Source organism: Rhizobium glycinendophyticum, assembly GCF_006443685.1.
Classification (GTDB): Bacteria; Pseudomonadota; Alphaproteobacteria; order Rhizobiales; family Rhizobiaceae; genus Allorhizobium; species Allorhizobium glycinendophyticum.
Window position 1 is genome coordinate 1,795,461 of the sequence record NZ_VFYP01000001.1, and the last position, 55,442, is coordinate 1,850,902.

At 62.3% G+C, this 55,442-nt stretch carries 57 protein-coding genes and 2 riboswitches (2 of these 59 cut by a window edge); of the genes, 36 read left to right on the top strand and 21 right to left on the bottom strand.

Annotation, left to right across the window (positions count from 1 at the left end; genetic code table 11):
• Nucleotides 1–29, top strand: partial view of a protein-L-isoaspartate(D-aspartate) O-methyltransferase gene (locus tag FJQ55_RS08795; protein WP_140827244.1) — the 3' portion only. Its footprint begins 625 nt before the window's first position; 29 of the gene's 654 nt are visible here — the last part of the coding sequence; the start codon falls outside the window, past its left edge; its stop codon occupies nt 27–29.
• A gap of 185 nt (nt 30–214) precedes the next feature.
• Nucleotides 215–1,759, top strand: coding sequence for a LysM peptidoglycan-binding domain-containing M23 family metallopeptidase (locus FJQ55_RS08800; RefSeq protein WP_140827246.1), 1,545 nt, complete (start codon nt 215–217; stop codon nt 1,757–1,759).
• 75 nt (nt 1,760–1,834) lie between these two features.
• Here FJQ55_RS08800 and FJQ55_RS08805 read toward each other — a convergent pair whose 3' ends face one another.
• Complete coding sequence (locus tag FJQ55_RS08805; RefSeq protein WP_140827247.1) at nt 1,835–2,707, bottom strand: ATP-binding protein; 873 nt, start codon at nt 2,705–2,707, stop codon at nt 1,835–1,837.
• A 208-nt stretch (nt 2,708–2,915) separates the two neighbouring features.
• Here FJQ55_RS08805 and yajC point away from each other — a divergent pair, with 208 nt between their 5' ends.
• From yajC to FJQ55_RS08830, 5 genes are all read left to right on the top strand, one after another.
• Entirely contained in the window at nt 2,916–3,263 is a 348-nt protein-coding gene (gene yajC / locus FJQ55_RS08810; protein ID WP_140827248.1) for a preprotein translocase subunit YajC, read from the top strand.
• 67 nt (nt 3,264–3,330) lie between these two features.
• Complete coding sequence (gene secDF, locus FJQ55_RS08815; RefSeq protein ID WP_140827250.1) at nt 3,331–5,886, top strand: protein translocase subunit SecDF; 2,556 nt, start codon at nt 3,331–3,333, stop codon at nt 5,884–5,886.
• Between the two features lie 4 nt (nt 5,887–5,890).
• Nucleotides 5,891–6,289, top strand: coding sequence for an Mth938-like domain-containing protein (locus tag FJQ55_RS08820; RefSeq protein WP_140827251.1), 399 nt, complete (start codon nt 5,891–5,893; stop codon nt 6,287–6,289).
• A 23-nt stretch (nt 6,290–6,312) separates the two neighbouring features.
• Nucleotides 6,313–7,167, top strand: a complete 855-nt coding sequence (locus FJQ55_RS08825) for a phytoene/squalene synthase family protein (RefSeq protein ID WP_140827252.1) — start codon at nt 6,313–6,315, stop codon at nt 7,165–7,167.
• A gap of 100 nt (nt 7,168–7,267) precedes the next feature.
• Nucleotides 7,268–7,714 carry a hypothetical protein gene (locus tag FJQ55_RS08830; protein WP_140827254.1) on the top strand — a complete coding sequence of 149 codons (447 nt, stop codon included), beginning with the start codon at nt 7,268–7,270 and terminating at the stop codon, nt 7,712–7,714.
• Nucleotides 7,715–7,735: 21 nt separating this feature from the next.
• Here the strand turns inward: FJQ55_RS08830 and trmFO are convergent, their stop codons facing one another.
• From trmFO to tyrS, 3 genes are all read right to left on the bottom strand, one after another.
• Nucleotides 7,736–9,145 (bottom strand): methylenetetrahydrofolate--tRNA-(uracil(54)-C(5))-methyltransferase (FADH(2)-oxidizing) TrmFO, encoded by a 1,410-nt coding sequence (trmFO, locus tag FJQ55_RS08835; protein ID WP_140827255.1) that lies wholly within the window; start codon nt 9,143–9,145, stop codon nt 7,736–7,738.
• 143 nt (nt 9,146–9,288) lie between these two features.
• Nucleotides 9,289–9,432: a DUF1127 domain-containing protein gene (locus tag FJQ55_RS23970; RefSeq protein ID WP_082511209.1), complete on the bottom strand. Its 144-nt coding sequence runs from the start codon at nt 9,430–9,432 to the stop codon at nt 9,289–9,291.
• A 262-nt stretch (nt 9,433–9,694) separates the two neighbouring features.
• Nucleotides 9,695–10,951, bottom strand: a complete 1,257-nt coding sequence (tyrS, locus tag FJQ55_RS08845) for a tyrosine--tRNA ligase (protein ID WP_140827256.1) — start codon at nt 10,949–10,951, stop codon at nt 9,695–9,697.
• Between the two features lie 138 nt (nt 10,952–11,089).
• Here tyrS and FJQ55_RS08850 point away from each other — a divergent pair, with 138 nt between their 5' ends.
• A complete protein-coding gene (locus FJQ55_RS08850; RefSeq protein WP_140827258.1) occupies nt 11,090–12,226 on the top strand; it encodes an anhydro-N-acetylmuramic acid kinase in 1,137 nt (378 codons plus the stop codon).
• 3 nt (nt 12,227–12,229) lie between these two features.
• Here FJQ55_RS08850 and FJQ55_RS08855 read toward each other — a convergent pair whose 3' ends face one another.
• The 5 genes from FJQ55_RS08855 to FJQ55_RS08870 are packed head-to-tail and all read right to left on the bottom strand — an operon-like array spanning nt 12,230 to nt 14,441.
• Nucleotides 12,230–13,099 carry a patatin-like phospholipase family protein gene (locus FJQ55_RS08855; RefSeq protein WP_140827259.1) on the bottom strand — a complete coding sequence of 290 codons (870 nt, stop codon included), beginning with the start codon at nt 13,097–13,099 and terminating at the stop codon, nt 12,230–12,232.
• Nucleotides 13,100–13,131: 32 nt separating this feature from the next.
• On the bottom strand, nt 13,132–13,341 hold the full coding sequence (locus FJQ55_RS08860) for a toxin-antitoxin system HicB family antitoxin (protein ID WP_113377385.1): 210 nt from the start codon (nt 13,339–13,341) through the stop codon (nt 13,132–13,134).
• Nucleotides 13,338–13,631, bottom strand: coding sequence for a PIN domain-containing protein (locus FJQ55_RS23975; RefSeq protein ID WP_208758205.1), 294 nt, complete (start codon nt 13,629–13,631; stop codon nt 13,338–13,340). Before FJQ55_RS23975 ends, FJQ55_RS08860 begins: the two co-directional genes overlap by 4 nt.
• Entirely contained in the window at nt 13,583–13,762 is a 180-nt protein-coding gene (locus FJQ55_RS23525) for a PIN domain-containing protein (protein WP_208758187.1), read from the bottom strand. The genes FJQ55_RS23975 and FJQ55_RS23525 overlap by 49 nt, the downstream gene beginning before the upstream one ends.
• 1 nt (nt 13,763) lies before the next feature.
• The gene (locus tag FJQ55_RS08870) at nt 13,764–14,441 is read right to left on the bottom strand and encodes an alpha/beta hydrolase (protein WP_062283253.1); all 678 of its coding nucleotides are present in this window, start codon (nt 14,439–14,441) and stop codon (nt 13,764–13,766) included.
• A 205-nt stretch (nt 14,442–14,646) separates the two neighbouring features.
• On the opposite strand from FJQ55_RS08870, the gene FJQ55_RS08875 reads away from it, so the two are divergent.
• The 6 genes from FJQ55_RS08875 to FJQ55_RS08900 all read left to right on the top strand — a co-directional run bounded on the left by FJQ55_RS08875 (nt 14,647) and on the right by FJQ55_RS08900 (nt 21,183).
• Nucleotides 14,647–15,813 carry a cysteine desulfurase family protein gene (locus FJQ55_RS08875; protein ID WP_140827260.1) on the top strand — a complete coding sequence of 389 codons (1,167 nt, stop codon included), beginning with the start codon at nt 14,647–14,649 and terminating at the stop codon, nt 15,811–15,813.
• 142 nt (nt 15,814–15,955) lie between these two features.
• Nucleotides 15,956–17,425: a Fe-S cluster assembly protein SufB gene (gene sufB / locus FJQ55_RS08880; protein ID WP_140827262.1), complete on the top strand. Its 1,470-nt coding sequence runs from the start codon at nt 15,956–15,958 to the stop codon at nt 17,423–17,425.
• Nucleotides 17,426–17,495: 70 nt separating this feature from the next.
• Entirely contained in the window at nt 17,496–18,251 is a 756-nt protein-coding gene (gene sufC / locus FJQ55_RS08885; RefSeq protein WP_138286194.1) for a Fe-S cluster assembly ATPase SufC, read from the top strand.
• 30 nt (nt 18,252–18,281) lie between these two features.
• A complete protein-coding gene (gene sufD / locus FJQ55_RS08890; RefSeq protein WP_140827263.1) occupies nt 18,282–19,559 on the top strand; it encodes a Fe-S cluster assembly protein SufD in 1,278 nt (425 codons plus the stop codon).
• Entirely contained in the window at nt 19,552–20,796 is a 1,245-nt protein-coding gene (locus FJQ55_RS08895) for a cysteine desulfurase (RefSeq protein ID WP_140827264.1), read from the top strand. The genes sufD and FJQ55_RS08895 overlap by 8 nt, the downstream gene beginning before the upstream one ends.
• 12 nt (nt 20,797–20,808) lie before the next feature.
• Nucleotides 20,809–21,183: an SUF system Fe-S cluster assembly protein gene (locus FJQ55_RS08900; RefSeq protein ID WP_140827266.1), complete on the top strand. Its 375-nt coding sequence runs from the start codon at nt 20,809–20,811 to the stop codon at nt 21,181–21,183.
• Between the two features lie 65 nt (nt 21,184–21,248).
• On the opposite strand, the gene FJQ55_RS08905 is transcribed toward FJQ55_RS08900, so the two are convergent.
• The 5 genes from FJQ55_RS08905 to rutA form a co-directional block, all read right to left on the bottom strand.
• Nucleotides 21,249–21,776 carry a flavin reductase gene (locus tag FJQ55_RS08905; protein WP_140827267.1) on the bottom strand — a complete coding sequence of 176 codons (528 nt, stop codon included), beginning with the start codon at nt 21,774–21,776 and terminating at the stop codon, nt 21,249–21,251.
• Between the two features lie 11 nt (nt 21,777–21,787).
• A complete protein-coding gene (rutD, locus tag FJQ55_RS08910) occupies nt 21,788–22,573 on the bottom strand; it encodes a pyrimidine utilization protein D (RefSeq protein ID WP_140827268.1) in 786 nt (261 codons plus the stop codon).
• Between the two features lie 171 nt (nt 22,574–22,744).
• Nucleotides 22,745–23,134, bottom strand: coding sequence for a pyrimidine utilization protein C (gene rutC, locus FJQ55_RS08915; RefSeq protein ID WP_140827270.1), 390 nt, complete (start codon nt 23,132–23,134; stop codon nt 22,745–22,747).
• Nucleotides 23,135–23,180: 46 nt separating this feature from the next.
• Nucleotides 23,181–23,927, bottom strand: coding sequence for a pyrimidine utilization protein B (gene rutB / locus FJQ55_RS08920; protein WP_140827271.1), 747 nt, complete (start codon nt 23,925–23,927; stop codon nt 23,181–23,183).
• Nucleotides 23,924–25,015, bottom strand: a complete 1,092-nt coding sequence (gene rutA, locus FJQ55_RS08925) for a pyrimidine utilization protein A (protein ID WP_140827272.1) — start codon at nt 25,013–25,015, stop codon at nt 23,924–23,926. Before rutA ends, rutB begins: the two co-directional genes overlap by 4 nt.
• 447 nt (nt 25,016–25,462) lie before the next feature.
• Here rutA and sufA point away from each other — a divergent pair, with 447 nt between their 5' ends.
• Together sufA and FJQ55_RS23530 are read left to right on the top strand one after the other, a co-directional pair.
• The gene (sufA, locus tag FJQ55_RS08930; protein ID WP_140827273.1) at nt 25,463–25,849 is read left to right on the top strand and encodes a Fe-S cluster assembly scaffold SufA; all 387 of its coding nucleotides are present in this window, start codon (nt 25,463–25,465) and stop codon (nt 25,847–25,849) included.
• 208 nt (nt 25,850–26,057) lie between these two features.
• Complete coding sequence (locus FJQ55_RS23530; RefSeq protein ID WP_208758188.1) at nt 26,058–26,762, top strand: hypothetical protein; 705 nt, start codon at nt 26,058–26,060, stop codon at nt 26,760–26,762.
• Between the two features lie 140 nt (nt 26,763–26,902).
• On the opposite strand, the gene FJQ55_RS08940 is transcribed toward FJQ55_RS23530, so the two are convergent.
• From FJQ55_RS08940 to gcvT, 5 genes are all read right to left on the bottom strand, one after another.
• The gene (locus tag FJQ55_RS08940; RefSeq protein ID WP_140827274.1) at nt 26,903–27,229 is read right to left on the bottom strand and encodes a flagellar basal body protein; all 327 of its coding nucleotides are present in this window, start codon (nt 27,227–27,229) and stop codon (nt 26,903–26,905) included.
• Nucleotides 27,230–27,437: 208 nt separating this feature from the next.
• Entirely contained in the window at nt 27,438–27,764 is a 327-nt protein-coding gene (locus FJQ55_RS08945; protein WP_140827276.1) for a DUF1236 domain-containing protein, read from the bottom strand.
• Between the two features lie 133 nt (nt 27,765–27,897).
• Nucleotides 27,898–30,756, bottom strand: a complete 2,859-nt coding sequence (gene gcvP / locus FJQ55_RS08950; RefSeq protein WP_140827277.1) for an aminomethyl-transferring glycine dehydrogenase — start codon at nt 30,754–30,756, stop codon at nt 27,898–27,900.
• A complete protein-coding gene (gene gcvH, locus FJQ55_RS08955; protein ID WP_140827278.1) occupies nt 30,756–31,118 on the bottom strand; it encodes a glycine cleavage system protein GcvH in 363 nt (120 codons plus the stop codon). Before gcvH ends, gcvP begins: the two co-directional genes overlap by 1 nt.
• Nucleotides 31,119–31,137: 19 nt before the next feature.
• Entirely contained in the window at nt 31,138–32,277 is a 1,140-nt protein-coding gene (gene gcvT, locus FJQ55_RS08960; protein ID WP_140827279.1) for a glycine cleavage system aminomethyltransferase GcvT, read from the bottom strand.
• 148 nt (nt 32,278–32,425) lie between these two features.
• Nucleotides 32,426–32,513, bottom strand: a riboswitch (glycine riboswitch).
• A gap of 184 nt (nt 32,514–32,697) precedes the next feature.
• Between gcvT and FJQ55_RS08965 the strand changes: the two genes are divergently transcribed.
• Both FJQ55_RS08965 and FJQ55_RS08970 read left to right on the top strand, forming a co-directional pair.
• The gene (locus FJQ55_RS08965) at nt 32,698–33,069 is read left to right on the top strand and encodes a hypothetical protein (RefSeq protein WP_140827281.1); all 372 of its coding nucleotides are present in this window, start codon (nt 32,698–32,700) and stop codon (nt 33,067–33,069) included.
• A 68-nt stretch (nt 33,070–33,137) separates the two neighbouring features.
• Nucleotides 33,138–34,172 (top strand): copper chaperone PCu(A)C domain-containing protein, encoded by a 1,035-nt coding sequence (locus tag FJQ55_RS08970; protein WP_140827284.1) that lies wholly within the window; start codon nt 33,138–33,140, stop codon nt 34,170–34,172.
• Nucleotides 34,173–34,251: 79 nt separating this feature from the next.
• Here the strand turns inward: FJQ55_RS08970 and FJQ55_RS08975 are convergent, their stop codons facing one another.
• Nucleotides 34,252–34,527 carry a hypothetical protein gene (locus tag FJQ55_RS08975; protein WP_140827286.1) on the bottom strand — a complete coding sequence of 92 codons (276 nt, stop codon included), beginning with the start codon at nt 34,525–34,527 and terminating at the stop codon, nt 34,252–34,254.
• Nucleotides 34,528–34,732: 205 nt separating this feature from the next.
• Between FJQ55_RS08975 and FJQ55_RS08980 the strand changes: the two genes are divergently transcribed.
• The 10 genes from FJQ55_RS08980 to cobO all read left to right on the top strand — a co-directional run bounded on the left by FJQ55_RS08980 (nt 34,733) and on the right by cobO (nt 46,221).
• Nucleotides 34,733–35,269, top strand: coding sequence for a flavodoxin domain-containing protein (locus tag FJQ55_RS08980; protein WP_140827289.1), 537 nt, complete (start codon nt 34,733–34,735; stop codon nt 35,267–35,269).
• Between the two features lie 139 nt (nt 35,270–35,408).
• Entirely contained in the window at nt 35,409–36,398 is a 990-nt protein-coding gene (locus FJQ55_RS08985; RefSeq protein ID WP_140827291.1) for an RluA family pseudouridine synthase, read from the top strand.
• Nucleotides 36,395–37,048, top strand: a complete 654-nt coding sequence (locus FJQ55_RS08990; RefSeq protein WP_140827294.1) for an HAD-IA family hydrolase — start codon at nt 36,395–36,397, stop codon at nt 37,046–37,048. Before FJQ55_RS08985 ends, FJQ55_RS08990 begins: the two co-directional genes overlap by 4 nt.
• 9 nt (nt 37,049–37,057) lie before the next feature.
• Nucleotides 37,058–37,864, top strand: a complete 807-nt coding sequence (locus FJQ55_RS08995) for an ATP12 family chaperone protein (protein ID WP_140827297.1) — start codon at nt 37,058–37,060, stop codon at nt 37,862–37,864.
• 59 nt (nt 37,865–37,923) lie between these two features.
• Complete coding sequence (locus FJQ55_RS09000; protein WP_140827299.1) at nt 37,924–38,751, top strand: hypothetical protein; 828 nt, start codon at nt 37,924–37,926, stop codon at nt 38,749–38,751.
• Nucleotides 38,752–38,830: 79 nt separating this feature from the next.
• A riboswitch (cobalamin riboswitch) is annotated at nt 38,831–39,201 on the top strand.
• Nucleotides 39,202–39,388: 187 nt separating this feature from the next.
• Nucleotides 39,389–39,919, top strand: a complete 531-nt coding sequence (cobU, locus tag FJQ55_RS09005; protein ID WP_140827301.1) for a bifunctional adenosylcobinamide kinase/adenosylcobinamide-phosphate guanylyltransferase — start codon at nt 39,389–39,391, stop codon at nt 39,917–39,919.
• A 3-nt stretch (nt 39,920–39,922) separates the two neighbouring features.
• The gene (gene cobW / locus FJQ55_RS09010; protein WP_140827304.1) at nt 39,923–40,999 is read left to right on the top strand and encodes a cobalamin biosynthesis protein CobW; all 1,077 of its coding nucleotides are present in this window, start codon (nt 39,923–39,925) and stop codon (nt 40,997–40,999) included.
• Nucleotides 41,000–41,002: 3 nt separating this feature from the next.
• Nucleotides 41,003–45,088 carry a cobaltochelatase subunit CobN gene (cobN, locus tag FJQ55_RS09015; RefSeq protein ID WP_140827307.1) on the top strand — a complete coding sequence of 1,362 codons (4,086 nt, stop codon included), beginning with the start codon at nt 41,003–41,005 and terminating at the stop codon, nt 45,086–45,088.
• Complete coding sequence (locus tag FJQ55_RS09020) at nt 45,081–45,503, top strand: GFA family protein (protein ID WP_140827310.1); 423 nt, start codon at nt 45,081–45,083, stop codon at nt 45,501–45,503. Before cobN ends, FJQ55_RS09020 begins: the two co-directional genes overlap by 8 nt.
• Nucleotides 45,504–45,588: 85 nt before the next feature.
• Complete coding sequence (gene cobO, locus FJQ55_RS09025) at nt 45,589–46,221, top strand: cob(I)yrinic acid a,c-diamide adenosyltransferase (RefSeq protein WP_140827312.1); 633 nt, start codon at nt 45,589–45,591, stop codon at nt 46,219–46,221.
• A 4-nt stretch (nt 46,222–46,225) separates the two neighbouring features.
• Here the strand turns inward: cobO and FJQ55_RS09030 are convergent, their stop codons facing one another.
• Nucleotides 46,226–47,011 carry a TSUP family transporter gene (locus FJQ55_RS09030; RefSeq protein WP_140827314.1) on the bottom strand — a complete coding sequence of 262 codons (786 nt, stop codon included), beginning with the start codon at nt 47,009–47,011 and terminating at the stop codon, nt 46,226–46,228.
• Nucleotides 47,012–47,370: 359 nt separating this feature from the next.
• On the opposite strand from FJQ55_RS09030, the gene FJQ55_RS09035 reads away from it, so the two are divergent.
• From FJQ55_RS09035 to FJQ55_RS09070, 8 genes are all read left to right on the top strand, one after another.
• Nucleotides 47,371–48,690, top strand: coding sequence for a sirohydrochlorin chelatase (locus FJQ55_RS09035; protein WP_140827316.1), 1,320 nt, complete (start codon nt 47,371–47,373; stop codon nt 48,688–48,690).
• Entirely contained in the window at nt 48,690–49,808 is a 1,119-nt protein-coding gene (locus FJQ55_RS09040; protein ID WP_140827317.1) for a cobalamin biosynthesis protein CbiG, read from the top strand. Before FJQ55_RS09035 ends, FJQ55_RS09040 begins: the two co-directional genes overlap by 1 nt.
• Entirely contained in the window at nt 49,805–50,449 is a 645-nt protein-coding gene (locus tag FJQ55_RS09045) for a precorrin-8X methylmutase (RefSeq protein WP_140827319.1), read from the top strand. The genes FJQ55_RS09040 and FJQ55_RS09045 overlap by 4 nt, the downstream gene beginning before the upstream one ends.
• On the top strand, nt 50,442–51,683 hold the full coding sequence (cbiE, locus tag FJQ55_RS09050; RefSeq protein WP_140827321.1) for a precorrin-6y C5,15-methyltransferase (decarboxylating) subunit CbiE: 1,242 nt from the start codon (nt 50,442–50,444) through the stop codon (nt 51,681–51,683). Before FJQ55_RS09045 ends, cbiE begins: the two co-directional genes overlap by 8 nt.
• Nucleotides 51,684–51,840: 157 nt before the next feature.
• Nucleotides 51,841–52,578, top strand: coding sequence for a precorrin-2 C(20)-methyltransferase (cobI, locus tag FJQ55_RS09055; protein ID WP_140827323.1), 738 nt, complete (start codon nt 51,841–51,843; stop codon nt 52,576–52,578).
• Nucleotides 52,578–54,533 carry a precorrin-3B C(17)-methyltransferase gene (gene cobJ, locus FJQ55_RS09060; RefSeq protein ID WP_140827325.1) on the top strand — a complete coding sequence of 652 codons (1,956 nt, stop codon included), beginning with the start codon at nt 52,578–52,580 and terminating at the stop codon, nt 54,531–54,533. Before cobI ends, cobJ begins: the two co-directional genes overlap by 1 nt.
• Nucleotides 54,530–55,309: a precorrin-4 C(11)-methyltransferase gene (gene cobM / locus FJQ55_RS09065; protein ID WP_140827327.1), complete on the top strand. Its 780-nt coding sequence runs from the start codon at nt 54,530–54,532 to the stop codon at nt 55,307–55,309. Before cobJ ends, cobM begins: the two co-directional genes overlap by 4 nt.
• Before the next feature lie 90 nt (nt 55,310–55,399).
• On the top strand, nt 55,400–55,442 hold the start of the coding sequence (locus tag FJQ55_RS09070; protein WP_140827328.1) for a nucleoside hydrolase. 920 nt of this gene lie beyond the right edge of the window; 43 of the gene's 963 nt are visible here — the first part of the coding sequence; it begins with the start codon at nt 55,400–55,402; the stop codon falls past the right edge of the window.

A 55,442-nucleotide genomic window follows, 5' to 3' on the forward strand; every position in this document is an offset into this window, starting at 1 on the left:
TGCAGCCAAAGATCGCCCAGCAGTTGTGAGTTTCGTCACAGTCGGTTCGGCCCTAATCCGCCGGCGAAATTGCCGGTGAGCCGGGTTTTGTCGGGTATCTGCATATCTGCACTTTGTCGAATTAGTTCACGTGGATTCCAGGGAGTTAACTGACCAGTAATACTAACGCGCTTTAATGAACCCATATCAATGTGTGTCATTTGTGGGTCGAGTCATGCGTAATAGTGTATCGCCAAAAGCTGGACTGCCGGTCGTCCGCATCTGCGGCGCCATTCTCCTGGCAGGCACCGTTGCCGGTTGCAGTTCGGATGCCTCGCGCTTCACTTCGGTCTTCTCCACGGACAATCTGACAACCGCTTCAATCCCGCGCGGCCAGTCTCCTCTGCGTGAGCAGCCGCCGGTCCCCGCCGAAAACATTGGCGGCAGCTACGGCCAGAGCCAGGCGATGGCCCAGCCGGCCCCCACCTACCAGCAGAACACCTACCAGCAGAACACCTATCAGCCGGCCGCAGCGCGTGCCGCAAGCACCCCCGCAGCCGTTCAGCGGGCCGAGCTCTCCGCTCCGTCGGGCATGGGCGCTCCGGCCGTCAGCAACAATTCTGAACGCGCTCAGGCTCTGGCGCAGCCCTTCCCCTCGATGCCCGCCAAGAACGGCAACGGCACAGTGGCGCTCGGCGCTCCGCCGCAGAACCTGGCCGAACCCAGCGTCACGGGGTCGACACCGAAGAAGGGCCAGTGGTCGACCGCCAATGCCGCCCGCGTCACCCTGCGTCCCGGTGAAACGATCGCCACGCTGGCCAATCGCTATGGTGTGCCGGAGCGCGAGATCCTCAAGGCGAACGGTCTGACGCATTCGTCGGATGCGGCAACCGGCCAGCTGGTGGTGATTCCGAGCCTTGCCGGTGGCAATGCGGCACGTGCGGCTGCCGATGCAAGCGGTATCCCCGATGGTGGCAAGCCGGGCCTGCCGGACGGCCAGCAGCAAAACGTCGCCGTCCTGCCGACGGTACCGGGCTCTCGCGACAAGCAGCAGGGCTCGACGCTCGCCGCGACCGGCAAGACGCCGGCTGGCGCGGGCACTGGCACCTATGTCGTCAAGCCGGGTGATTCCATCGCTCGCATCGCCCAGCAGAACGGGGTGAGCACTGCCGAACTGAAGAAGGTCAACGGCCTGACGACCGGTGCAATCCGTATCGGTCAGGTTCTGACCCTGCCGCAGAAGTCTGGCCAGGCCGCTGTAACGCCTGTCGCCGCCGATCCGATGAAGACGGCATCTGTTCCGGCCGCAAGTCAGCCCGGCGAATACAAGGCGCCGACCGCGACCAAGTCGGTCTCGGAGGTCGCGTCGGTGGATCCGGAATCCTCCGCGCCGCAGGCAACCGGCATCGGCAAGTATCGCTGGCCGGCCCGCGGTGCCGTCATTGCCAATTTCGGTTCGAATATCGACGGCAAGCGTTCCGACGGCATTGCCATCTCTGTCCCGACCGGGACCCCGATCAAGGCTGCCGAAAATGGCGTTGTCATCTATGCCGGCAATGGGTTGAAGGAACTCGGCAACACGGTTCTCATCCGCCACGACGACGGCAAGGTCACGGTCTACGGTCATGCCGACAGCATTTCGGTCCAGCGCGGCCAGAAGGTTCAGCGCGGCCAGACCATTGCCACCTCGGGCATGAGCGGCAATGTTTCGCGCCCGATGCTGCATTTCGAAGTCCGCAAGGATGCGGCTCCGGTCAATCCGATCACTTATCTGGAATAGGTTTTGCGTACCAGATAATGGCAAAAGGCCCGGCATCAACCGGGCCTTTTCTCGTTCTGTTCAGGCTTCTTCTGATCAGGCGTTGTCGGTCGAAATTCGCAATCGGCCGGCAAGGTCCTGAATGTATTGCCAGGCGACGCGGCCGGAACGCCCCCCGCGTGTGGTGGCCCATTCAAGCGCTTCGTGATGCAATTGCGCTTGCGGCAGAGGCAATTTGAAATGGGCGGCATAGCCGTCGATCATTGTCAGGTAGTCGTCCTGACTGCATTTGTGGAAGCCGAGCCAGAGGCCGAAGCGATCCGACAGGGAGACCTTTTCTTCGACCGCCTCCGACGGATTGATCGCCGTCGACTGCTCGTTTTCCATCATGTGACGCGGCAGCAAATGGCGGCGGTTCGATGTGGCGTAGAACAGCACATTGTCCGGTCGCCCCTCGATGCCGCCGTCAAGCGCTGCTTTGAGCGATTTGTAGGCGGTGTCGTCATGGTCGAAGGAGAGGTCGTCACAGAAGACGAGGATGCGGTAGGGCGCGGCTTTCAGGATCTCGAGCAGTCCGGGCAGGGAGGCGATGTCCTCGCGGTGAACTTCGACGAGCTTGAGGAGAGCGTCAGTCGTCGCGCGAATGTCGGCATGGACTGCCTTGACCAGCGAAGACTTGCCCATGCCGCGGGCGCCCCAGAGCAGAACGTTGTTCGCCGGAAAGCCCTCTGCGAAGCGCAGCGTGTTGTCGTGCAGGATATCGCGCACATGATCGACGCCGCGGATCAGGCCGAGTGCCACGCGGTTCGGGCGCTTGACCGGCTGGAGATGTTGCCGCGCGGCGTTCCAGACAAAGCAGTCGGCGGCGTCCCAATCGTTTGCTACCGGGGCGGGCCCCGCAAGGCGCTCCACGGCATTGGCAAGTCGTGTCACTTCGGCAAGCAGTGCCGCCATCGTCTGATCAGTCATCATGTCCTCCAAGCGCCCGCTGATGCGGTGTTCGGCCTGTCTGATCACGCGGTATCACGCGCATTTGCGCACAGAAAGTGTAACGGCTGGGAAAATGGTACGCCCCCACGCTGTTTCTGTTGCATTCATAGGCCCGGTCACTATATTCCGGCGACCTGAACGGGGGGTGCCCGACCGGCGCCAGCACTTGGCTTCATAGGAGTTCTACATGTTTATCACGCCAGCCTTTGCCCAGGACGCGACCGTTGCTACGGGCGCTATGGGTTCCGGTTTCGAGATGCTTCTGCTTTTCGCGCCGCTGATGGTGGTCTGGTACTTCTTCCTGATCCGTCCTCAGCGCGCGCAGATGAAGAAGCGTGAGGAAACGCTGTCGACCATTCGCCGCGGCGACCAGGTCATTATGGGCGGCGGCATCGTTGCCAAGGTGACCAAGGTGATCGACGACAAGGAACTCGAAGTCGAGATCGCCGATGGCGTGAAGGTCCGCGTTCTTCGCCAGTATGTTGCGGAAGTCCGCGTCAAGGGCGAACCGGTGAAGACCGAGACAGCCGCCTGATCTCTCCGATTTCAGGGCCGGCATAGCGCCGGCCCTTTACGTTTTCCGCTACCTTTTCGAGAGTTCCATGCTTCATACATCCCGCTGGAAGACTGCGTTCATTTGGTTGACCGTCCTGGTCAGCGTTCTGGTTGCTATACCGAATGTCTTTTCGGATGAGACGCTGAAGTCCTTCCCGTCCTGGCTGCCGACCAACAAGGTCACGCTGGGCCTCGACCTGCAGGGCGGCTCGCACATCATGCTGAAGCTGGAACGGGCCGACATCGTCAAGGAGCGGCTTGAAACCATTGTCGGCGACGTGCGCACGCAGCTGCGTGACGCCAACATCCGCTATACGGGTCTGTCCGGTGTCGGCCAGCAGATCCAGGTCAAGATTACCGATGCGGACAAGCTGGCGGCCGCAGAAGAAGCCCTTCGCTCGCTCACCACTCCGGTCAGCGTCGGTGGCCTGACGGGCGGTTCGGTCACCGAAGTGACCATGGAACGCGGCGAAGACGGCGTGCTGCGCCTGGCGCTCACGGACCCCGGCATCGATTATCGCGTCTCGTCGGCGCTCACCCAGTCCATGGAAGTCGTTCGCCGCCGCGTCGACGAACTCGGGACGACCGAGCCCCTGATCCAGCGCCAGGGCGAAGACCGGATCATCGTCCAGGTGCCGGGCCTGACCGATCCCCAACGTCTGAAGGCTCTGCTCAACCAGACCGCAAAGCTCTCCTTCCGCATGGTCGATACCTCGATGCCGGTGACCGAGGCGATCAACACGCGTCCGCCGGCCCAGTCGGAAGTGCTCTATTCGACCGACGATCCGGCCGTGCCCTACCTCGTCGAGAAGCGCGCGCTGATTTCTGGCGAAAACCTTGTCGATGCCCAGGCATCGTTTGACCAGCGCTCGAATGAGCCGGTCGTCAGCTTCCGCTTCGACAGCCGTGGCGCCCAGCGCTTCGCCCAGGCGACTCAGCAGAATGTCGGCCGTCCCTTCGCCATCATCCTCGACGATCAGGTGATTTCCGCACCCGTGATCCGCGAGCCGATCCTCGGCGGCTCCGGCCAGATTTCCGGCAACTTCTCCGTCGAGGGCGCAAACGATCTTGCCGTGCTCCTGCGCGCCGGCGCCCTTCCTGCGACCCTGACCGTTGTTGAAGAACGCACCGTCGGCCCCGGCCTCGGCCAGGATTCGATCAATGCCGGCGTCACCGCCAGCATTCTCGGCGCACTCGCCGTCGTCGCCTATATGATGATCTTCTACGGCACCTTCGGCTTGATGGCGAACATCGCGCTCGCCGCCAACATCGTCATGATCATGGCGGCGCTGACGCTGATCGGCTCGACGCTGACCCTACCGGGCATTGCCGGTATCGTGCTGACAATGGGTATGGCCGTCGACTCCAACGTTCTGATCTACGAGCGTATCCGAGAGGAAGCGCGCAACGGACGGTCGCTCATCCAGTCCATCGACATCGGCTTCAAAAAGGCCTTCGCCACCATCGTCGACGCCAACCTGACGACGCTCATCGCTGCCGTCGTTCTGTTCTTCCTCGGTTCCGGTCCGGTGCGCGGTTTTGCCGTTACGCTCTCCATCGGTATCGTCACGACCGTCTTCACCGCCTTCACCATGACCTTCTGGCTCATGGCGCGGTGGTATCGCTGGAAGCGTCCGAAGATCATTCCGAAGAGCATCCGCACCGGCTTCTTCGACAACCGCAACATCCGCTTCATGGCAATGCGCAAGATCAACTTCGCAGCCGCCATGGTGATCTCTATAGCCTCGGTCATCGGCTTCTTCACCGTGGGCATGAATCTCGGCATCGACTTCAAGGGCGGCTCGATCATCGAGGTCAAGGTGCGTCAGGGTGAAGCCGATCTCTCGGACATCCGCGAGCGTCTGAGCCAGCTCAACCTCGGCGAAGTTCAGGCCCAGGGCTTCGGCGATGCATCGAGTGCACTGATCCGTCTACAGGCGCAGGACGGCGGCGAGAACGCTGAGCAGTCAGCGCTGGCCAAGGTGCGCGGTGAACTGGAAGCGCAATACGACTTCCGCCGCGTCGAAGTCGTCGGTCCTTCGGTGTCCAATGACCTCACCTACACTGCGACACTCGGCGTGGCCGTGGCGCTGCTCGGTATCCTGATCTACATCTGGTTCCGCTTCGAATGGCAGTTTGCGCTCGGGGCCATCATCGCCACGTTGCACGACGTGATCTTCACCCTCGGCCTGTTCGTGCTGACCGGCTTCGAATTCAATCTGACCAGTATCGCGGCGATTCTCACGATCATCGGTTACTCGCTGAACGATACCGTCGTCGTGTATGACCGAATGCGTGAGAACCTCAGGCGCTATAAGAAGATGCCGCTCGACGTCCTGATCGACGAATCGATCAACCAGACGCTTTCGCGGACCGTTCTGACGGCGGGTTCTACCTTCCTGGCGCTGCTGGCTCTGTATGTATTCGGCGGTGAGGTCATCCGCTCCTTCACCTTCGCCATGCTTGCGGGTGTGGTGATCGGCACTTTCTCCTCGATCTACATCGCCGGTCCGGTTCTGATCGCCTTCAAGCTGCGTCCCGAGAGCTTCCAGAAGGACGACGAGAAGGAAGCCGACAAGGCGGCCGCCAAGGCGGGGGCCTGAACTGATGGTCTTCGGCTTCGGTGACAAGGGCATCGTCATCCGCGATGCCCATTTCCCCGGCCAGCCGGTGATTGATTCCTATGGCAATGGCGGCTTCCGGTTTGCCGACATGTCCCATCGTGGTTCGCTGCTCTTCCTGCCATCAGGCGTTTATGGCTGGGAGCAGACGGAAGACCAGCCGCTGACGCTTGCCTCCTTCGAACGGGTGCTTGCCGAGACGGGCATCGAGTTCCTGATCATCGGCACGGGCCGCCAGCTTCGACTGATCGATCCGACTGTCAGGGCGGCCTTGAAAGAGAGAGGGATCGCCAGCGATCCCATGGGAACCGGTGCGGCACTGCGCACGTATAACATCATGCTGGCCGAGCAGAGGCCGGTCGCCGCGGCATTAATTGCCGTCTGAGAAAAGCTCCTGAAAGGTGCCCCGTGAGCGAGCTGAAGCCGGACAATGAGGCGCTGTGCCTCGCAGCGTTGCGCGAATACGACCGTGACCGCTATCTGGCGAGCCTCTTGACACCTGCCGAACACCGCGCCGCCGTCGTTGCGCTCTATGCTTACAATGCTGAACTGGCTCGTGTTCGCGATTTGGTGCGCGAGCCGCTGCCCGGGGAGGTCCGTCTGCAATACTGGCGTGATCTGCTGGAAGGTTCGGCTCATGGCGAGACGGCAGCGAACCCTGTAGCGGCGGAACTGTTACGAGCCGTCAGCGAGCGCGACCTGCCGATCGCGCCGCTCATCGCCATGGCCGATGCCCGTATCTTCGACCTTTACGACGATCCAATCGAATCCACTGTCATGTTCGAAGGCTATGCCGGCGAGACCTCCGCCGCACTGATCCAGCTTGCCGCGTTGGCGCTGGACCCGAAGGCGGCAGAAGGCGCCTTCGAGATCGTCGGCCATGCGGGCGTCGCGCTCGCCGTCGCCGGTAGCCTCCTGCTGATGCCGATCCACCGGAGCCGTGGACAAGTCTATGTACCGCTCCAGATTTTGTCCGCGGCGGGGCTCGACCGGGACACCTTCCTGACAGACGATCAGCCTGCGCGACTGAAGACCGCAATCGAGGCTTTCGCCGGTTACGGTCTTGATCATCTCAAACAGGCGCGCACGGGCGGCGCGATCCCCAAGAGCCTGCTGCCTGCTTTCCTGCCTGTCTCGCTCGCTTCCGGCGTCCTTCAACGGGCCGCCAGCGGTGGCGCAGCTGCACTTGCCGGCACGATTCGCGCCCCCCAATGGCGCCGTCAGCTGGCGATGATGCGGCTTCTGGTCACCGGCCGCCTGTAAGAGCGAGCCGAGCCGCCTTGCCACGTGGTCACGCTCGCGCAAGGCTCGGTCATTATGCGGAGAGGGATATGAACTGCGACTGTGGAGCCGCGAGCCGATCATGCTGACTTGGGGTATCGTCTTGGCGCTTGTCGGCGTCCTTGCTTATTTTTCATCCCGCATGGCCCGCCAGCAGGAGGCCGAAGGCCTGCAGGACATGGGGCTGGCGATCATGGAGTTCGGCCGGGCCTTCCCGCAGGAGGCCATCCGCAGCCTGCATGCAACGGTCGACGGCAAGGCTGTCTTTGTGCGCCTGCACGACAACAAGGCCGGCTTCATGCGCAACATGCGCAGCCACTATGCCTGCCACCTGATCGAGCCTGGCACCGTTCGTGTGCGTGATCTCGGCAATGGCAAAAGCTTTGCGGTCGAGTTCCTCGACGCGCCGTTTCACAACGGTGAGTTCCGTTTTGCCAATGCCGCAGAGGCCGCCGAGGTTGCGCTCTGGCTGCTCGGCAATTATGTCGGCCCCGCCGATCGCGAAGCCGAAGCGCTGCCGAGCACATAAACCCGGCAGCACCAAACGCGATCAGTTCCTGCCAAGCCAGGCCTTGCAGTCTTCGAGCGCCCGTGCGGCCACAAGCTGCCGCTTCATGATCGTCTTGTCCTTGCCGCGAAAACGCTTGACGCCTTCGGGCTTGACGATCGAGCCCGGCTCCAGCTCCGGGAAAAGCCCGAAATTGATGTTCATCGGCTGGAACGAGCGCTTGCCCGGCTCATCGTCAGAGACGATGTGACCGCCGGTGATGTGATTGAGCAGCGAGCCGAGGGCGGTCGTTGCCGGTGGCAGGCTGATCTCTTCACCCTTGCGCTGCGCAGCGGCAAAACGGCCGGCCAGCAGCCCGATCGAAGCACTTTCCACGTAACCCTCGCAGCCGGTGATCTGACCGGCAAACCGGAGACCTGGTCGGGCCTTCAGCTGCAGCGTCGGATCGAGCAGGGTCGGCGAATGGATGTAGGTGTTGCGGTGCAGACCGCCGAGGCGGGCGAATTCGGCGTTTTCCAAGCCCGGGATCATGCGAAAAATCTCGGCCTGGGCGCCGTATTTCAGCTTCGTCTGGAAGCCGACCATGTTGTAGAGCGTGCCAAGCGCATTGTCCTGGCGCAGCTGCACGACGGCATAGGCCTTGACGGTGGGGTTATGGGCATTGGTGAGACCCATCGGCTTCATCGGCCCGTGGCGAAGCGTCTCGCGGCCGCGCTCCGCCATGACCTCGATCGGCAGGCAGCCGTCGAAATAGGGCGTGCCTTCCCATTCCTTGAAGCCGACGGCGTCGCCCTCGATCAGGGCGTCAACAAAGGCATTGTACTGGGCCTCATCGAGCGGGCAGTTGATATAGTCCTTGCCCGTGCCGCCAGGGCCGACCTTGTCGTAGCGCGACTGGTACCAACAGATGTCCATATTGATGCTGTCGCGATGCACGATCGGCGCGATGGCGTCGAAAAAGGCGAGCGCGTCTTCGCCGGTCTTTTCCCGGATGGACTCTGCGAGCGACGGGGAGGTGAGAGGGCCGGAGGCGATGATGGCGAGGTCCCATTCCTCAGGTGGCAGGCCGGTCACTTCTTCTCGCACGACCGTAATCAGAGGGTGAGCCTGAATTTCGGCGGTGACAGCGTCGGAGAAGCCGTCGCGATCGACAGCCAGCGCTCCGCCGGCTGGAACCTGGTGACGGTCGGCGCAGGCCATGATCAGCGAGTTCGCCATGCGCATCTCGGCATGGATGACGCCGACGGCATTGGAGGTCGCATCATCAGAGCGGAAAGAGTTGGAGCAGACCAGTTCGGCCAAGCCATCGGTCTTGTGCGCATCGGTGCCGCGCACGCCGCGCATTTCATGCAGGATGACCGGAACACCGGCCTCTGCGATCTGCCAGGCGGCTTCCGAACCGGCAAGGCCGCCGCCGATGATGTGAATGGGGGAGAAGGAGCTGTTTGTCATGGCCGGCTTCCTATCACGGGCCGGCGGCAAAGGTCCATCACCTCGGTGTTCAGAGACCAGGATGCCGATTGCCGCAGGCGAGTCCCGGAATCAAAAACGGCACCATGCGGTGCCGTTTCGATCCGACTTCCGTGCAGATCCGATCAACGGAACGAGCGCGAAGCGATGTTGCGGATTTCGTAGCGGGTGATGCCGATGTCGTTCAGGGTCTGGCTGGAAAGGTTGCCCAGTTCAGCCATCGTACGGCGGTAGCTCATCCAGTTCTTGGCAATGCGGATCGGGTTCATGGTCGTTTCCTCGGGTTCTATCTCTTGGCTGATCCTGCGGTGTTTCCCGCATCAGCGATTGGCCTTCTTATACGCCCGTAAAACAAGATTGTGCAGTGCAAATAATATGCGACTGCCATGCATTTGTGCAGGGGGTTGGCGCTATAAGTGGCAAGAGCGGAAGGCTGGTCAAAAACGCGCCATAGGTTAATGCCTGTTCGCAAATGCAGAAAAGCCCGCATATGCGGGCTTTTCAGGCGTTGATGATAAGGATTTTCGGCCTTCAGACGGGCTTGATGAGAATGTGCTTCTTTTTGCCCAGCGACAGCTTGATGACCCCATCGCCGGAGAGCTGTGCGTTGCCGACAGACATGCGTTCATCGGAGACGCCGGCATCGTTAATCTTCACCGCACCGCCCTGCACATGACGACGGGCTTCGCCGTTGGAGGCGGCAAGGCCTGCCTTGACGATCAAGGCGAGCAGGCCGACGCCGGCCTCGAGTTCGCCGGCGGCGACTTCGACGGTCGGCAGGTTTTCCGACACGGCACCTTCCTCGAAGGTCTTGCGTGCTGTTTCGGCGGCATCTTCTGCCGCCTGACGACCATGCAGGATGGCGGTGATCTCGGTGGCGAGGATCTTCTTCGCCTCGTTGATCTCCGAGCCGCCGAGCGATGCCAGTTTGCGGATCTCGTCCAACGGCAGTGTCGTGTATAGCTTCAGGAAGCGCTCGACGTCAGCATCTTCGGTGTTGCGCCAGTACTGCCAGAAGTCATAGGCCGAGAGCATGTCGGCGTTCAGCCAGACGGCACCATTGACCGATTTGCCCATTTTGGCACCGGACGAGGTCGTCAACAGCGGCGAAGTCAGCGCGTAGAGCTGCGGTGTGCCCATGCGGTGGCCGAGATCGATGCCGTTGATGATGTTGCCCCACTGGTCGGAGCCGCCCATCTGCAGCCGGCAACCGTAACGCTGGTTGAGCTCGACGAAGTCGTAGGCCTGGAGGATCATGTAGTTGAATTCGAGGAAGGACAGCGACTGTTCGCGATCGAGCCGCGTCTTCACGCTGTCGAAGGACAGCATGCGGTTGACCGAGAAATGCCGGCCGACATCGCGCAGGAATTCGAGATAGTTCAGACCACGCAGCCATTCAGCATTGTTGATCATCAGCGCGCCGCCCTTGGGGCCGGCCTCGTAGTTCAGATAGTTCGAAAAGCAGCGCTTGATCGAGGCAATGTTCTCCTCGATGGTGTCGACGGTCATCAGCTTGCGGGCTTCTTCCTTGAAGGAGGGATCGCCGACCATGCCCGTGCCGCCGCCCATCAGCGAGATCGGCTGGTGGCCGGTCGCCTGGAACCAGTGCAGCATCATGATTTGGATGAGACCGCCGGCATGCAGCGAAGGCGCCGTCGGATCAAAGCCGATATAGGCCGTCACGCTTTCCTTGGCGAGCAGGTCGTCGAGGCCGGTTTCATCGGAGATCTGATGAATGAAGCCGCGCTCGTGCATGGTGCGGAGGAAATCGGACTTGAACTTCGTCATGACGCTGTTGCTTTCGGTTTCTCTGGTCTTTCGGTGGTATTCTCGGAAATCCGCGCGGGCTTTAGCATTGTTTTTTGAATTGTGCACCCGTCTCGGTCATGAATGTCTGGCGTAAACGGCAGTCGAATCGGGTGGCAAATGGCGGAAATCAGGACGGCGATCGGGTTGATGAGCGGCACCTCGATGGATGGCATCGATGTGGCATTGGTCCGCACCGATGGCGAGACGGTCGTTGAGCGGGGTGGCTTTCTTTCCGTGCCCTATGAGCCGGCGTTTCGCGACCGACTGAAGCAGGCGCTGGACGATGCCAAGTCCATCCGGCACCGCGACGAGCGGCCGGGTGATCTCTCAAGTTTGGAGAGGGACCTGACCTTACGTCATGCTGAGGCGGTCGCGCTTTTCCTGCGTCAGCAGCAGCTCAAGCCTGAGCAGATCGACCTGATTGGCTTTCATGGTCAGACGGTGCTCCACCGGCCGGATCAGGCGCTGACCGTCCAACTCGGCGACGGGCCGCTGCTGGCGACCGAATCCGGCATCGATGTCGTCTATGATTTGCGCGCCAACGACATGGTCCATGGTGGGCAGGGCGCCCCGCTGGTCCCGGTCTATCACCAAGCACTCGCTCATCAGATTCCGGCAGCGGACTGGCCGGTCTGCTTCGTCAACATCGGCGGAATCTCGAACCTCACCTTCCTGGAGCGCGACGGCACGATCATCGGCTTCGACAGCGGTCCGGGCAACACACTGATCGACCAATGGGTCGAGGCCCATGCCGGCATTCCCTATGACGACGGCGGCCGCATCGCGTCGGAGGGCTCGGTTATCATGGCGCTCGCCGAGCGTTACCTCGACAATCCCTTCTTCACCGAAGAGACCCGCCGCTCGCTCGACCGCAACGACTTCCGTCCGCCGGAAGGCCATGAGGCCGAACTGTCGGACGGCGCCCGCACGCTCGCTTTCGTGTCTGCCGCCGCGATCCTCAAGTCGGCCGGGCACCTGCCGTCAACGCCGAAGACCTATGTGATCTGCGGCGGGGGGCGCCTGAACCGGACGATCATGGCGGATCTGCTGCGCCTCGCCGGCGAAGAGGGAGCAAGGGTGGTGACCGCCGAGCAGGCGGGCTTTGATGGCGATGCCATGGAGGCAGAAGCCTGGGCCTATCTGGCTGTTCGATCGGCACGGGGCCTGCCGCTGACATTTCCGGGCACGACGGGTGTCCGGGAGCCGGTCAGCGGCGGAGTGCTGGCGCAGGCGGGGGCTGAACTGAACGATTGAGATTCAGCTGACGGAGTTGGCGGCAGCCAAACCCTGCCGGGCAAAGGCGAGGCCATCGCGCAATCCGACTTCGTAAGCATGCCGGATGCCGGCTGCATCGCCGACGGCGAATTTGCTGACCGGGATGTCTTCGCTGGGGCCGACCACGACGCGATTTTCGGCGGAGAGCGGCTTGCGGCCATATCGGGTGGTCAAGAGCAGTGTCTTCCAGCCCTTGGTCTCGACTTCCGTGAGCTTCATCAGCGGAGGATTGTCGACGAGCCCGCCATCGAGATAGGCGCGCCCCCTCACACGGCCCACCGGCATGAAGGGCGGCACGGACGAGGTTGCCATCAGCGCATCGACCAGTTCGCCGGGATAGTCGAGATTGTGCGTCGAGATCCAGGTAGGGCGCAACTTCATCCGCAGCCCCGCCTTGGAATGGGTGCCATCCGTCAGAAGCTTCTCCATCTGATAGGCGCCGATCGAGCCGAGTGCGCCAAGCGCGCCGGGCATCCAGTCGGGCAGGCCGGAGAGCTGGATCAGCATCGGTGGCGCTGCTTTCAGCGCTTTCAGTTCCTCATCGCCGAATTCGCTGGCGAGCAACTGCCGAAAGAGCGATCCGACGACCAGCGGCGATTCCCGCCGCTTAAGCGCCCGCCAGTCGACCCCGCGTTGGCCCTTTTCGGCAAAGGCGAAGGCAGAGGCGCGGACCCGATCCCCGACGCCAGCCAGAAACATCGCGCCGTGATAGGCTCCGGCGGAGACGGAGACGTAGAAGCGCGGGCTGAGGGGCTGGTGCTCGCTATAGGCTTTCAGAAACCCGCTCTGCCAGTAGCACCGGTTTCCACCGCCTGCGAGACCGACGGCGTCGAATGAAGAAGTTGAGGTCATTGAAAATCACGCGTTGAAAAAGAGGCTATGCGTCAGTCGCGCCGGAGGAGAGCGAGGGCCTCTGCTTCCCGACCTTTGCCCCGTTCGGCCATCTCCAGGAATAGACGATGCGCATCGTGTTGCATGACCATTTCGGCCGCCATGTCGGATAACAGGCGTTCGGGGCTGACACCCTTTTCAGCCGCGATCACGTCCACTTTTTCGTGGACCTCAGAACTCAACTCTACGGTCAGTGCATTCATCCTGAAAGCCTCCTCGCGGCTGTCTCTGGAGTTTCGATCTTGATGTGAGGAAACTTCAGCTCTGCCCGCTCGAAATCGCGAATGTTCGATGTGACGAGTATATGCGCATTGGCCGAGATTGCCAATTCGAGCAGGTGATTGTCACCTTCATCGGCCAGATTGGGACGCCATTTGAAATGGGCGGTGCGCCAATGACAACGTGAAAGGAAGATTTTCAGAAGTGCGACGCGCTCTTGCGCATTCAGCCGGGCGTGAAGGAAAGGCGCGGTTCTGGATAAGACGTCACGTATCCCATCAGCAACGGACCGGACATGAAGGGGACGAAGCGCCCGTCAAAACACGCCTCGATCACCTTCGAGGCAGGACCCTGGCCGATACAAGCGCTGACGAGAACGTTTGTATCGGCCACGATCCGGATCATTTTACCGGATCCGCTTGGCGGCGGGTTCGGGGACCAGTTCGCCTTCGAGGCGACGGTCCAGATAGTCTTCGCATTCGCCCATCAGTGTTTCCACCTGGCCGTTGAAGAAGTGGTTGGCGCCCGGCACCGTCTTGTGGGTGATCAGAATGCCCTTCTGGGTCTTCAGCTTGTCGACCAGGCCCTGGACGTCCTTTTCCGGTGCCACCTTGTCGCCGTCGCCATGGATGATCAGGCCGGACGAGGGGCAGGGGGCGAGGAAGGAGAAGTCGTAGATGTTCGGCTGCGGCGCAATTGACATGAAGCCTTCGATCTCGGGACGGCGCATCAGAAGCTGCATGCCGATCCAGGCGCCGAAGGAGTAACCTGCAACCCAGCAGCTCTTCGAATCCGGATGCAGGCTCTGCACCCAGTCGAGCGCGGATGCGGCATCCGACAGTTCGCCTGCACCATGGTCGAATTCGCCCTGGCTGCGGCCGATGCCGCGGAAGTTGAAACGAAGCGTGGTGAAGCCGCGCTTCTGGAACATGTAGAACAGCTGGTAGACGATCTGGTTGTTCATCGTGCCGCCGAACTGCGGATGCGGATGAAGGATGATCGCGATGGGTGCGCTCTTTTCCTTGGAGGGCTGATAACGGCCTTCGAGGCGACCCGCCGGGCCGTTGAAAATCACTTCGGGCATTAGGTTCCGGTCCCTGACATTTTTGCGGTTCGTCAACACCAAATTAGAAAGCTGACTTGACGAAGTCAGTCAGCTTTTCTAGAACGAAGTTTAGAACCGTTCGAAACTGGATGACGCTGCATCCGGGGTGAAGGTGTCATAAGGCAAGCCCGGCGGAAATTTCAAGGAAAATGCGCCGCCGCATGTGAGGGAGCCGAAAGCCAGGATGGCCGCTGAGCGCATCTATCTCGACTGGAACGCCACCGCGCCCCTGATGGCTGCGGCGCGCGATGCCATAATCGAGGCGCTGACCATGCCTGGCAACCCTTCCTCCGTCCATGCCGAGGGCCGTGCGGCCCGGGCCGTTGTTGAAAAGGCGCGTCGTGACGTGGCAGCCCTTGTCGGAGCCGAGCCGGCGCATGTGACCTTTACCGCGAGCGCGACCGAAGCCGCCAACATGGTGCTATCGCCAGTCTATCGCATGGGCAAGTCACGTGTGTCGCTCGGGCGTCTTTATGTGTCGGCCATCGAGCACCCGGCCGTAAGGATCGGGGGTCGCTTCGCTTCGGATAAATTGACGGAACTTCCAGTCACCCGTTCGGGTGTGCTCGATCTCGATGCGCTTTCAGCGCAGCTTTCGGCGCATGATTCCGCAGACGGCCTGCCGCTGGTCGCGGTGATGCTGGTCAACAACGAGACCGGCATCATCCAGCCAATCCGGGAGATCGCCGCCATCGTAAAGAAGTGTGGTGGGTTGCTCGTCGTGGATGCCGTCCAGGCGGCGGGGCGAGTTGATTTGTCGATCGCCGAGCTGGGTGCCGATTTCCTCATTCTCTCGGCCCACAAGCTGGGTGGTCCGAAGGGGGTCGGTGCACTGGTGTCGCGCGGTGAGACTTTGATGCCGGAACCTCTGGTGCGCGGTGGTGGCCAGGAAAAGGGCCATCGCGCCGGCACGGAAAATCTTGCCGCGATTGCCGGCTTCGGCGCTGCGGCCCGCGAAATGGCAGCAGGCTTGGTCGAGCGAAACGCGCAGATCTCCGCGCTTCGGGACCGGGCGGAGCAGGCCATGCTGTCGGCGGCACCAGACACCTTGATCTACGGACGGAGTGAAGCGCGCGTCGGCAATACGAGCTTCTTCCATCTGCCGGGGCTCAAGGCGGAAACCGGGCAGATTGCCTTCGATCTCGAAGGTGTGGCTTTGTCGGCCGGTGCCGCCTGCTCGTCGGGCAAGGTGGGTGCAAGCCATGTGCTGACTGCCATGGGCGAGGATGCGGCGACGGGGGCGCTGCGTCTCTCGATCGGCCCGGCAACGACAGATGGCGACATCGATCGCTTCGTCGCGGCCTTCACAAAGATTGCCGCCCGCCGGAAACCGGCGGGGCAGGCCGCATAAAGCGGCGAAAAAACAAGCCCGATGATCTTTTTTCCCTTGCAAAGAGGGGTGAAAAGATGGTCCGGGGACCTTAGATATGGCGGGACACCGCCCAACGTTAACAAGCTGCCGGAATTTGGCCCGGCAAGATTGGAGAACGACCATGGCTGCTGTGCAGGAAACGATCGATCAGGTCCGCCAGATCGACGTCGACCAGTACAAGTACGGTTTTGAAACCACGATCGAAGTCGACAAGGCCCCGAAGGGCCTTTCGGAAGACATCGTTCGCTTCATTTCGGCAAAGAAGCAAGAGCCGGAATGGATGCTCGAATGGCGCCTAGACGCTTACAGGCGCTGGCTGACGATGGTCGAGCCCACCTGGGCCCGCGTCGACTATCCGAAGATCGACTTCAACGACATCTACTACTATGCGGCACCGAAGACGGCTGCTGGCCCGAAGTCGCTCGACGAAGTCGATCCGGAACTGCTGAAGGTCTATGAAAAGCTCGGCATTCCGCTGAAAGAGCAGGAGATGCTGGCCGGCGTCCAGTCGTCCAAGATCGCCGTCGATGCCGTCTTCGATTCCGTCTCGGTCGTCACGACCTTCAAGGCGGAACTGATGAAGGCCGGCGTGATCTTCATGTCGATCTCGGAAGCGATCCGCGAATATCCCGATCTGGTGAAGAAATATCTCGGCTCGGTCGTTCCGGTCACCGACAACTATTATGCGACGCTGAACTGCGCGGTCTTCACGGACGGTTCTTTCGTCTACATTCCGAAGGGCGTCCGCTGCCCGATGGAGCTGTCGACCTATTTCCGCATCAACGAGAAGAACACCGGCCAGTTCGAGCGCACGCTGATCGTCGCCGAAGAAGGCGCCTACGTCTCCTATCTCGAAGGCTGCACGGCACCCCAGCGCGACGAAAACCAGCTGCATGCTGCTGTCGTCGAACTCGTGGCGCTCGATGATGCCGAGATCAAGTATTCGACCGTCCAGAACTGGTATCCCGGCGACAAGGACGGCAAGGGCGGCATCTACAACTTCGTCACCAAGCGTGGTGATTGCCGTGGTGCGCGCTCCAAGATCTCCTGGACCCAGGTCGAAACCGGCTCGGCCATCACCTGGAAATACCCGTCCTGCATTCTGCGCGGAGACGACAGCCAGGGCGAGTTCTACTCGATCGCCGTCTCCAACGGCCATCAGCAGGTCGATAGCGGCACCAAGATGATCCATCTCGGCAAGAACACCAAGAGCCGCATCATCTCCAAGGGCATCTCGGCCGGCGTGTCGCAGAACACCTATCGCGGCCAGGTCTCGATGCACCGCAAGGCGGAAAACGCCCGCAACTTCACCAATTGCGATTCGCTCCTGATCGGTGACACCTGCGGCGCGCATACCGTGCCTTACATCGAGGTGAAGAACTCGACGGCCAAGGTGGAGCACGAGGCGACGACCTCGAAGATCTCCGAGGACCAGAAGTTCTACGCCATGCAGCGCGGCATTCCGGAGGAAGAAGCTATCGCGCTCATCGTCAACGGCTTCGTCCGCGACGTCATCCAGCAGCTGCCGATGGAGTTTGCTGTTGAGGCGCAGAAGCTGATCAACATCTCGCTGGAGGGTTCGGTCGGCTGAGGTCGATCGCCCGCTCACTCATTTCTCTGCGCTTGGCGCGTGACCCCCATTCGTCCGAAAGGATTTGTCCATGCTTGAAATTCGCAATCTCCATGCCCGCATCGCCGAAGACGGCACCGAAATCATCCGCGGCCTGAACCTCACCGTGAAGGCCGGCGAAGTCGCTGCCATCATGGGCCCGAACGGTTCGGGTAAGTCGACGCTGTCCTACATCCTCTCGGGCCGCGAAGACTATGAAGTGACCGAAGGCGACATCCTCTACAATGGCGAGAGCATTCTGGAACTCGACCCGGCCGAGCGCGCCGCCAAGGGCATCTTCCTCGCCTTCCAGTATCCGGTCGAAATCCCGGGCGTCGCCACGATGCAGTTCCTCAAGGTCGCGATGAACTCGCAGCGCAAGGCGCGTGGCGAGGACGAGCTGACGACGCCGGACTTCATGCGCCGCGTCAAGGAAGCCGCTGCCGAGCTGAAGATCAATCCCGATATGCTGAAGCGTCCGCTGAACGTCGGCTTCTCCGGCGGTGAAAAGAAGCGCGCCGAAATCCTGCAGATGGCGCTGCTCGAGCCGAAGCTCTGCATCCTCGACGAAACCGATTCCGGCCTCGATATCGACGCGCTGAAAATCGTCGCTGACGGCGTCAACGCGCTGAAGCGTCCGGACCGTGCCACCGTCGTCATCACCCACTACCAGCGCCTGCTCGACTACATCGTGCCGGACACCGTCCACGTTCTCTACAAGGGCCAGATCATCAAGTCCGGCGACAAGTCGCTGGCGCTCGATCTGGAAGCCAACGGCTATGCCGATATCACGGGGCAGGCTGCCTGAGTTCGGGCCGAGAATGAAGGAGTTGCAACGATGACATTGCAAGCGGCCAACCGGCTCACCGCAGCCGAGACCCAGCTCATCGACGCCTATACACACCAGATCGGTAGCTTGCCCGGCGATGGCGCCGTGCTGCAGAAGCGTGACGGCCTGTTCGACGCGCTGAAACGCCAGGGTCTGCCGACGCGTCGCGTCGAGACATTTCACTATACCGATCTCAAGGCGCTGTTGCGCGCATTGCCGGCCGAAGAGCCCCAGGCTGTCGCCAAGGCGGTCAATCCGCTGGTGTCGGGCGCAACCGTGCTCAATATCTTGCAGGGCGTGGCCCAGGCCCCCGCTGCGCTGCCGGAAGGCCTTGCCGTTTCGCTCTACCGCGATGCGCTGACGAACGGTGACGCTGCTGAAGGCCTGACCGCTTTCAACGGCGACGACACGATCGGCCGCCTGAACGGCGCTTTCGTACGCGACGGCTTCACGCTGGACGTGGCGGCAGACGCGGACATCGAAGCCCCGATCGAGCTGCAGTCGGTGCATGCCGCCGGCCAGTTGCATCTGCGCTTCCCGGCCAGCTTCGGCAAGGGTTCCAAGGCCACCGTCATCGAGCGCCATATCGGCCAGAGCGGTTCGGCCGCACTCGCCTCGGTCGTCGCCGACCTGACGCTTGGCGAGGGCGCCGAGATCACTTGGGTGATTATGCAGGGCGAAGGCGATGCCGACACGCACCTCGGCCAGATCCGCGCCGAGCTCGGCACAGATGCCAAGTTCCGCCTCTTCGTGGTCAACGCCGGTGGCAAGCTGGTGCGTCAGGAAGTGCATGTGAAGACGGCGGGCGAAGGCTCCGACTTCACGCTGCGCGGCGTCAACCTACTCGGCGGTGACACCCATACCGACGTCACCATGACGCTCGGACATGATGTGCCGAATACGACGTCGACGGAAATCATCCGCAACGTTGTCTTCGATCGTGCCAAGGGTGTCTTCCAGGGCATGATCCGGGTTGCTCCGGATGCCCAGAAGACCGATGCCCGCATGGCCTGCAACACGCTGTTGATGTCTGACGATGCCGAATTCTCGGTCAAGCCGGAGCTGGAGATCTTTGCCGACGACGTGCAATGCGCCCATGGTGCGACGGTCGCCGACATCCACAAGAGCCATCTCTACTACCTGATGTCGCGTGGCATCCCGGAAAAGAAGGCACGGGCGCTTCTGGTCAACGGCTTCGTGGCCGAGATCGTCGAGGAACTGGAAGACGAGGCCCTTGTCGAGGCGCTGGAAGAGATCATCACCGACTGGCTGGAGCATCATGGCTGACACGATCGCGGCACGGACAGGTTACGACGTGGACGCCATCAGGCGGGATTTCCCGATCCTGGCGCGCGAGGTCTATGGCAAGAAGCTGGTCTATCTCGACAATGCCGCCTCGGCCCAAAAGCCGCGCCAGGTGATCGACGCGATCTCCCAGGCCTATTCCAACGAATATGCCAATGTGCATCGTGGCCTGCATTTCCTGTCCAATGCCGCGACGGATGCCTATGAAGGGGCGCGCGAAAAGGTGCGCCGCTTCCTGAATGCCCCCTCGATTGACGAGGTGATCTTCACCAAGTCCTCGACCGAGGCGATCAACACGGTCGCCTATGGCTGGGGCATGAAGCATATCGGCGAGGGCGACGAGATCGTGCTCTCGATCATGGAGCATCACTCCAACATCGTGCCCTGGCATTTCCTCCGGGAACGCAAGGGCGCCAAGCTCGTCTGGGCACCGGTGACCGATGACGGCGCCTTCGATCTGGAGGCTTTTAAGGCTTGCCTGACCGAGCGCACAAGGCTGATCGCCATCACCCACATGTCGAACGCGCTCGGCACGGTCGTCCCCATTAAGGAAGTCTGCCGCATTGCCAGTGAGCGCGGCATCGCCGTCATGGTCGACGGCAGCCAAGGTGCGGTCCACCTGCCGGTCGATGTGCAGGATCTCGGCTGCGACTGGTATGCCGTGACCGGCCACAAGCTTTATGGCCCCTCGGGCATCGGCGTGCTCTGGGGCAAGATGGATCGTCTTAGGGACATGGACCCCTTCATGGGCGGCGGCGAAATGATCATCGAGGTCTCCGAGGATCGCGTCACCTATAACGAGCCGCCGCATCGCTTCGAGGCGGGCACGCCGCCGATCGTCCAGGCGATCGGCCTCGGTTACGCGCTCGACTACATGGAAAGCCTTGGCCGCGAGAACATCGCAGCCCATGAGGAGAGCCTGCGTGCCTATGCGCATGAGCGCCTGTCGGCGATCAATTCGCTGCGTGTTATTGGCAATGCGCCGGGCAAAGGGGCGATCTTCTCCTTTGAGCTTGCCGGCATCCATGCCCATGACGTTTCGACCATGATCGACCGTCGCGGCGTGGCCGTTCGCGCCGGAACCCACTGCGCCCAGCCGCTGCTCGCCCGTTTCGGCGTGACCTCCACTTGCCGGGCGTCGTTCGGCCTCTATAACACACGGGAAGAAGTCGATGCGCTGGCGGACGCGCTGGACTACGCCCGCAGCTTCTTCGCCTGAGGAATGAATATCATGAGCGATACCGAAACCAAGCCCGACGTCCGCGAAGGCATCATCAACACGGCGATTCCGCCGGAAGAGGTGGCACGCCTCTCCGACGATATCATCGCGGCGCTGAAGACCGTCTATGACCCGGAAATCCCGGCCGACATCTTCGAACTCGGGCTGATCTACAAGATCGACATTGAGGACGACCGCACGGTGAAGATCGTCATGACCCTGACCGCACCGGGTTGCCCGGTCGCCGGCGAAATGCCGGGTTGGGTCGAAAATGCCGTGGGTTCGGTCGAAGGCGTGTCGGGCGTCGAAGTCGAAATGAGCTTCGATCCGCCGTGGACGCCGGACCGCATGTCCGAAGAGGCGCAGGTCGCCGTCGGCTGGTACTGAGAAAATTAGGCAATCAACGAAACGGCCCGCCTTGCGCAGGCCGTTTTGCGTTTAAGGACAGATGTTTAGACTGTCCGATAGCCCCGGTCGAAATAGACGAGCGCCTGGCCGTCCTCGCGGGTGGTGACGTCGAGAACCTCGCAGAACAGCACGTCATGCGTACTGCCGTCATGCACTTCCGTGATCCGGCATTCAAAGGAAACGAGCGCATCGACGAGGCGCGGCGTGCCTGATGCCGTCGGCTCCCAGGTGGCGGCAGCGAAGCGCTCGTCCACGGGTGTCTTGCCGCCGAAGAGCCGGCTGACGGGCTCGTGTTCGGCCGAGAGCGCGTTGACCGTGATGAAGCCGTTGGCGCTGACGGCAGGATAGGCGGAAGACCCTTTGTTGAGGCAGACGAGCAGCGTCGGCGGATTGTCCGAAACGCTGGTAACCGCAGTTGCCGCAAAGCCGGCGCGACCGCCGGGGCCGTCGGTGGTGACGATGGTGACGGCGGCGGCGAGGCGGGCCATGCCATTGCGATAGGCGGCACTTTTCTCAGGCGAGACGCTGTCCGGTGCGGGGGCAAAGGGGGCGATGGTCTTCGTGGCCAGCATGGCAGGTCCTTTCACGCGCGTTCGACGCCCGACAGGAAGTCGAGGACCGCGCTATTGAATGTTTGCGGATAGGTGACGTTGACGGCATGTCCGCCGGCGACGGTGAGCACAAGATTTGCGTTCGGCAGGCCGTCTGCGAGGCGCAGTGATCGCGAATACGGCACGAGCAGGTCGTCACGCGTGGCGATGACAAGCGTCGGCGTCTGGATCTCGCCGAGGCGGTCGTCGAGATCGAAGGCCCGCAGTGCTGCAATCCGGCGCAGGATATTGTCGCGACCCTGGAAATGGGCGAGCGCATGGGCCTCTTCCGCCGCCATCTTCGCGGGGTTCTCAGCCATGTAGATGGCCGGATAGAGGAAGAGCGGCTGTGCCTTAACGAAGGCCTCGACACCGGCGTTTTCGAGGAGCGCGATGCGTACGTCGAAGCAACGTCCGGAATGCGGATCCGCCTTGCTCCACGCATTGATCAGCACCTGGCTTTCGATCAACTCCGGCCGGCGCAGCGCCAGATCAAGCCCGATCAGGCCACCCAGAGCATGGCCCATGAAATGAAAACTCTTGAGCTTCAGCGTCTCGACGATGTCGAGAACGTCGTCCGCCATGGCTCCGATGCCGCCGACTTCGGGGACTGAGCCACCCGTCTTTCCGCAGCCGCGATGGTCATAGGTGATGACGCGGAAACGCTCCGAGAAGGCAGGGATCTGCGGTGCCCAATAGCCGCCAGAGCCGCCGAGGCCCGACGAGAGCAGGATGGTCGGCGCATCGGAGGAGGTCAGGCCGTGGATGTCGTAATGCATGCGTGTTTGCTCTGGCTTTGCCCCTCACCCTGACCCTCTCCCCGCAGGCGGGGAGAGGGGATGGCCGCCCTTTGTGCAGGGGAAGCCCAGGTGCAGGCGATTGCGTGAAGGTCTCTTCTCCCCGCTTGCGGGGAGAAGGTCCCGGCAGGGGATGAGGGGCTAGGCTTTCCCTCACGTCTTCCCGATATGCGCGACCGTCGCGATTTCGACCAGCGCATCCGGCTTCACCAACCCGCATTGCACGCAATACCGCGCCGGCTTGTCGCCGGGGAAGTATTCCGCATAGACCTTGTTGACGGCCTGATAGTTGGCCCAGTCAGTGACGAAGATGTGGTTCATGGTCACGTCGTCCATCGTGCCGCCGGCGGTCTCGATGACGGACTTGATGGTTTCCAGCACATGGCGCGTCTGGGCGGCCGCGTCGCCGACATGCACGACGTCATTGTTCTTGTCGAAGGGAAGGGTTCCCGAGACATAGAGGATGCCATCGGCAAGGGTGCCGGGCGAATAGGGGGCGATCGGCTTCTGGGTGCCTTCCGGAACGACGATGGTCTTGGGCATTCTCACACTCTCCTGGTTCGATGTGGCAATGTTGGAATGGTGATGATCATTCGGCCGCGTCGGCAGGTGCTGCCTGACCGATCGCACCGCAGAAGTCGTTGACGGTCGCCACCCAGCCGAAGAACTTTTCGACATTGTAGACGGTCGCCTGCTGGATGAAGTCGGGGCCGAGGTGATGGGTTGCGTCCTCGAGCATCACGCCGAAATATTCGAGATGGAAGGCATCGCGCAGCGAGCTTTCGACGCAGACATTGGTGGCAATGCCGACGAAGACGAGGTTGCGGATGCCGCGGGCGCGCAGCACCGAGTCCATGTTTGTATTGAAGAAGCCGGAGTAGCGGCTCTTCGGCACCAGGATGTCACCGGGCTTCGGCTGCAATTCGTCGACGATGGCATAGTCCCAGGTGCCCTTGGCAAGCAGCTTGCCCTGCAGTTCCGGCCGCTTGCGCATGGTTTTGAGCGCATTCGACTTGTGCCAGTTGGGCGAGCCGGGGCCGCCGGCCTCGACATAGTCAGGATCCCAGCCGTTCTGGAAATAGAGGACCAGAACGCCTGCTTCGCGTGCTGCATCGAGCGTCTTTTTGATGTTTGCAATCGTGCCTTTGGCGCCCGAAATGTCGAAGCCGGCGAGATCGACGTAACCGCCTTCCGTCGAATAGGCATTCTGCATGTCGACGACGACGACGGCCGTCTCCGACGGCTTCAGCGTGATCGGCTCGGGCCGGGCCGGCAGCGTGACGCTCTTCGTCAGTTCCGGGCGTGGCTGGTAGCCTGCAACAACGGCCTCGCTCATTCGGCGGCCTCCAGCATCTGGTTCACATGAGCGCGGCTCTTCATCAGCGGCTGCACATATTTGCCGAACTTCTCGATGCCTTCGAGGAAATCGTCGAAGGTCAGCATCACGCCGCCGGTGCCGGGCACTTCGCTCATTTCGTCGAGCATGGCGGCGACTTCCGCATAGGAACCGATCAGCGTGCCCATGTTGATGTTGACGGCAGACACCGGGTTCGCCATGTGCCGCACATTGGTGTCGGAGCCGGACTTGGTGTCGGCAGCACTCTGCAGGCCGAGCCATTGGATGGCTTCCTCGTCGGCGCCCGCCTTGTAGTGTTCCCATTTGGCGAAGGCTTCTTCGGTCGTCTCTTCGGCGATCACCATGGTCAGGACGAAGGAGCGCACCTCGCGACCGGTCTTTGCGGTCGCGGCGAGCAGCCGTTCATTGGTCGGGGCGAAGGCCTTGGGCGTATTGACGCCGACGCCGAAGCAGAAACTGTAGTCGGCAAACTTCGCGGAAAAATCCATGCCGGCATTGGAGGAGCCTGCGCAGATCAGCTTTACGTCCCCTTCCGGGATCGGCTTCATCCGGCAATCATCCATCTGGAAGTGCTTGCCCTTGAGGTCGGACTGGCCTGTCATCAGCAGGTCTTTGAGGACGGTCGTGTATTCGCTGAGATATTCGTAGCGGTCGGAGAAATAGTCGTCGCCGGGCCAGAGACCCATCTGGCTGTATTCGGGCCGCTGCCAGCCGGTGACGAGATTGACGCCGAAGCGCCCGCCGGAGATCGAATCGATTGTGGTGGCCATGCGCGCAATGATAGCCGGTGGCATGATCAGGGTCGCAGCCGTACCGAAGAGCTTGATCTTCGACGTGACGGCGGCAAGGCCGGCCATCAGCGTGAAGCTCTCGAGATTATAGTCCCAGAACTCCGTCTTGCCGCCGAAGCCGCGCAGCTTGATCATCGAAAGTGCAAAGTCGAAGCCGTAGGATTCGGCTTTGAGCGTGATCGCCTTGTTGAGTTCAAAAGTCGGCTTGTATTGCGGGGCATTCTCCGACAACAGCCAGCCATTGTTGCCGATCGGGATAAAGACGCCGATTTCCATATCTGTTCTCCGCTTCTGGAGGCGCGCCGGGCGCCGCATTTGGTTCGCAGAGAGATAAGCAACCGGCGTGCCAGATTGGAAAATCGTATGGAAACAAGGGCTTGGTTAGGTGGTTGCAGAATATTTTACCGGATGGTCAAAATTTTGCGCGAAATCACCGCCTTTTGCCTGCGTTTCGATCGGATGCCGCTGTGCACTGCGTCATTTTTGATCGTCATCAAGTAGGGCGCAATGTCAGGCGTCGTGGCAAGAGACTGATAAAAGCCAGGTTTTTTGACTCTGCGAGTTTTGCCCACGGATTGACCATAGCCAGTTTCGATACCCGCGATCGTGCTCTCGGAGAACCGTATGGCAGCGCGTAAGCTATTGAACCCTTAAGGCGCGTCCCTTACATTGGTCGGGTAAAACGCCGGACCTTGAACCCGGTCGTTGATGGAGACTGTGCCGATGGGCTTTCAGGTAATGACGCTGAGCGATGCGGCTGCCGCACGCGTCAAGGCGATCGTCGAGAATTCTGGCCCCGATGCCAAGGGTATCAGGGTGGGCATCAAGAAGGGTGGCTGTGCCGGGATGGAATACACCATCGATCTGGTGCGCGAGCCGAACCCGAAGGACGACCGCATCGAGCGGGAAGGCGCGACGGTGTGGATCGACCCGGCCGCTGTGCTTTATCTCCTCGGGACGGAAATGGGCTTCGAGACCACGACCCTACGCTCCGGCTTTACCTTCCACAATCCGAACCAGACCTCGGCCTGTGGCTGCGGCGAATCGGTGGAACTGAAAGCCGCAGATCTGGCCGAACTGGCCCGCCAGCGCGAGACGGCCTCCGCCTGACATCTGTGCTTGTGGCTGCGTTCAAGCGTCAGCCGGTGCGTGTGGTAAGAAGTTCTAACGGCTTGAGATTCTGAACCTTTATTGGTGGTATCAGCCATCAGGCTGCTCCAGCTTTGACTTTGCCCGAGTGCCTTGGTCATGGTCTCGTGGCCAGCGGATGAAGGGGATCGGCTGGCCTGTCGAAAGACCCCTGGGGACCACCACACGCATGCGCAAGATACTCTCGGCATCGATGATTGCCGCACAGTTGACCTTTGCCTATCTCGCAATCCCGACCTACGGCCACGCTGCCGGTCATTCACACAAAATGCGCTCGGCACATTTCATTGTGACGGCGCTGGAGAAGAAGGGCCTGAAGGTGCTCGACAGCCGCCGCAAGGCGCAGGTCTATTTCCTCCATGTATCGGACGAGGCCGGCAACGAGGCGATCCTCGCCGTCGACGGCTATAGCGCCGAAATCATCGGCCTGACTATCGTGAAGCTCGCGCCAGGCGTGACCGCCACGGCGGCCGGCACCAAGGGTAAACACTTTGTCGATCTCACCTATGTCTATGGCTATGTCATTGAGATGAGCGTCTACGAGAGCTACACCGAGATCACCACGGAAGAGCTGTCGGTGACCGAGGAATACTCTGAAGTTTCCTATGAGGAGACCGAGGAAGTGACCTATGAAGAGGTCGAGGATACCGCTGAATCCGATCTTGACGAGGGTACGGCTGAAGACGCGGAAGGCGACGAAATGGCCGACGACAACAATGACGAGGTCGACCAGGCCGACGACGGCGCGGATGACGGCGCCGACGATGCAGGCGACGACGGCGCGGACGACGGCGGAGCGGACGATGGTGGAGCCGACGATGGCGGCTCTGATGACGGTGGCGGCTCTGATGACGGTGGCGACGACGAAGGCTGACACGAATGCAGGGAGGCCGGCCGTGCCGGCCTTTCATTCGGTGAGTGACTTGGTGTTAGTCGCAGCGATAAATTGTTGGGCTTGAGGCTGTCGGGCTTGCCCACGGCGAACGGGACCGCCAATTGGCAAACGCCGAAGCGTCAGTCGCGCTTGATGCTCATCAGCACGTCCCACATGTCCGCGCCGGTTTCCCATACGCTGGCATTGGCCTTGAAGCCGATTTCGCTTTCAGCCAAGGCCACAGCCTCCTGGGCGAGATCGACATTCGACATCTCATCAAATGTTTTGTCACCGGTGGGGGAGACGGATGCCCGGACGCCACCGGTCGCTTCCGAGGAGAAGGTCGTTTCCAGCCGGTCATAGCCGGGTGTCATCGCATTGGCGACATTATTCGCCGTCGCCGTCGCCCGCGTCTGCTGAGCTTGCATGCCCGACAGCGAAATTCCCATGACGGCGGAAAGGCTCATTGCAATGTCTCGAACTAGTGAAGATCCATATCCACCATATGGACAGCATGTAAGCGAATGCTGAAGATCCATGGTTGTCGAGGATTTTGCAGGCGTGGGGGCGATGTCCCACTTTGGGGCATGGCCAAGAACTGCGCCCGGTTTGCGATGGCCAAGCAAAAGCCCGACACGCCGTGCCGGGCTTCCTCGTTGTCCTCAAGTGTCATCTTTACTCGATGATCTGGATGATCTGGCGCGTCTGCGGGTCGACGATCACGCGACGGTCATTGACGACCGTGTAGGAATAGTTCTCGTAACCGTCGACCGGATAGAGTTCGACCGGATCCTCGATGACGCGACCGATCAGCACGTCGCCTTCATAAGGCACGGACTGCACCTGGCGCTGCATGACATAGGTCTCGACCGGTGCCGGCACGACGATGGTCGACTGCGTGGCGACCGGGGCCTGCTGGATGATCACAGTTTCCTGCGCATGGGCCGACGCTGCGAGCGTCATCAGGGCCGCTGCACCAGCGAAGATGAGAGTATTGCGCATATCTGTTCTCCTGTGTTGGACACCGGGAAGAACGGGCAGGACCGCATTACGTTCCATCACAGAGGTTTTCACTCGCTCACAACAAATGAGAACGCCGCCTAAACGGCGGCGTTCCTGTGTCGATACCAAGGCGTTACTCGGCAGCTTCCGCGTAAGATTCCATTGGAGGGCAGGTGCACACCAGATTGCGGTCGCCGTAGACATTGTCGACGCGGTTTACCGAGGACCAGTATTTGTCGACCCGGAAGGCGCCGGGCGGATAGCAGGCCTGTTCGCGGCTATAGGGACGGGTCCATTCACCGACCAGGTCTTCCACCGTATGCGGTGCGTTCTTCAGTGGATTGTTGACCTTGTCCATCCGGCCTTCCTCGATGTCGCGGGCTTCCTCGCGGATCGCCAGCATCGCATCGCAGAAACGGTCGATCTCGGCCTTTGTCTCCGACTCGGTCGGCTCGATCATCAGCGTGCCCGCAACCGGCCAGCTCATGGTCGGCGCGTGGAAGCCGCAGTCGATCAGGCGCTTGGCGACGTCATCGACGGTCACACCGGCCGAAGTCTGGAGCGGACGGGTGTCGATGATGCATTCATGCGCCACGCGACCCGAGGCCGACGTATAGAGCACGTCATAGGCGCCCTTCAGCCGTGCTGCGATGTAATTGGCGTTGAGGATCGCGACCTTGGTGGCCTGGATCAGACCTTCGCCACCCATCATCAGGCAGTAGGACCAGCTGATCGGCAGGATCGACGGCGAACCATAGGGACCAGCCGAGACCGCACCCGGACGACCGTCGGTCACGACATGGCCCGGCAGGTAAGGGGCGAGATGCGCTTTCACGCCGATCGGACCCATGCCCGGACCACCGCCGCCATGCGGGATGCAAAAGGTCTTGTGCAGGTTGAGGTGGGAGACGTCGGAGCCGATGTCGCCGGGACGGGCGACGCCGACCATGGCGTTCATGTTGGCCCCGTCGAGATAGACCTGGCCACCATGCTGGTGGGTGATCTCGCAGATCTCGCGCACCGTCTCCTCGAAGACACCATGCGTCGAGGGATAGGTGATCATGCAGCAGGAGAGGTTTGCCGCATGTTCTTCGGCCTTGGCGCGGAAGTCGTCGAGATCGACGTCGCCGTTGTCCTTCGACTTCACCGGCACGACCGTCATGCCGACCATCTGGGCAGACGCCGGGTTGGTGCCATGCGCCGAGGTCGGGATCAGGCAAACCGTGCGATGCGCGTCACCCCGGGCAAGGTGATAGGCGCGGATCGTCAGAAGTCCGGCATATTCCCCCTGGGCACCCGAATTCGGCTGCATCGAGATCGCGTCATAGCCGGTGACTGCGCAGAGCTTTTCCGAGAGGTCGTCGATCATCTCCTTGTAGCCCAGCGCCTGGTCGGCGGGAACGAAGGGATGGATGTCGGAGAATTCCGGCCAGGTGATGGGCAGCATTTCCGCCGTCGCGTTCAGCTTCATCGTGCACGAGCCGAGCGGGATCATGGCGCGGTCGAGCGCCAGGTCGCGGTCCGAGAGCCTGCGGATATAGCGGGTCATCTCGCTTTCCGCACGGTTCATGTGGAAGATCGGATGCGTCAGGTAATCGCTGGTCCGCAGGAGATCCTTGGGCAGGCGGTAATCGGCCTCGAACTCCGAGACCTTGAACTTGCCACCAAAGGCACGCCAGACGGCCTCAAGTGTCGCCGGTAGGGTGCGCTCGTCGAGCGCAATGCCAACCTTGGTCTCGCCGACCTTGCGCAGGTTCACACCTTCCGCAACAGCCGCGCGCATGACGAGGCCCTGCATATGGCCCACTTCGACGGTGATCGTGTCGAAGAAGGTTTCCGGCTCAATCGTGTAGCCGAGTTTTTCCAGTCCCTTTGCCAGCAGCACCGTCTTGCGATGGACCTGCTGAGCGATCGCCTTCAAACCTTGCGGTCCGTGGAAGACGGCATACATCGAGGCCATGACGGCGAGCAGCACCTGCGCGGTGCAGATGTTCGACGTCGCCTTTTCGCGGCGGATATGCTGTTCGCGGGTCTGCAGCGACAGGCGATAGGCGCGGTTGCCGCGGGCATCGACGGAGACGCCGACAAGGCGGCCGGGCATGGAGCGCTTTATTGCATCCTTGACCGCCATATAGGCCGCATGCGGGCCGCCATACCCCATGGGCACGCCGAAGCGTTGGGTCGAGCCGATGGCGATATCGGCGCCCATTTCCCCGGGCGACTTCAAAAGCAGCAGGGCGAGAATATCGGCAGCGACGGCGGCGAGCGCGCCGGTCTGGTGCAAGCGGGCGATCAGGCCCGAGAAGTCGCGCACATGGCCATGCGTGCCCGGATACTGGAAGATTGCGCCGAAGACTTCCGTCGGGTCGAGATCGGTGAATGGGTCGCCGACGGTGACGGTCCAGCCGAGCGGCTCGGCACGGGTCTGGATGACGGCGATGGTTTGCGGATGGCAGTCCTTGTCGACGAAGAAGCCGGTCGCCTTGGTCTTGGCGCTGCGCTGGCAGAGCGCCATGGCTTCTGCGGCGGCAGTGGCCTCATCGAGAAGCGAGGCGTTGGCAACGTCGAGACCGGTGAGATCCGTCACCATGGTCTGGTAGTTCAGAAGCGCCTCGAGACGGCCTTGAGAGATTTCCGGCTGGTAGGGCGTATAGGCCGTATACCAGGCCGGGTTTTCCAGGATGTTGCGCTGGATGACCGGCGGCGTGATGGTGCCGTAATAGCCCTGGCCAATCAGCGAGGTCAGGACCTTGTTCTTGTTCGCCGTCTCGCGCAGCTTGTCGAGCGCCTCGCGCTCGGTCATCGCCGCACCCCAGGTGAGCGGCACCTGCTGGCGGATCGAGCCCGGGACGGTGGCGTCGATCAACTCGTCAAGCGAGTGGTAGCCGATCACCTTCAGCATATCCGTCATTTCGGCCGGCGAGGGGCCGATATGGCGTCGGTTGGCGAAGTCGTAAGGATCGTAGTCGGTGAACTGGAATTCTGTCGTCATCAGGCGATCAGCTCCTTGTAGGCGGCCTCGTCGAGCAGGGCGTCGGCGTCAGCGGGATTGGCGAGCTTCAGCTTGAAGAACCAGGCGGCACCTTCCGGATCGGAATTGACCAGCGACGGGTCGTCCACGATCGCCTGGTTGATCTCGACCACTTCGCCATCGAGCGGGCAGTAGACGTCAGACGCTGCCTTGACGCTTTCAACCGTCGCGGCACCTGCGTCCTTCTTGAAGCTGGTGCCTTCATCCGGCAGTTCGACGAAGACGAGATCGCCGAGCTGGCCGGCGGCATGGGTGGTAATGCCGACGGTGGCGATATCGCCTTCGATCTTCAGCCATTCGTGTTCGGGGGTGAATTTCAGCATGGTTCTCTCCGGAGATTTTTTAGCGTTTGTAAGTGGGAGTAATGAAGGGAAGGGCGGTGACGGTCAGGACCAAGAACTTGCCGCGCACTTCCGCAAAAACCTGGGTGCCAGGTTCGGCCATGGCGGTCGGCACGTAACCCATGGCAACAGGGCTCTCGACGCTCGGCCCGAAGCCGCCGGAGGAAACGTGACCGATCTCGGTCTTGCCCTCGGCATCGGAAAACAGCTTGGCCGGCGGGCGCACCGGGGCCTTGCCCTCCGGCTTCAGGCCGACGCGGCGGCGGGAAACACCATTCTCCAGTTCACCAAGGATGCGCTGAGCACCCGGAAAGCCGCCTTCGCGGGCGCCGCCTAAGCGGCGGACCTTCTGGATGCCCCATTCGATCGAGGCTTCGACCGGCGACGTCGTCGTGTCGATGTCGTTGCCATAGAGGCAGAGGCCGGCTTCAAGACGCAGCGAATCACGGGCGCCGAGACCAATGGGCTGACACTCCGGCTGATCGAGCAGCGCCTTGGCGAGTTCCGTCGCACGAGAGGCGGGCACCGAGATTTCGAAACCGTCTTCGCCGGAATAGCCGGTGCGCGAGACGAGGGCAGGGATGTCGCCCAGGGCAAGCTCGCGAACATCCATGAACTTCATGGCGGTGACATCGGGGTTGAGGGTCGCCAGAACGGCTTCCGCCTTCGGCCCCTGCAGGGCGAGCAGCGCGCGGTCGTCATGCACGAGAACCTGAACGCCGGCCGGGAGCTTTGCCAGCATATGGGCGATGTCGGCATCCTTGCAGCCGGCATTGACCACGACAAGCAGGCGTTCGCCGAGGCGGGAGATCATCAGGTCATCGAGAATGCCGCCGTGGTCGTCGGTAAGGAAGCCATAGCGCTGGCGACCATCCTTGAGACCAAGGATATCGACGGGAACGAGTGTTTCCAACGCTTTCGCCGCGTCCTCGTAAGTGCCGGAGGCGGCGACGAGTTCGACCTGCCCCATGTGGGAGACGTCGAAGAGACCGGCGGCGGCGCGGGTGTGAAGGTGTTCCTTCAACACGCCGGCCGGATACTGAACCGGCATGTCGTAACCGGCAAAGGGCACCATTTTGGCACCGAGCGACACGTGGAAATCGTAAAGGGGGGTGCGTTTCAGTTGGGTCTGTTCGTCCAAGACGTCGCCTCCGGGTTTCGCGCTCGCGCGCTTGCTCAAGTCTGGGCACGGTTGTGCCGGTTCATGAGCCCCCTCTGTCCTTGTGCCTGAGATTGTTATCCCTTCGGCTTGGTCCGCTTTGGAAACGGGCCTCTCTCCAGAGTGCAGTCGACGCCTTGTGGTCCTTTTGCCTGAGAGTTTCCGGGGCGGTTGCTCCTTCGGCTCCGGATTGAACCGGTTTCTCCCAACAAGGTCATGTCGGCATTATCCGCCGACATGGGGGCTTGGCAAGAGGCCGCGTCGCTTGCGAGCAAATATTTGTCGCATGGCCAAGCTGTTTGCGTTGGCGCAAATCCGAAGGAGAAGATCGTTTCCCGCGTCATCTCGCCGCTTGGCTTGGACCATGCATCGCGATAAAGCACGGATCGAACGAGGAAGACGATGAAGCAGACGCTCACGACACGGATGACGATCCTGCGCATATTCTGCGCCATCGTCTTCGTGTCGGTCGGCTTTGCCCATCGCAGCCCGGCAGCGATTGCGACGGATGTGCTCTCGGTCGCCTACAGCCTGCCCGACGGCACATTTGCCGATCTCTGCATTGCCGATCAGGGCCAGAAACACGCAAACGTCTCCGGCGACTGTGAGGCCTGCCGACTTGCCGGAGCTGTTCTTCTGCCGCCCCCGGCCGGTCATGCCTGGCTCCTCAGCAACTTTGCAAGCCTCGGCAACATCACGCCGCCGGAACCGCCTATGCGTTCCGCTTACGCGCTCGATCGTCCGCGCCAGCGCGGGCCACCACTCTCCGCCTGATTGTTCGAAGCAGTTTAAACGAATCGACAACGCCGCAGGTCGTGAACGCCGCGGTACGGAGAATGACCATGAACACCCGATTGATTGTTGCCACCAGCCTCGTCGCCCTTGGCTCGACCAGCTCCGCCCTTGCTCATGCCACCTTTGCCAACGGACCGGTGGCGATCGGCTCTTATGTTGCCGCCACCCTGCAGGTCCCGCATGGCTGCGACGGCAAGGCGACCAACGAAGTCCGCATCAAGCTGCCCGAAGGCTTCATAGCCGCTAAGCCCATGGTCAAGTCTGGCTGGGATATCGAGGTCATCCAGGGGGACTACCAGAAGAGCTATGACAATCACGGCAAGGACGTGAAGTCTGGCCCGGTTGAAATCCGCTTCAAGAATGGCAACCTGCCGGATGAGTTTTACGATACCTTCACCGTCTACGGAAAGGTAGCCGCCGGTGATCCGGCGACGGGCCTTGCATTCCCGACCGAGCAGCTCTGCGGTACCGACGGCAAGGTCTCGTGGGAAGAGATTCCGGCTGCTGGACAGAACCCCCATGACCTGAAAGAGCCTGCACCTGTGCTGCAACTGGTGCAAGCAGCAGCCGATGCCCATGCCGGGCATGGGGGGCATGGGGATCAGGCGGCCGCCGGGCATGCTGGCCATGCCGGACACGACGCCCATGCCGGGCATGGTGATCATATGGCAGCCATGGATCCGGGCGGCTTCGAAGCCGTGACCGTGGGCGATCTCGAACTGACTGCGGGCTTTATCAAGGCTATGCTGCCGGGGCAGCCGGTCGGTGGAGGCTTCGTCACCATCACAAACAAGGGCAGCGCAGACGACAGGCTCGTTTCCGCGACGTCGGACCGCGCTGGCGAAGTGCAATTGCATGAGATGATCATGCAGGGCGACGTCATGAAGATGCGCCAGCTGCCGGACGGCGTTCCCGTTCCGGCCGGTCAGACCGTTGAGCTCACGCCCGGCGGCCTGCACATGATGTTCTTCAAGGTCGCGCGCCCCTTCCAGGAAGGTCAGACGGTAAAGGTCACCCTGACCTTCGAGAAGGCCGGTAATGTCGACGTGGTGTTGCCGGTCGGTCCGGCCAAGGCCAAGTGATTCAAAGAATACAGTCTGAAACAACAAAAACCGCGGCCGGCAAAGGTCGCGGTTCTTCGCATTCATGAGGCTGTGGGGGTCAGGCGACCGAGTTTTTGTAAGCCTCGATCGTATCCTTCAGCGTCGCTTGCTCTAAACGCTGTTGGCTTGACGTCAGAAAATAGAGCGCGAGAGCTGGGGGCTGCACGACGCTCACCAGTGCGCGCAGGCGCAGGTCGTCGCCTCGCGCAGCCTTTTCGGCCAGCACCCGGGTGTGGTCCTCGACATAGGAGGCGCGCGACACCCGCTGCGGCGGCTTGATCGGCTCCATCGCATAAGCGGCGGTATTGGCAGAGACTGTGACAACCTGTGTCATGGGCGTGTTCCGCAGTTACATAATGACATTAGAATAAACCACGGATATCTATGCACCTTTAAGTCGAATAAGAAAATTTGAATAAATCTTTCGCGGAAAAAATCCTCGTTAGTGGAGGTGTCGACCGGGTGCTTTTGCGGCAGATCAAGGCGTCGCCGAGAGGGTCTGGTAATATCTGGCCGATCCCCACTTGAAGGAGCGAGCCATGATCATTCTTGTCGGATATGCGACCGTAGAAGGCCAGTCGCGCAGCATCGCCGAAAAGATTGCGGCGGACATAGAGGCGGCCGGAGACAGGGCCATGCTGTACGATATCGGCCTTGGCGGCGAATATGCCATCGGCCATCCCGAAGCTGCGATCCTCTGCGCGCCGATCCATGCGGCACGATATCCCGCCTCCTTCGTCGCTTTCGTTCGTCAGGAGGCATCGTGGCTGAACAGCGTGCCGTCTGCCTTCGTCTCTGTCACGCTGCTGATCCGCAGTGAACTGGAGGAGGAGCGTGAAGAGGCACGGCACTTCCCTGACGGCCTGCTGTCCGAGACCGGCTGGGTACCCGGTCTGGTGCACCACGCAGCCGGCGCGTTGCGCTACAGCGATTATGATTTCTTCAAGCGCTGGATGATGAAACGACTGGCCGGTCAGGAGAACGCGCCAACCGACGTCAGCCGTAACCACGAATTCACCGACTGGGAGGCACTCGCCGCTTTCGTTGAGGACTTTCGTATAGCAGCAAAGGCCTGAGGCCCTCCTTTGCCCGGCTGCGCCCGGGCTGGAGCCTGTTCTCAGGCACCAGTTTCATTTCTGCTTTCCCTTCCGGCCCGAAATCAACTAAAGGCTCCGGACAAAGGGCTCTGCCCGCTTGCAGAATGAAAGAACCCAGATGGCTGGCATCGAACATATCACCGTGGAGGCAGACGAGGCCGGCATGCGCCTCGACCGCTGGTTCAAGATCCATTATCCCGGTCTCGGCTTCGGCGCCCTGCAGAAACTGTTGCGCTCCGGCCAGGTCCGTGTCGATGGTGGCCGCGTCAAGACTGATGCCCGCGTCCAGCCCGGTCAGGTTGTGCGGATTCCCCCGATGGAAGTCGATGCCAAAAAGACAGGACCGATGTCGAGCCACGACCTGAAGCATGGCGACGACCATGAACTTCTGTCGCGCATGCTGCTGCACGAGGACGAGAAGGTCTTCGTTCTCAACAAGCCGGCAGGGCTCGCCGTGCAGGGCGGCTCGGGTCTCAATCGCCATATCGATCAGATGCTCGAAGCCTGGACCAGCAAGAAGGGCGAGAAACCGCGTCTCGTGCATCGCCTCGACCGCGACACCTCCGGCGTGCTCGTCGTCGCCCGCACGCGCGGCGCCGCCCAGAAGCTGACGGCCGCCTTCCGAGAGCGCGATACCAAGAAGATCTACTGGTCCCTGGTAAAGGGCGTTCCGCGCAAGCACGAGGACAAGATATCGACCTGGCTCACCAAGGACCAGACCGACGAAGGCGACCGCATGCGTGTCTGCAAGCATGGCGAAGAGGGCGCTGATCACGCCGTGACCTACTACCGTGTGATCGATACGGCGGCCCAGAACCTCGCCTGGCTGGAGATGGAGCCCTATACGGGCCGTACCCACCAGCTGCGCGTGCACGCGCTCCATATCGGTCATCCGATCATCGGCGACCCCAAATACTTCATCGACGACCACAACTGGGATTTTCCCGGCGGCATCCAGAAGCGCCTGCACCTGCATGCGCGCTATATAGACCTGCCGCATCCCAGTGGCGGCCGGCTGAAGGTGACCGCTCCTCTGTCGCCGCACATGGTGCAGAGCTGGAACCTACTGGGCTTCGACCAGCGCGATGGTGACAGGGACACCGAATGAAGCTTGTACTGTTCGATTGCGACGGCACGCTGGTCGACAGCGCGGGGCTGATCCACGAGGTCATGCGCCATACTTTCCGCGACTTCAAGAAGCCCGAACCGGCCTTTGCCACGACCAAGTCGATTATCGGCCTGACCCTCGACATCGCGATTGCCCGCATGGACGGCAAGCCTCATGCCGATGACGAGGCGGTTGCCATGGCCGCACACTACAAGGCGATCTTCGCAGAGGTGCGTCGCACCTCCGGTTTCGGCGAAACCATGTTTGACGGCATCCGAGGGGTCCTCGACGCCCTGATCGCCCGCGAAGATGTCTGGCTGGGCGCCGTCACCGGCAAATCACGCCGGGGTCTGGAGATGATCCTTGAAGGCCATGGACTAAAACCCCATTTCCTCTTCTGCCGCACGGCGGACGACTGCCCTTCCAAACCGCATCCGGCGATGGTCAGCGAATGCTGCGACGAAGCTGGCATCGTGCCGCAGGAAACCATCGTCATTGGCGACGCCGTCTATGACATGCAGATGGCGAAAGCGGCAGGTGCCACCGCCATCGGTGTCGCCTGGGGTTATGCGGCCATCGACGATCTCTGGAAGGCAGGGGCCGATGCCGTGGTTGAGCGGCCAGCCGACCTTCTCGCCTACATTCACTAGGAGCACCTCATGCGCGACGAGCTCGACAAGGACATCTTCGGCACTTTCATCCCCGAGCACAGCCACGAGGACCCGGTGCGCCGCGCCCAGATCCAGATGAAGCGCCCGCTGCCGAAGCGCTTCTATCAGGAGGCCGCGATTGCGGAAGCGCAGGAGGGTTTCTCAATCCTGCTCGACGGAAAGGCCGTGAAGACGCCGGCCAAGAACACCTTGACCCTGCCGACGCGCGAGGCCGCAGAATTGGTGGTGGCCGAATGGGCAGCGCAGGGCGAACACATCAATCCGGCAACCATGCCGATCACCAAGCTTGCCAACACGGCAATCGACGCTGTGGCCAACAGCCTCGACGAGGTGTTTGACGAGATCGTGCGTTTTGCGGGCACCGACCTTCTATGCTACCGGGCCGATGCGCCAAAGGAACTGATCGAGCGTCAGGCGAGAAACTGGGATCCGGTGCTGACTTGGGTGGCGACGGCGCATCAGGCGCGCTTCATCCTCGTCGAAGGCGTGATGCATCAGGAACAGCCAGTGGCCGCAATTGCAGCATATGCAAAGGCACTCGAAGCCTATCGTGACGCATTTCGGATCTCCTGTCTTAACGTCGTCACCACGCTGACCGGTTCGGCCGTACTCGCGCTCGCCTTCGCCGAGGGCGCCTTCGATCTCGACACGGTGTGGTCGCTCGCCCATGTCGACGAAGACTGGACCAGCGAACACTGGGGCAGCGACGAAGAGGCCGAAGCGCGCCGCGAGGCCCGTTACGCCGAATTCGCCGCAGCCGCCGCTCTGTTCGCCGCCCTCGACTCGGCAAGTTAACTCGGCACTAACCATGAATGACTGATGCTCTGGCGGACAGAATCACCGCCGGAGTCGTCATGTCAGCTCGTAGTCTGCGCACCGCAATCGCGTTTGGGCTCGTCCTGTGCCTGGCGTCCTGTGCGAGCATCCAGGCCCGCATGTTTCCAAGACCTCTGGTCTATTACGTTCGCAACGTCACGGTCATCGCCGATGCGCGTCTGCCGCTCGACTTGATCGCCGGTGTGGATGCGCGAGTTTCTGCCGCCATCGCCGCGACGAGACCACCCCAAGGGGCGGAACGGGTCGTGCTGATGGTCAAGATCGACCGTCTCGACCACGGCGATGGCGCGAGGCGCCGGATGGAGCGCGCCCATTTCACTGTGACAGCCACCTCCGTCGATACGGGTGAGCCCGTTGCCGAGGGCAAATATGTCGTCAACGCCCCGACCGACGATCCCCGCTTTGCCCGTGGCGCACTGGCCGAGGAAATCGCCGCCCGCATCCGGTTCGACTTCTCACTCGCCCATCCCCTGGTCCGCAGTGTGCCCGCACCGAAGACGCTGTCCACACGGCTGAAAACGGATCCGGAGATTGTTTCCGCGCCGACCCCTCTCGCCACGCCCCTGATGAGTGGAGGATCCGCTCCCGTCAAACCGGCACTCGCCGCCGCCCCAGCCGTGCCGACCCCACCCGCAGCCCCAAAGCCGACACCCGTTGAGATGGCCGCGCCACCGGTGCTGCCGGTCACCACAGTGGAAAAGCCCGCTTATCCGGATCAGCCCACCCTTCCTGTGTCGGCGCCGAAACCCGGTACGACCGTCGAGCAGGGGGCCAGCGGCACCGTTCGCCTTGGTGGCGGCTGCGATCCGACCGTTGCTACGGATTGTCTTACGCCAAAGCTGTAAGTGGCGGGGCCATGCGGTCGGTCGGCGCTGTTCGACCGACCGGTGCCGTCAGCGTGATTGACTTGCTCCAGCCTCGGGCCTAATCCTTCTCGTGGATGGTTTTCGGACGGCAGACAGGCCGCCCGGAGAGCAAAAGGGAATGCGAAGGCCTGGACCCATGCCGGGCAAGCCGAACGCAGCCGACCCCGCGACTGTATTGCAGCGAGGGTCTTCCATCCTGCCTGTGGAGATCGATGGCGACGGATCGCGTGGTGCGGTCGGCCTGATGTCGAAGCGGGTGGGAAAAGCCACTGGAGTGGCGACACGAACAGCCGGGGTTGGACGCCTCTTTTTCTACGAATCGTCCTCCTCTTCGTGTTGCGAAACAACTCCGGGAAGGCGAGGAAGGCCCGCTGGCACACTGTGCCACGACCTGCGAGCCAGGAGACCTGCCGTCCGTGACGGGCATCGTGCCCACCTGGGGAGCAATCCCCGTTGCCAACACGGAGGTTGTCTTGGCGACGTTTGACGAATGCGGACCCCTGCGGTCTCGCAGAAGGCTTGTGCCGTTGGTGCAAAGGTCTTCTGCATACCTGGATCATGCGGCGTCCTCGTGTGACAGACCACCTGTGCGCCTGGGCACGGGCGATGGTGCGCAATGACCGCATCTCGTCCCCGATCCATTCTCGTTCTCGGCGGCGCACGCTCGGGCAAGTCCCGCTTCGCCGAAGGATTGGCGCGCGACACCAGTCTCGACAGGTTTTACCTGGCGACTGGCCATGCCTGGGACGACGAGATGCGCGCCCGAATCGCCACCCACAGGACTGACCGCGCCGATGACGGCTGGACGACCCATGAGGAGCCGCTCGATCTCGTGGGCGCCTTGAAGATGCTCGACCAGCCCGATCGCGTCATCCTTGTCGATTGCCTGACGCTCTGGCTCACCAATCTGATGATGGAGGAGGGCCGTCACGTCGATGCAGACGGTGCAGCCTTGGCGGCCGCGCTAGCAGACTTCCAGGCCACCGTCATCTTCGTCTCCAATGAAGTCGGCCTCGGCATCGTGCCCGAAAACAAGATCGCCCGCGCCTTTCGCGACCATGCCGGCCGTCTCCACCAAGCCATCGCCGCTCAAGCGGCTGAAGTCTATTTCGTTGCGGCCGGATTGCCGCTGAAAATGAAGGGTTGAACCATGTTGCAGCAAAAAATCCCCGCCACCGTCATCACCGGCTTTCTCGGGGCGGGCAAGACCACCATCATCCGCAACATGCTGACCAATGCCGGCGGCAAGAAGATCGCGCTGATCATCAACGAATTCGGTGATCTCGGCGTTGATGGCGACGTGCTTAAGGGATGCGGCGCGGAGAACTGCACCGAGGACGACATCATCGAGCTGACCAATGGCTGCATCTGCTGCACGGTCGCCGACGATTTCGTGCCGACCATGCAGAAGTTGCTCGACCGCGACGTGAAGCCTGACCATATCGTCATCGAAACCTCGGGACTGGCATTGCCGCAGCCGCTGGTCGCGGCCTTCAATTGGCCTGATATCCGCACCCGCGTCACTGTTGATGGCGTCGTCACCGTGGTCGATAGTGCTGCCGTCGCTGCTGGCCGTTTTGCCGACGACCATGACGCGGTCGCTGCCCAGCGCGCCGAAGACGACAATCTCGACCATGAGAGCCCGATCGAAGAGCTGTTCGAAGATCAGCTGACCTGCGCCGACCTGATCGTCTTGAACAAGACCGACCTGCTCGATGCAAAAGGCATCGCCGCCGTGCGCGCCGAAGTGACCGGCCGCACCAGTCGCAAGCCCTCGATGATCGAGGCGAAAAACGGCGAAGTGCCGTCGCTCGTCCTGCTCGGCATTGGTGCCAGCACCGAGGACGACATCGAGAACCGCAAGTCGCACCACGAGCTGGAGCATGAGGCGCTGCATGCCTCCGGCGAAGACCACGACCACCATCACGACCACGACGAGTTCGAGAGCTTCGTTTTGAAGCTCGGCGCGATCAAGGACCCGGCGGAGTTCATCGACCGACTGAAGCCGGTCATCGAAAAGCACGACATCCTGCGCCTCAAGGGCTTCATCGACGTGCCCGGCAAGCCGATGCGCCTTGTCATCCAGGCCGTCGGCACCCGCATCGACACCTATTTCGACCGTCCCTGGACGAGCGCCGAGAAGCGCGAGACCCGGCTTGTGGTGATCGGCCTGCATGAATGGGATTTCGGCACTGTCGTCGAAGACGTTCAGGCGGCGGCTGGCTGATCCATGCACCTGCTTCTCGCCCAGAAGGGATCGATCAGCGACGGCGACGAGGCGATCGATCTTGGCCAGACGCCCGGGGACGTGCTGTTCCTCTCGGCGGCCGACACCGAGCTTGCGGCGATTGCCGCTGCCGTGCAGGCGAGGGGCGACCATGCGCTTCGCTGGCGGCTCGCCAGCCTGATGAGCCTGAAACATCCGATGTCGGTCGATACCTATATCGAGCGCACGGCGCGCCATGCGCGGCTGATCGTGGTGAGGGCGCTGGGCGGGGCAAGCTACTTCCATTATGCGCTGGAGGCGCTGCATGCCTGCGCCCGCCGCAATGGTGCTGTCATCGTCGTGCTGCCTGGCGATGACAAGCCGGATGAGGGGCTTTTGCCTTTTCTGGCCTGCGCGGATGACGACCGCCAGTCCCTCTGGACCTATCTGACCGAAGGTGGGGCCGGGAATGCCGAGGCCTTTGTCGCCTATGCCGAGGCTATGCTGCGCGGGGAGGACCGCCCGGAACCGGCGCGGCCCCTGCTGAAGGCCGGCATCTGGTGGCCGGGCAGGGGCGTGATCGGGGTCGAGGAATGGGAAAGGCTTGCGTTCCCGGCACCCCCCTCTGGCCTGTTGGCCATGTCCCCCACAAGGGAGACCGGCTTCGCGGCTGGTGGCGTGCCCCCTTCTCCCCGTTCACGGGGAGAAGGTGCCCGGAGGGCGGATGAGGGGCAACCGGAGCCACATCATCTCTCCCCCCTTGTGGGGGAGATGGCCGGCAGGCCAGAGGGGGTAAGCCCCTCCCCAACCCCTCCCCACAAGGGGGAGGGGCTTGCGGCTGTCGTCCCCCTCTGCTTCTACCGCGCCCTCGTCCAGAGCGGCGAGACAGCGCCCGTCGAGGCCATGGTTGAAGCCTTGCAGGCCGAGGGTCTCATTCCTCTGCCGGTCTTCGTGTCCAGCCTCAAGGACCAGGTCTCGGTCGATACGCTCCGCGCAATCTTCACGCGATTCCCGCCGGCGGTGGTCATCAACACGACGGGCTTCGCCGTCTCCACCCCGGGCGCGGAGAAGTCGTCGACCCTGCTCGACGAGACCGGCGCCGTCGTTCTGCAGGCGATCTTCTCGTCCTCGCCCCGCGCCACGTGGGAGAGTTCGAGCCAGGGCCTCAGCGCCCGGGACCTGGCGATGAGCGTTGCCCTGCCGGAGGTCGATGGCCGGGTCCTGACTCGCGCCGTCTCCTTCAAGTCGAAGGCGCGTTTCGACGAGCGGGTCGAGGCCAATCTTGTGAGCCATGAGCCGGATGCCGGCCGCATGCGCTTCCTGGCCAAGCTCGCCACAAACTGGGCGAAACTCCGGGCAACGGGACCCGCTGACCGCCATGTGGCGCTTGTTATGGCCAACTACCCGAACCGCGATGGCCGCCTAGGCAATGGCGTCGGACTGGACACCCCGGCTGGCACGATCGAGGTGATGCGCGCCATGCGCGACGCAGGCTACAACGTCGCCGATCTGCCTGCCGATGGCGACGCGCTGATGCAGGCCTTGATGGCCGGGCCGACGAATGCGGCAAATGACGGGCGCGTCATTCGCGAACGCCTTTCCGTCAGCGATTACATAAAGTTCTTTCAGGATCTTCCCAAAGAGGTTCAGGAGCGCGTCACGGCCCGCTGGGGCGCACCAGAGTCCGATCCCTTCCATCTCGACGGTGCCTTCGCGCTGCCGCTGATGCGCTTCGGCAAGCTCATGATCGGCATCCAGCCGGCGCGTGGCTACAATATCGACCCTAAGGAAACCTATCATTCCCCGGACCTCGTGCCGCCGCATGGCTATCTCGCCTTCTACGCCTTTTTGAGGCGGGAATTCGGCGCGCAGGCCATCATCCACATGGGCAAACACGGCAATCTCGAATGGCTGCCGGGCAAGGCGCTGGCGCTGTCGGAGACCTGTTTCCCGGAGGCGGTGTTCGGACCGCTTCCGCATCTCTATCCCTTCATCGTCAACGATCCCGGCGAGGGCACCCAGGCCAAGCGCCGCACCTCCGCTGTCATCATCGACCACCTGACGCCGCCTTTGACCCGGGCCGAAAGCTATGGACCGCTGAAGGACCTGGAGGCGCTGGTCGACGAGTATTACGAGGCCTCGGGCGGCGATCCGCGCCGTCTGGTTTTGCTGAAGAGGCAGATCCTGGAACTGATCGCCGATATCGGGCTCGATCAGGATGCCGGCATCGCCAAGGGCGAAACTGACGAGACGGCGTTGGAAAAGCTCGACGCCTATCTCTGTGATCTCAAGGAAATGCAGATCCGAGACGGGCTGCATATCTTCGGGAAGGCACCCGAGGGGCGTCTGCTCACCGATCTCGTCGTCGCGCTGGCGCGTGTGCCGCGCGGTCAGGGCGAACGTGGGGATGCCAGCCTGCAGCGGGCGATTGCGGGGGATGTTTTGGGCTATGGCCCCTCATCCGGCCTGCCGGCCACCTTCTCCCCGTTAAACGGGGAGAAGGACGACACCGCCGGCGGCGTGCCCCCTTCTCCCCGCGGGCGGGGAGAAGGTGCCCGAAGGGCGCATGAGGGGCGGATCTTCGATCCCCGCGATTGCGTAATGTCCGATCCCTGGACCGGGCCCAAACCCGCAATCCTTGGCGATCTCACCGAAGCCACCTGGCGCACGGCTGGCGACACTGTCGAGCGTATCGAGCTGCTCGCTGCGAAACTCGTCTCCGGCGATATCCAATGCCCCGAGGATTGGACGCGCACCAAAGCCGTCCTCGCCGAAATCGAAACCCGCCTGAAACCCGCCGTCGTCAGATCCGGCCCCGCCGAAATCGAAGGCCTCCTGAAAGGCCTCGCCGGCCAGTTCGTGCCCCCCGGCCCCTCCGGTGCGCCGACGCGCGGAAGGCCGGACGTGCTGCCGACGGGCCGAAACTTTTACTCCGTCGACAGCCGCGCCGTGCCGACACCGGCGGCTTACGAACTCGGCAAGAAATCCGCAGAACTCTTGATCCAGCGCTACGTCCAGGACCATGGCGAATGGCCTGTTTCCTTCGGCATCACCGCCTGGGGCACGTCGAACATGCGCACCGGCGGCGATGACATCGCGCAGGCCCTCGCGCTGATCGGCGTCAAGCCGCTCTGGGACATGGCCTCACGCCGTGTCACTGGCTTCGAGGTGATCCCGATGGCGGTCCTCGGCCGCCCGCGCGTCGATGTGACGCTGCGCATCTCCGGCTTCTTCCGCGATGCCTTTCCGGAGCAGATCGCACTCTTCGACAAGGCGGTGCGAGCGGTGGCCGCGCTTGACGAGGACCAAGGCGACAATCCGATCGCGGGCCGGGTGCGGGCCGAAACCGAGATGCTGAAAGGCGAGGGATTGGACGACAAGCAGGCCGCTCGCCGCGCCGGTTACCGCGTCTTCGGCTCCAAACCCGGCGCCTACGGGGCCGGCCTGCAGGCCCTGATCGACGAAAAGGGGTGGACGGACCGCGCCGATCTGGCTGAAAGCTATCTCGTCTGGGGCGGCTACGCCTATGGCGCGGGCGAGGAGGGCAAGGCGGAGCGCGGCCTGTTCGAGGAACGCCTGCGCACCGTTCAGGCGGTGGTGCAGAACCAGGACAATCGCGAACACGACTTGCTTGACAGCGACGACTATTACCAGTTCGAGGGCGGCATGACGGCGGCGATCGAACATGTCGCTGGCATCAGGCCCAAGGTCTATCACAACGACCATTCGCGGCCGGAAAAGCCCGTGATCCGCAGCCTCGAGGAAGAGATCGGTCGCGTCGTGCGCGCCCGCGTGGTCAATCCCAAATGGATCGAGGGCGTGATGCGCCACGGCTACAAGGGGGCCTTCGAGATCACCGCGACGGTCGATTACATGTTTGCCTTCGCGGCCACGACGGGTGCCGTCCGCGACCATCATTTCGAAGCCGTCTACCAGGCCTTTATTCTGGATGAGCGCGTGCGCGACTTCATGGCCGAGAGAAATGCCCCGGCCCAGAAAGAGCTCGCCGAGCGCCTGATTGAGGCAATCGAGCGGGGCTTGTGGACGCCGAAGAGCAATTCCGCCAAGTTCACCCTTGTTGAGATGGTTGAAGGAGAGCGACATGCCTGACGTTCACAATGGAAGAGCAATTGTTCTGAGCGGGCATTGCCTATGTGGTGGCGTCCGATTTCGCGCGGCTGGCCTCGTCCGCTCCTCCGGCCATTGTCATTGCGAAAGTTGCCGCCGTGCCACTTCGTCACCGGTCACCACCTTTTTGACCGTGCCGCGCGAAGGTACCGAACTTGGCGGCGAGAGCCTGAGTTTCTATGCCTCATCACCGGGGGTGCGACGCGGCTTTTGCAACAAGTGCGGGTCGCCGATGTCCTTCGAGACCGATCGGCGCCCCGACGATATCGATCTCTATGTCGCGAGCCTCGATGCCGGGCTTTCCGTCCCAATCCGCGAACACTGGCATTGGGATGAACGCGTCGACTGGTTGGCCATCGTCGATGATCTGCCTAAGAGCGAGGGCGGTGTCTCTTGATCGCCTGTCGAGATCACGCCCGTGAAAATGGCGCCCCGCAGCGCATCTGGTTTGCAAAAGAATTTAATACATCCGGGAGTACGACATGACCGAGGAAACGACCAACAGTGCCGAGGCTGATCTCGCCCGCCACGCCGAGAAAATGGCCAAGAAAAAGGCCGCGCGCGACAAGATCATGGCGACCAAAACCGGTGAAAAGGGCCTGATCATCGTTCATACCGGCAAGGGCAAGGGCAAGTCGTCCGCCGCCTTCGGCATGATTTTCCGCCACATTGCGCACGGCAAGAAATGCGCCGTGGTCCAGTTCATCAAGGGGGCGATGTCGACCGGCGAGCGCGATCTGATCCTGAGACACTTCAGCGATCTCTGCGAATTCCACACCATGGGCGAAGGCTTTACCTGGGAGACGCAGGACAAGGCCCGCGACATTGCGATGGCCAAGGCCGCCTGGGAAAAGGCCAAGGAACTGATCCGCGATCCGGCCAACTCCATGGTCCTGCTCGACGAGGTCAACATCGCCATTCGCTACGACTATATCGATCTTGCCGAGGTGCTGGAATTCCTCGCGACCGAAAAGCCCCCGATGACCCATGTCGTGCTGACCGGCCGCAATGCCAAGGACGAGCTGATCGAGCTTGCCGATCTCGTGACGGAAATGGAACTGGTCAAGCACCCGTTCCGCTCCGGCATCAAGGCGCAGATCGGGGTGGAGTATTGATCGATCAGACCCCCATCCAAACCCGGATCGGGTTGGTCGGGTCGGCGAGCAGCCGGATCGCGAGCGCCACGCAAGTGATGACGAGCAGCGGCTTGATCAGACGCGCACCGTTTTTCATTGCAAGCCGCGACCCCGTCTGGGCGCCGAGGAACTGGCCGATGCCCATCAGAAAGCCGATCTTCCAGAGCACGACGCCGCCGGCGACGAAGACGAGGAAGGCGCCGACATTCGAGCCGAAGTTCAGGAGCTTCGTATGGGCCGTCGCCTTCAGCATGCCGAAGCCAGCAAGCGAGACGAAGGCGAGCATGAAGAATGAACCGGTGCCCGGGCCGAAGACGCCGTCGTAAAAGCCGATCATCGGCACGAAGGTCAGTCCGAACACGAAGGGTGTCATGCGCTGGTGGCGGTCGATATCTGACAGGTTCGGCTTCAGCGCGAAATAGAGCGCGATTGCGACCAGCAGAAAGGGCATGAAGGCCCGCAGAACGGCGGCCGGAACGAAGCTTGCGACAACGGCGCCCAGCGCACCGCCGATCACCGCCATGGCTGCCATCGGCAACTGCTTCTTCAGGTCCACGTGGCCCTTGCGAGCATAGGCGATGGTGGCCGATCCGGCGCCGAACATCGACTGCAGCTTGTTGGTACCAAGCGTCTCCAACGGCGGAATGCCCGCAATCAGCATGGCGGGAATGGTGATCAGCCCGCCGCCACCTGCAATGGAATCGATGAAGCCGGCGATGAAGGCGGCAATGAACAGCAGGAGAAGAGCTTGGAAAGCGAGATCGACCACGGAGAGACTCGAAGTGCGGTTTGAACGCGGGCAGGGAAGGTGAGGACCTTGTGGACCAATCGCTTCGGTCACGCAACCTCACAAAGGTGTCGGAGAGGTCGCACACGGGACATTCTGTGGACTGGCGTTTCCATCACACAAAGCGCCGCAATCCGGTTTGACCGTTCGATAAGCCTCCGATAAAGCTCATGACAATGTGCGACGGCGCCTGTTCGACAGGCTGGAAATAGTCCGGTGCGGCCGACCCAATCAGGGGGCCAATTCCGGAGCTGTCCCAAAGGCCATGGACCGTGCCGCAAGGCGCGATAAGTCCGGCGCTTCGTACAGGAAGAAAAACGAAGCATGGAGGCCTTTATCTCATGGCGGAAAAACTCGGAATCATGGTCTGCGGCCACGGCAGCCGCAATCAGAACGCGGCAAAGGAATTCGCCGTGATCGCGGAGGCGCTGCGCGCCCGCAATCCCGATATGCCGGTCGAATATGGCTATCTCGAATTCTGCAATCCGGTAATTTCTGCTGGCCTCGACAGCCTGCGCGAACAGGGCGTCACGCGCGTCCTGGCGGTTCCAGGCATGCTCTTTGCCGCCGGTCACGCCAAGAACGACATCCCCTCGGTGCTCAATACCTATCAGGCGCAGCACAAGGATTTCGTCATCAATTACGGTCGCGAGCTTGGCATCGATCTGAAGATGATCCGGGCTGCCGGCGACCGCATCCAGACGGCCGTCGACGAGGCGAATGAAACGCTCGGCTTCGTCGACAAGCACGAGACGCTGCTGATGGTCGTCGGTCGCGGTTCGTCCGATCCGGACGCCAATTCCAATGCCACCAAGGTGATGCGCATGCTCTGGGAAGGCATGGGCTTCGGCTGGGGCGAGACCTGCTATTCGGGCGTCACCTTCCCGTTGGTCGAGCCCGGCCTGACCCATGCCGCCAAGCTTGGCTACAAGCGCATCGTCGTCTTCCCCTACTTCCTGTTCACTGGCGTCCTGGTGAAGCGCATCTATAGTTATACCGACGAGGTCGCGGCGCGGCATCCGGAGATCCAGTTCGTCAAGGCAAGCTATTTGAACGACCACCCGCTGGTGCTCGACGCCTTCCAGGACCGCGTCAAGGAGATCCTTGAGGGCGCGGCGGTGATGAACTGCCAGATGTGCAAGTATCGCGAACAGGTGCTCGGATTCGAAGCCGATGTTGGCCAGCCGCAGGAAAGCCATCACCACCATGTCGAGGGTATTGGTGGCGGCCTGGAAAACTGTCCGTGCAAGGGCGATTGTGATGCCTCCTGCCGCGATCCCGATTTTTGCCGCGAGCATGGTCTTCCCTGGACGCCGGTGCACAGCCATGCCGATCCGGCACCGCTTACGCCCGTACCGGTCGGTGAGACCTTCGACTATGCGCCGTCTTTCACCCTTGGCGGCAAATATGCTGCTCTGAAGGACCAGGCCCCGGATGCCGAACTGCAGGCGGTGATGGACGCCCCGTCCTCGGGCAAGGCGGCCCATCACGAGCATGGACCGAATTGTGGCTGCGGCCACCATGCCCATGACCATGATCATGGGCACGACCACAGCCATGCCCATGGCCATAGTCACGACCATGGGCACCATCATCACCACGCGCCATACCCCCATGCGGACCATCCGCTGGGGCCGAAGTCGATGCAGAAGAAAAAGTAATGCCGCTCTTCGATCGCATCCTGATCGTTGACTGGTCGGGGGCCGGGCAACCGGTCACCGGCAAGAACTCGCTCTGGGCGTGTCTCGCCCGGCGCGAGGGCGATGGTCATGCGATGGAGTGGATCGAGAATTTTCCGACCCGTCATGCCTTCATGCAGCGGCTCGATGCCGTGGTCGGCGCAACCGTCGCTGAAGGCGAACGCCTGCTTTGCGGCTTCGACTTTGCCTTCGGCTATCCGGCGGGTACTGCCGAGCGGCTGACGGGCAGCGAGGATTGGCGGGCTCTCTGGCGCAAGATCGCCGACGAAATCGAGGATGCGCCCGACAACCGCAACAACCGCTTCGACCTCGCCTCGCGCTGGAACGCCAGGCATTTTCCCGGCGAGCCGCGCTTCTGGGGACGGCCGCATCAGCATGTCTATGCCGATCTCTCGGACAAGAAGCCGCCCGCGTCCACAAACGCCCCGCTCGCCTTCCGCCGCTCGGAGCAGTTCGCCAAGGGGGCGAAATCGGTTTGGCAGCTGACCTATAACGGGTCTGTCGGTAGCCAGACCCTGCTTGGCATCGCCAGACTGTCGCGCTTTCTCGACGACAGCGGCCACGGAGAACACATTGTCGTTTGGCCATTCGAGACCGGTTTTGCCACCACTTTCGAAAAGCCCGTCGTCTTCGCCGAGATCTATCCCTCGCTCTTCACGCTGGCCGCACAGGACGAGGTGAAGGACCAGGCTCAGGTTCGCACCGTCGCCGAGGCTTTCGCTCGCTTCGATGCGGATGGCCGTCTTGCGGCGTTGCTGGATCGACCGCCGATGCTGTCAGACGAGGAGGTTGCGACCGCGCTTGCCGAGGAGGGCTGGGTGCTCGGTATCGGGCATCGGGAACTGGATGTTGCGGGCGATGACACCCCCCTCTGGCCTGCCGGCCTTCTCCCCCACAAGGGGGGAGAGCGGATTTCGGTCGCCGCCGAGATCCCCCTTGCCGTTCCTGGCAAACGGAAAACTCCCGGGGCTCAATCCAGTGCTGTTGCGGCTGTCCCTGACGCGGCCGCACGGCACACCCCACTCTCCCCCCTTGTGGGGGAGATGTCGCGCAGCGACAGAGGGGGGTATTCCCCATGAACGCACCTCTCGACTACATCCGCGACCCCGCCGAAATCTATCGGCAGTCCTTCGCCACCATCCGCGAGGAAGCGTCCCTCGACCGTTTCCCGCCGGTCCTCCAGCCGCTGGTCATCCGCCTCATCCATGCCTGCGGCATGGTCGATCTCGCCGATGATGTCAGCTGGTCCGATGGCGCTTTCGAAGCCGGCGCCGCAGCGCTGGAGAAGGGCGCGCCGGTTCTGGTCGATGTCGAGATGGTCCGCCACGGCGTGATTCGCCGCCTGCTGCCGGCCGAGAACCAGATCCTTTGCCTCCTGAACGATGAGCGCGTGCGGCCGAAGGCGGACGAAATCGGCAATACCCGCTCCGCCGCCCAGGTCGATCTCTGGGACGAACATCTTGCTGGCGCCGTGGTCGCGATCGGCAATGCGCCGACGGCGCTCTTCCGCCTGCTAGAACGGATCGACGCCGGCGCGCCGAAGCCGGCGATCATCCTCGGTTTTCCCGTTGGCTTCGTGGGGGCCGCCGAAAGCAAGGACGAACTGATCGCGAATTCCAGAGGCATTCCCTATATCGCGGTGGGTGGTCGCCGGGGCGGCTCGGCCATGGCCTCGGCTGCCGTCAATGCTTTGGCGGGAGGGCTCGGCACCAATGTCTGATGCAACCCACACGCCCTGGCTCACCATCATCGGCATCGGCGACAATGGGCTCGAAAGCCTGACGCCGGAGGCCCAGGCCATCGTCTGGCAGGCGGAAACGCTCGTCATCGGCGAGCGGCTGGATGCGGTCATCGACGGGTCGAGCCTGCCGGATCTGAAACGCATTCTGACCTGGGGGGCGGGCTTCCGCGAGACGCTCTCCGAAATCCTGAAGCTGCGCGGTACGCCGGTTACGGTGCTCGCCACCGGCGACCCCATGCATTTCGGCATCGGCGCGACGCTTCGGCGCTATGTGGCGGCCGAAGAAATGTTCGTGCTGCCGAGCCCATCGGCCTTTTCGCTCGCCGCTTCTAGGCTGGGCTGGCCGCTGCAATCGGTGACGCAGATCTCGCTGCATGGCCGCCCGCTCGCCTTCCTAAATCGGCATGTCATGCCGCGCGCCCGTATCCTGGCCCTGACCTCGGATGCGTCGACCGTGCAGGCAGCCGCCGTGCTGCTCGCCGAGCGCGGCTTTGGTGCCTCCGTTGTGCATGTGCTCGAACACATGGGCGGGACGAGGGAGCGCTTGCTGCGCATGACGGCGCTCGAAATGGCGGAGACCTGCCCGGTCATTTCGGATTTCAACACGCTGGCAATCGATTGCGCCTGGGACGGGCCTTTGCTGGCACCGGTGCCGGGCCTGCCCGACGAGGCCTTCCGTCACGACGGGCAGCTCACGAAACGTGAGATCCGCGCGGCAACGCTGGCCCAGCTCGCGCCCTTTCCGAATGCCCGTCTCTGGGATGTCGGCGCCGGCTGCGGCTCGATTGCGATTGAATGGATGCGATCAGGCATGGGCACCAGGGCGACCGCGATCGAGGCCAAGCCCGAACGGCTGGCGATGATCCGCGAGAATGCCGAAATCCTCGGCGTGCCCGATCTCGAGATCGTCGACGGCGAAGCGCCAATCGTTCTTGCGGGTTTGAAGACCCCGGACGTGATCTTCATCGGCGGCGGCATCAGCGGCGAGGGACTGTTCGAGGCCTGCTGGGCAGCGCTTGCCCCCGGCGGGCGTCTGGTCGCGAACGCCGTTACGATCGAAGGCGAGGCCAAGCTTGTCGAGCTTCGCAGCCTCCATGGCGGAGATCTCTCCCGCATTCAGGTGGCGCGCGCGGCCCCGGTTGGTCGCTATTGCGGCTGGAAGTCGCTGATGCCGGTAACGATGTGGACGGTCGTGAAGGGGGAGGGCGGATGACATTGCGACTTGGCCCCTCATCCCCCTGCCGGGACCTTCTCCCCGTGAACGGGGAGAAGGAGGCAAAACGCTGGCCGCACCGGCCTTCTCCCCGCCTGCGGGGAGAAGGTACCCGAAGGGCGGATCAGGGGCAATTGGCAATCCAGGAGCAGCGTACATGACCGGTAAACTCTATGGCCTTGGTCTCGGCCCCGGCGATCCGGAACTGTTGACGCTGAAGGCGCATCGCATTCTGACCAGCTGCCCGGTCGTGGCCTATCCGGCGCCCGATACCGGCCCAAGCTTTGCTCGCCAGATCGCCGCTCCCTATCTGACGGCCGCCCAGCTGGAAGTGCCGATCATCGTGCCAATGCGCGTCGAGCGTTTTCCGGCCCAGGACATCTATACCCAGGCCGCGGAGACGCTGTCACATCATCTCGATGCGGGCTCCGATGTCGCCGTGCTCTGTGAGGGTGACCCCTTCTTCTACGGCTCCTTCATGTATCTCTTCGAGCGCCTTGCCGACCGGTATCCGACCGAGGTCGTGCCGGGTGTCTCCTCGATGATGGCCGCCGCCGCTGGCCTCGGTCGCCCGCTCGCGGCCCGCAACGACGTGCTGACGGTGCTGCCGGGACCTCTTTCGGATCAAGAGCTTTCAGCCCGCATCGAGGCCTCCGGCGCCGTTGCCATTATCAAGCTTGGCCGGCATTTTGCGCGGATCCGCGCGCTGATCCAAAGCCTCGGGCTGACGGCCCAGGCCGGATACGCGGAGCGGGTCAGCCTTGCCGAACAGAAGCTGACGCCGCTCGGCGAGGTGTCCGAGGACACCGCGCCCTATTTCTCGATGATCCTGATCTACAAGGGTGAGGAGCGCTGGCATCCGGCACTCGCCAAGACGCTGGGAAGCGGGGCCTGATGGCGGGTATCGTGGCATCCCCGGTGAAACCGGTCGTCGTCATCCTCAGTGAGGCAGCCGCTTCGCTTGGCCGCCGCATTGCGGCGGAACTTGATGGCGAGCTGCACGGTGCCTCCTCCCGCGTGACGGACGCTGATATCCGGTTTTCCTCTGCCAAGGACCATGTCCAGACGCTGTTTTCCGCCGGTCGGCCGATCGTCGCCGTGATGGCCTCCGGCGCTCTGATCCGGCTGCTCGCGCCGCTGCTGTCAGACAAACACGCCGAGCCCCCGGTGCTCGCCGTCGCCGAGGACGGTTCTTCCGTTGTGCCATTGCTCGGCGGTCATCATGGTGCCAATGATCTCGCACGGCAGATTGCCTCGGCGCTTGGCGCCCATGCCGCGATTACCACAGCGGGTGATCTCAAGTTTGGCGTGGCACTCGATCAGCCGCCTTATGGTTATGCGCTTGCCAATCCGCAGAATGCCAAGGCCGTCATGGCAGAGCTCGTCGCGGGGGCGGGTGTGCGGCTGGACCTTCCTTCTCCCCGGCTGCGGGGAGAAGGTGCCCGAAGGGCGGATGAGGGGCTGATTGAGCCCGGTGCGCAAGACCTGCCCCTCACCCCGGCCCTCTCCCCGCAGGCGGGGAGAGGGGGTATCGCCGCCTGGCTCATCCAATCCCGACTTCCATTCCAACAAGAGGCCCGCGTGACGCTCACCGTGACCGACCAACAGAAGACCGCCGGCGAGCTGGAACTCGTCTATCATCCGAAGACGCTGGTGCTCGGCATGGGCTGCGAGCGGCATGCAAAGCCGGAAGAGGCCATCGCGCTCGCCGAGGAAGCACTCGCCAAGGGAGGTTTTGCGAGGGAAAGCCTGGCGGCCGTCTGCTCGATCGACCTGAAGGCAGATGAGACGGCGATCCATGCGGCGGCCGCCCATTTCGGCGTGCCGGCCCGCTTCTTTGACGCAGCGACGCTCGAAGCCGAAGCACCGCGTCTGAAGAACCCCTCCGAAGTCGTCTTCGCCGAAGTCGGCTGCCACGGCGTGGCGGAAGGGGCGGCCCTTGCTGCTGTCGGCGCTGCTGGCGAACTCGTCGTCGAAAAGATCAAGTCGAAGGGCGCCACGGCCGCGATCGCGAGCGCTGCAGACATCGTGGACCCGAAGACGATTGGCCGTGCCCGGGGCACGCTTTTCGTTGTCGGCATCGGCCCGGGCTCGGACGGCTGGCGGTCGCCCGAGGTCTCGCGCATGGTCGCGGCCTCCACCGATCTCGTCGGTTACTCCCTCTATCTCGATCTGCTCGGGCCTCTGGCGGACGGCAAGACCCGTCACGATTTCGACCTCGGCAAGGAAGAGGCGCGCGTCGTGCATGCCATGGAACTGGCGGGCGAGGGCAGGACGGTGGCGCTGGTTTGTTCTGGTGACGCCGGCATCTATGCCATGGCGACGCTGGTTTTCGAACTCTTCGATAAGGGCGGCATCACCGATGCCGCAAGCCGGATCGAAGTGCAGGTCTCGCCCGGCATCTCCGCACTCCAGGCTGCCGCCGCCCGCATCGGCGCGCCGCTCGGCCATGATTTCTGCACCATCTCGCTGTCGGACCTTCTGACTCCCTGGGAGCATATCCAGCGCCGGGTGAAGGCGGCAGGCGAGGGCGATTTCGTCATCGCCTTCTACAACCCGGTATCGATGAAGCGCCGCACGCAGCTGGCTTACGCCCGGGACGATTTGCTGAAATATCGCCCGGCGACGACGCCGGTCATCCTCGCCACCAATCTTGGCCGCGAGGGCGAAAACGTTCGCACCGTGCCGCTGGGCGAGTTGAACGTCGACGATGTCGACATGCTGACCGTCGTAGTGGTCGGCTCGTCCGAGAGCCGGACGGTGACGACTGGCGACGGCAAGACCTGGGTTTACACGCCTCGTGGTTATTCGGGGAAGGCAGACAGTGGCATGAAGGGAAGTGAAGCATGACCGTCTATTTCATTGGCGCCGGCCCCGGAGCCCCCGATCTGATCACCGTACGCGGCCTGCGGCTCATCGAGCGCTGCCCGGTGTGCCTCTATGCGGGCTCGCTGGTGCCGGAGGAGATCGTCAAGGCGGCCCCTGAAGATGCCCTCGTCAGGGACACGGCTCCCATGCATCTCGACGAGATCATCGCCGAAATCGAGGCAGCCCATGCGCGCGGCGAGGATGTCGCCCGTGTGCATTCCGGCGACCCGTCGATCTATGGTGCAATCGCCGAACAGATGCGACGGCTCGATGCGGCAGGCATTCCCTATGACGTCGTCCCCGGCGTACCGGCCTTCGCTGCGACCGCAGCACGCCTGAAGACCGAGCTCACTTTGCCGGAAATCGCCCAGACGGTCATCGTCACCCGCACCGAGATGAAGGCATCTTCGATGCCGGAATTTGAGACGCTGGAGATCCTCGGCAAGTCGCGGGCGACGCTTGCGATCCACCTGTCGATCCGCAATCTCACCCATATCCGCGATACCCTGTCGCCCTATTATGGCGAGGATTGCCCTGTCGTGATCGCCTATCGTTCCACCTGGCCGGATGAACTCTTCATCCGCACGACGCTGAAGGATATGGCGGAGGAAGTGCGCAAGGCGAAGATCACCCGGACGGCGCTGATCATGGTCGGCAAGGTGTTCGGCCATGTCGAGTTTCGCGACAGCGACCTCTACAATTCCGATTTCAGCCACGTCCTGCGCAATGTCGGGAAAAAGAAGAAGGCGAGCGCCTGATCGCCCGTCTTCCCGCTGTTGCGCTTCGGGGCTATCGTCGCGCCCGCCCGGCGGACGCCGATAAACAACAACAAGAAAAGGACTTCTCCCATGCATAAGGTCATCTTCGATACGGATCCGGGCGTCGACGACG

Excerpts from the sequence above, each read along its gene's own strand:
- FJQ55_RS08905 (WP_140827267.1), bottom strand. The coding sequence starts at position 21,776 with ATGCTGGCCACGAAGACCATCGCCCCCTTTGCCCCCGCACCGGACAGC.
- FJQ55_RS08830 (WP_140827254.1), top strand. The coding sequence starts at position 7,268 with ATGCTGACTTGGGGTATCGTCTTGGCGCTTGTCGGCGTCCTTGCTTAT.
- sufB (WP_140827262.1), top strand. The coding sequence starts at position 15,956 with ATGGCTGCTGTGCAGGAAACGATCGATCAGGTCCGCCAGATCGACGTC.
- FJQ55_RS23970 (WP_082511209.1), bottom strand. The coding sequence starts at position 9,432 with ATGAACCCGATCCGCATTGCCAAGAACTGGATGAGCTACCGCCGTACG.
- rutB (WP_140827271.1), bottom strand. The coding sequence starts at position 23,927 with ATGAGCGAGGCCGTTGTTGCAGGCTACCAGCCACGCCCGGAACTGACG.
- FJQ55_RS08975 (WP_140827286.1), bottom strand. The coding sequence starts at position 34,527 with ATGACACAGGTTGTCACAGTCTCTGCCAATACCGCCGCTTATGCGATG.
- sufD (WP_140827263.1), top strand. The coding sequence starts at position 18,282 with ATGACATTGCAAGCGGCCAACCGGCTCACCGCAGCCGAGACCCAGCTC.
- FJQ55_RS08985 (WP_140827291.1), top strand. The coding sequence starts at position 35,409 with ATGGCTGGCATCGAACATATCACCGTGGAGGCAGACGAGGCCGGCATG.
- cobW (WP_140827304.1), top strand. The coding sequence starts at position 39,923 with ATGTTGCAGCAAAAAATCCCCGCCACCGTCATCACCGGCTTTCTCGGG.
- gcvP (WP_140827277.1), bottom strand. The coding sequence starts at position 30,756 with ATGACGACAGAATTCCAGTTCACCGACTACGATCCTTACGACTTCGCC.
- FJQ55_RS09035 (WP_140827316.1), top strand. The coding sequence starts at position 47,371 with ATGGCGGAAAAACTCGGAATCATGGTCTGCGGCCACGGCAGCCGCAAT.
- FJQ55_RS08965 (WP_140827281.1), top strand. The coding sequence starts at position 32,698 with ATGAAGCAGACGCTCACGACACGGATGACGATCCTGCGCATATTCTGC.
- FJQ55_RS08805 (WP_140827247.1), bottom strand. The coding sequence starts at position 2,707 with ATGACTGATCAGACGATGGCGGCACTGCTTGCCGAAGTGACACGACTT.
- secDF (WP_140827250.1), top strand. The coding sequence starts at position 3,331 with ATGCTTCATACATCCCGCTGGAAGACTGCGTTCATTTGGTTGACCGTC.
- FJQ55_RS08990 (WP_140827294.1), top strand. The coding sequence starts at position 36,395 with ATGAAGCTTGTACTGTTCGATTGCGACGGCACGCTGGTCGACAGCGCG.
- FJQ55_RS08860 (WP_113377385.1), bottom strand. The coding sequence starts at position 13,341 with ATGAATGCACTGACCGTAGAGTTGAGTTCTGAGGTCCACGAAAAAGTG.
- FJQ55_RS23530 (WP_208758188.1), top strand. The coding sequence starts at position 26,058 with ATGCGCAAGATACTCTCGGCATCGATGATTGCCGCACAGTTGACCTTT.
- cobN (WP_140827307.1), top strand. The coding sequence starts at position 41,003 with ATGCACCTGCTTCTCGCCCAGAAGGGATCGATCAGCGACGGCGACGAG.
- gcvH (WP_140827278.1), bottom strand. The coding sequence starts at position 31,118 with ATGCTGAAATTCACCCCCGAACACGAATGGCTGAAGATCGAAGGCGAT.
- FJQ55_RS08995 (WP_140827297.1), top strand. The coding sequence starts at position 37,058 with ATGCGCGACGAGCTCGACAAGGACATCTTCGGCACTTTCATCCCCGAG.
- cbiE (WP_140827321.1), top strand. The coding sequence starts at position 50,442 with ATGTCTGATGCAACCCACACGCCCTGGCTCACCATCATCGGCATCGGC.
- FJQ55_RS08945 (WP_140827276.1), bottom strand. The coding sequence starts at position 27,764 with ATGCGCAATACTCTCATCTTCGCTGGTGCAGCGGCCCTGATGACGCTC.
- yajC (WP_140827248.1), top strand. The coding sequence starts at position 2,916 with ATGTTTATCACGCCAGCCTTTGCCCAGGACGCGACCGTTGCTACGGGC.
- rutC (WP_140827270.1), bottom strand. The coding sequence starts at position 23,134 with ATGCCCAAGACCATCGTCGTTCCGGAAGGCACCCAGAAGCCGATCGCC.
- trmFO (WP_140827255.1), bottom strand. The coding sequence starts at position 9,145 with ATGACAAACAGCTCCTTCTCCCCCATTCACATCATCGGCGGCGGCCTT.
- cobI (WP_140827323.1), top strand. The coding sequence starts at position 51,841 with ATGACCGGTAAACTCTATGGCCTTGGTCTCGGCCCCGGCGATCCGGAA.
- FJQ55_RS08940 (WP_140827274.1), bottom strand. The coding sequence starts at position 27,229 with ATGAGCCTTTCCGCCGTCATGGGAATTTCGCTGTCGGGCATGCAAGCT.
- rutA (WP_140827272.1), bottom strand. The coding sequence starts at position 25,015 with ATGGAAATCGGCGTCTTTATCCCGATCGGCAACAATGGCTGGCTGTTG.
- cobO (WP_140827312.1), top strand. The coding sequence starts at position 45,589 with ATGACCGAGGAAACGACCAACAGTGCCGAGGCTGATCTCGCCCGCCAC.
- FJQ55_RS09045 (WP_140827319.1), top strand. The coding sequence starts at position 49,805 with ATGAACGCACCTCTCGACTACATCCGCGACCCCGCCGAAATCTATCGG.
- cobU (WP_140827301.1), top strand. The coding sequence starts at position 39,389 with ATGACCGCATCTCGTCCCCGATCCATTCTCGTTCTCGGCGGCGCACGC.
- FJQ55_RS09040 (WP_140827317.1), top strand. The coding sequence starts at position 48,690 with ATGCCGCTCTTCGATCGCATCCTGATCGTTGACTGGTCGGGGGCCGGG.
- FJQ55_RS08800 (WP_140827246.1), top strand. The coding sequence starts at position 215 with ATGCGTAATAGTGTATCGCCAAAAGCTGGACTGCCGGTCGTCCGCATC.
- FJQ55_RS08870 (WP_062283253.1), bottom strand. The coding sequence starts at position 14,441 with ATGCCCGAAGTGATTTTCAACGGCCCGGCGGGTCGCCTCGAAGGCCGT.
- FJQ55_RS09020 (WP_140827310.1), top strand. The coding sequence starts at position 45,081 with ATGCCTGACGTTCACAATGGAAGAGCAATTGTTCTGAGCGGGCATTGC.
- FJQ55_RS08900 (WP_140827266.1), top strand. The coding sequence starts at position 20,809 with ATGAGCGATACCGAAACCAAGCCCGACGTCCGCGAAGGCATCATCAAC.
- FJQ55_RS08970 (WP_140827284.1), top strand. The coding sequence starts at position 33,138 with ATGAACACCCGATTGATTGTTGCCACCAGCCTCGTCGCCCTTGGCTCG.
- FJQ55_RS08980 (WP_140827289.1), top strand. The coding sequence starts at position 34,733 with ATGATCATTCTTGTCGGATATGCGACCGTAGAAGGCCAGTCGCGCAGC.
- FJQ55_RS08820 (WP_140827251.1), top strand. The coding sequence starts at position 5,891 with ATGGTCTTCGGCTTCGGTGACAAGGGCATCGTCATCCGCGATGCCCAT.
- FJQ55_RS08895 (WP_140827264.1), top strand. The coding sequence starts at position 19,552 with ATGGCTGACACGATCGCGGCACGGACAGGTTACGACGTGGACGCCATC.
- cobM (WP_140827327.1), top strand. The coding sequence starts at position 54,530 with ATGACCGTCTATTTCATTGGCGCCGGCCCCGGAGCCCCCGATCTGATC.
- sufC (WP_138286194.1), top strand. The coding sequence starts at position 17,496 with ATGCTTGAAATTCGCAATCTCCATGCCCGCATCGCCGAAGACGGCACC.
- FJQ55_RS09000 (WP_140827299.1), top strand. The coding sequence starts at position 37,924 with ATGTCAGCTCGTAGTCTGCGCACCGCAATCGCGTTTGGGCTCGTCCTG.
- cobJ (WP_140827325.1), top strand. The coding sequence starts at position 52,578 with ATGGCGGGTATCGTGGCATCCCCGGTGAAACCGGTCGTCGTCATCCTC.
- FJQ55_RS08875 (WP_140827260.1), top strand. The coding sequence starts at position 14,647 with ATGGCCGCTGAGCGCATCTATCTCGACTGGAACGCCACCGCGCCCCTG.
- rutD (WP_140827268.1), bottom strand. The coding sequence starts at position 22,573 with ATGCATTACGACATCCACGGCCTGACCTCCTCCGATGCGCCGACCATC.
- FJQ55_RS08855 (WP_140827259.1), bottom strand. The coding sequence starts at position 13,099 with ATGACCTCAACTTCTTCATTCGACGCCGTCGGTCTCGCAGGCGGTGGA.
- tyrS (WP_140827256.1), bottom strand. The coding sequence starts at position 10,951 with ATGACGAAGTTCAAGTCCGATTTCCTCCGCACCATGCACGAGCGCGGC.
- sufA (WP_140827273.1), top strand. The coding sequence starts at position 25,463 with ATGGGCTTTCAGGTAATGACGCTGAGCGATGCGGCTGCCGCACGCGTC.
- FJQ55_RS08850 (WP_140827258.1), top strand. The coding sequence starts at position 11,090 with ATGGCGGAAATCAGGACGGCGATCGGGTTGATGAGCGGCACCTCGATG.
- FJQ55_RS23525 (WP_208758187.1), bottom strand. The coding sequence starts at position 13,762 with ATGATCCGGATCGTGGCCGATACAAACGTTCTCGTCAGCGCTTGTATC.